Genomic DNA, 55,124 nt, shown 5'->3' on the forward strand with positions numbered 1-55,124 from the left:
TCACCACATTGCGCGTTCGCAATTCTGAACTGAAGAACCCCTTAACGAAACGGCTCAAGGAGACCACGACCATTCGCAGACCTTTCAAAGCAGCGGCGCCCACCAAGGAAGGCCCGCGCTCCAACCGTGACATCCGGGTTCCCCGGGTCCAGCTAATCGACGCCGAAGGCCAGAACCGCGGCGATGTCTCCATCAACGATGCATTGCTGCTCGCCGAAGAGGCGGGGCTCGATCTGGTCGAGATATCGCCCAATGCAGTGCCGCCCGTCGTAAAAATCCTCGATCTCGGCAAGCTGAAATACGCCAACCAGAAGAAGGCGGCCGAGGCGCGCAAGAACCAGAAGGTCATCGAGATCAAGGAGATCAAGATGCGCCCGAACATCGACAGCCACGACTATGAGACCAAGATGAAGGCCGTCCGGCGCTTTTTCGAGGAAGGCGACAAGGTTAAGCTGACGCTGCGCTTCCGCGGTCGCGAGATGGCGCATATGGAACTCGGCATGCAGCTTCTGAACAAGGTTCGCGAGGAAGTGGCGCCCATCGCCAAGGTCGAAGCCGAACCGAAGCTCGAAGGCCGTCAGATGATGATGGTGCTGGCGCCCCGCTAAAGCGCGTTGCGCTTTAGTTCTGTTTTGTGCATGTCGTTGTCGCAAAACCGCTGCGCACTGTTGGGCGACGTGCATAAAATCCGCCTGAATCATGTTGCAAGGCGTCCCGGCGATCGGCGGGGCGCCTGTTTTCTTGGCCAGACGCTGCGATCGCCGGCGAGAGCAAAGACGCTCTAGTTCCCTCGACGATCGGATTCCCGACATGGTCAATGAAGTCAAGCATTCGGAAGCCAGATATGGACTGGGCAGCTATCAGCACACGCGCAGGATGGTACTTGCCGTTCTGATCGTGGTGATGTTTGCGGCGCTGCTGTTCGGCCAGTCGGTTTTCCCTCCCGATACGCCAGTGCATGAAACGATCGAAATGGTCGGCGTCGTGCTGATCTTTCTCGGCGTCGTCGGACGCTTGTGGTCGACGCTCTACATCGGTGGACGCAAATCCTCAGAAGTGGTGACCGGCGGACCGTATTCGATTACGCGCAACCCACTCTACCTTTTCTCCACTTTAGCTGCCGCCGGTGTCGGCGCACAGATCGGCTCCATCGCGGCCACGATCGGCTTTGGAGTGCTCTGCGCGGGTGCCTTTTACATCGTTATCCTGCGCGAGGAGAAATTCCTCAAGCAGGCTCTCGGCGCGCAATACCAGGCCTACCTGGCGAAAGTGCCGCGCTTCTTCCCGAAACTGTCGCTGTATCAGGAAGGCGACACCGGCAGCTTCAAGCCGCGCCTGCTGCGAACCACGTTACTGGACGGGCTGGTGTTCCTCGTTGCCTTGCCGGCTTTCGAACTGATCGACGGCGCCCAGCAGTCCGGCATATTGCCGGTGCTGTTCCGTTTCCCCTGAGTACAGTGTTGCTGAGTACAGTGTTGCTGAGCACGGGGTGTTGCACGCGCCCCCGCTTTGACGTATAGGACCGCCGTTCCCAAAAAACCGCCCGGCAGGGCATGCCGTGGCGGTTTCATTTGCTTTTCGGGCTTTGGTCGGCCTGAAGCGAACAAAAAGCGCATTGGTGCGCATATAAACGGAGTAGCAAAATGCCCAAGATGAAGACCAAGTCGGCCGCCAAGAAGCGGTTCAAGATCACAGGTACGGGTAAAGTTCTGTCGGCTGCGGCCGGCAAGCGTCACGGCATGATCAAGCGTTCCAACAAGTTCATTCGAAATGCCCGCGGCACGATGGTTCTGGCTGAACCGGATGGCAAGAAGGTCATCAAGAATTTTCTGCCGAACGGCCTCTAGGGCATGATGCCAAAAAGTTGCAGACTTTTTGGAAACATCATGCGCCAAAATAAGAGCATTCGGTCTGGGCACGCATTTGTTTTACGCAATTCCGAACGGAAAACCGCCAGGCACTTTCCTGGAATTGCTTTTAAGGAGATCATGACATGGCACGCGTAAAGAGAGGCGTCACCTCGCACGCCAAGCACAAGAAGGTCCTGAAAGCCGCCAAGGGTTTTTACGGCCGTCGCAAGAACACCATCCGCATCGCCAAGCAGGCGGTGGAAAAGTCGCTGCAGTACGCCTATCGCGACCGCAAGAACCGCAAGCGCTCGTTCCGCGCGCTGTGGATCCAGCGCATCAATGCGGCGACGCATGAGCATGGCCTGACCTATGGCCGTTTCATCGACGGTCTCAACAAGGCCGGGATCGAGATCGATCGCAAGATCCTGTCGGACATGGCCATCCACGAGCCGCAGGCCTTCGCCGCACTCGTGGCCAAGGCCAAGGTCGCGCTCGAATACCTGAAGAATACCACGCCGAATGCTTTTGAAAGCGCTGTCGCTTAAGACCAGCGCTTCCCAAGCTATTCGACACTTGATTTGGGAAACCCGCGCTGGCAGGGCTGGCGCGGGTTTTTCTTTGCTTCCAATCGGATCCGGAACATGAGTGACATGGAAACTCTCGAAAATTCCCTGATGGCCGAGATCGCCTCGGCCGCCGACGAGCAGGCGATCGAGGCGGTGCGTGTCTCTGCCCTTGGCAAGAAGGGCTCGGTTTCCGAGATGCTGAAGACACTCGGCTCGATGAGCGCCGAGGAGCGACAGGTCAAAGGCCCGGCAATCAACGGCCTCAAGAACCGCGTCACCGAGGCACTTTCGGCGCGCCGCGCCGAGCTGAAAGATGTGGCGATCACGGCACGGCTTGCCGCAGAGAAGGTCGACGTCAGCTTGCCGGTCAGGCAATCGCCGGCCGAGCGCGGCCGCATCCATCCGATCAGCCAGGTTATCGACGAGATCGCGGCGATTTTCGGCGATCTCGGCTTTGCCATCGCCGAAGGTCCGGACATCGAGACCGACTATTATAATTTCACCTCGCTGAACTTCCCGGAAGGCCACCCGGCGCGCGAGATGCACGACACGTTCTTCTTCCAGCCGGACGAGCAGGGAGAGCGCAAGCTTTTGCGCACCCACACCTCGCCGGTGCAGATCCGCACCATGGAGATGCAGAAGCCGCCGATCCGCATCGTCATTCCCGGCAAGACCTACCGGCAGGATTCCGATGCCACCCACTCGCCGATGTTCCATCAGGTCGAGGGGCTGGTGATCGACAAATCGGCCAACGTCGCCAACATGAAATGGGTGCTGGAGGAGTTCTGCAAGGCCTTCTTCGAAGTGCCGAGCGTCAAGATGCGCTTCCGGCCCTCCTTCTTCCCGTTCACCGAGCCCAGCCTCGAGGTCGACATCCAGTGCGACCGTTCGCGGCCCGGCGAGGTGCGCTTCGGCGAGGGCTCGGACTGGATGGAGATCCTCGGCTGCGGCATGGTCCACCCCAATGTGCTCCGTTACGGCGGGCTCGATCCCGACGAATACCAGGGCTTCGCCTGGGGCATGGGCATCGACCGCATCGCCATGCTGAAATACGGCATGCCGGATCTGCGCGCCTTCTTCGACGCCGATGTGCGCTGGCTGTCGCATTACGGTTTTAGGCCACTTGACATGCCGACGCTGTTCGGGGGCTTGAGCGCGTGACGACCGGGCCGCAGCAAATCCGCGGGCAGCTCGCCTTCCTGCACATGTCCGACGCGCGGCCGCATAGCTTCAAGTGCAACGTGCCCAGACCAGACGGAACACAGTCATGAAACTCACCCTCTCCTGGCTCAAGGATCATCTCGAGACCGACGCCTCGCTGGCGGAAATCGTCGGGCGTCTCACCTCGATCGGCCTCGAGGTCGAGCATGTCGACGACCGGGCGAGCCTGGCTCCCTTCGTCATCGCCAAGGTGCTGACGGCGGTCCAGCATCCCGACGCCGACCGGCTTCGCGTGCTGACCGTCGACACCGGCGACGGCAAGCCGCCGGTGCAGGTCGTGTGTGGAGCGCCGAACGCCCGCGCGGGCCTGATCGGCGCCTTTGCAGCACCGGGCACCTATATTCCCGGCATCGACGTGACGCTGACCGTCGGCAAGATCCGCGGCGTTGAAAGCCACGGCATGATGTGCTCCGAGCGCGAGCTCGAATTGTCCGAGGAGCATGACGGCATCATCGACCTTCCTGCCGATGCGCCGGTCGGTACCAGCTTCGCCGCCTATGCCCATCTCGACGACCCGCTGATCGAGATCAATCTGACGCCGAACCGGCCGGATGCGACCAGTGTCCATGGCATCGCCCGCGATCTGGCGGCGAGCGGGCTCGGCACGCTGAAGATCGCGCCGATAGAGCCGATCCCCGGCAAGGGCGAGACGCCGGTCAAGGTGACGATCGAAGCGCCGGAGCTCTGTCCCGGCTTTGCGCTGCGCCTGGTACGCGGCGTCAAGAACGGACCGTCGCCGAAATGGCTGCAGCAAAGGCTTCTCGCCATCGGCTTGAGGCCGATCAGCGCGCTCGTCGATATCACCAATTACGTCACCTTCGACCGCGGTCGGCCGCTGCATGTTTTTGACGCTGCGAAGGTCACCGGCAATCTCACCGTGCGCCGGGCGCATGACGGCGAAAAGGTGCTGGCGCTCGACGGCCGCGAATACACGCTGACGCCGGAGATGTGCGTCATCGCCGACCAGGACGGCATCGAATCGATTGCCGGCATCATGGGCGGCGAGCATTCCGGCTGCGACGAGAACACGTCAGACGTGCTGATCGAGTCGGCGCTTTGGGACCCGATCACCACCGCCCGCACCGGCCGCACACTCGGCATCATCACCGACGCGCGCTATCGGTTTGAGCGTGGCGTCGACCCGGAAATGATGGTTCCCGGCTTGGAGCTGGCAACGAAGCTGGTGCTCGATTTCTGCGGTGGTACGCCGGCCCAAACCCGAGTCGTCGGCTATGCCGGCCATCAGCCGAAGATCGTCTCGTTCCCATTGTCGGAAGTGAAGCGGCTGACCGGCATCGAAGTGCCGCGCTCGACAAGCCTCGACATTCTTGCCCGCCTCGGCTTCAGGCCGGAGGGCACGGGCGATGTCGTCAATGTGGCGGTCCCGTCCTGGCGGCCGGATGTCGACGGCAAGGCCGACCTGGTCGAGGAGGTCATGCGCATCCACGGCGTCGACAACATCGCGCCGCAGCCGCTCGGTTCGCACGATGCGGTCAACGCCAGGATCCTGACTGTGCTGCAGATCCGCACCCGCGCCGCCAAGCGGGCACTTGCCGTGCGCGGCATGATGGAGGCCGTCACCTGGTCGTTCATTCCGGCAAAACACGCCGAATTGTTCGGCGGCGGCCAGCAGGCGCTGAAGCTTGCCAACCCGATCGCCGCCGATATGTCGGACATGCGGCCGTCGCTGCTGCCGGGGCTGATTGCGGCAGCACAGCGCAATGCCGACAGGGGCATCGGCGATATCGCGCTTTTCGAAGTGTCGGGCACTTACGAGGGCGACGGCGCCGACCAGCAGCGGCGCGTTGCCGCCGGCGTGCGGCGCGGCACCGCCAAGCTCGAGGGCTCCGGCCGCCATTGGGCCGGCAACGCCGGCGCCGTCGGCGTCTTCGATGCCAAGGCCGATGCGATCGCAGCACTCGAAGCCTGCGGCGCGCCGGTCGAGCGGCTGCAGATCGAGGCTGGCGGCCCGGCCTGGTATCATCCCGGCCGCTCCGGCACGATCAAGCTTGGGCCGAAGGTAATCCTTGGCACGTTTGGCGAGTTCCACCCGAAGACACTGGAGGGGCTGGACGTCTCCGGCCCGCTCTGCGGCTTCGAAGTGTTCATCGATGCGGTGCCCGAGCCGAAGGCCAAGCCGACGCGGACGAAGCCGAGGCTTGATCTGTCCGCCTTCCAGGCGGTCAAGCGCGATTTCGCCTTCGTTGTCGACAAGGCGGTCGAAGCCGGCACACTCGTTCGCGCCGCCCTTGCCGCCGACCGAAAGCTGATTTCCGGCGTCTCGGTGTTCGATGTTTTCGAGGGTGCAGCGCTCGGCGCGGCGAAAAAATCGATCGCCATTGAAGTGTCGATCCAGCCGGTCGAAAAGACGCTGACCGACGACGATTTCGAGGCGCTGGCCAAGCGCATCGTCGAGAATGTCGGCAAGCAGACCGGCGGCGTGCTCAGAACCTAGAACGGATGCGATGATGGTTCACACCAGCAAACTCTCCATCACCTGGCTGGCAACTCACATCGGGACGATCGACGGCTTCTTGGATGACCAGGAATGCGCCGATCTGATCGCTGACAGTGAACGGCGCGGTTTCGAGGCGGCCAAGGTGAACAGCTCCGGCGGCGCCACCGTCCTGAAGGAGCTTCGCAATAACGACCGGGTTGTCTTCGATGACGAGGACCTTGCGGATTTGCTCTTCGCACGGGCGCGGCCTCTGCTCTATCGTGGTCTCGGCGACTGGCGCTTGACCGGGCTGAATGAGCGTTTCCGTTTCTATCGCTATGGGCCGGGCCAGAAGTTCGATTGGCACCATGACGGCTATTTCGAGCGCCACGCCTTGGAGCGCAGTCAGTTCACGTTCATGATTTATCTATCAGATGGATTTGAAGGGGGAGGAACCTCGTTTCGCGGCGAGATGCCGGGCTATGCCGGTAGCAGTCTTCTGGTGAAGCCGAAGAAAGGAATGGCACTGGCGTTCTACCATCCGATCGAGCATCGCGGCGACGAGGTGCTGTCGGGGCGCAAGTACGTCATCCGGACGGACGTGATGTACAAGCGCCAATGAAACGCTGTCCGTTCTGCCGCTGAGCTAAATGCACCTGACCCCGCTGGAAGTGTTTTTCGTCAAGGAGTTCTGCCGTTCCGCCGGCGTTTCTCCTGACATGATGCGTGCGCTGAAAGTCAAAGTACGCAGCCGCGATCCTGTAGGATTCATGACCAGAGTCACTCCCTCATCGGTTCCCCCGGAATTGCGCTTTGAGAGTCGAGTGTTCAGTTCGCTTCGGGTAGCGTGCGTTGGACCTGACCAGCTTCTTTGCGGCATGGTGCTGTTCTTCGATGAGATTGAAGGAAAGCTAGATGCGATCGAAGGCTTTGTGTATGGCGAAGAATGGCCGTCAATCGAGGAGCCAGTCTTCTGGTCCGAGACCGACCGAACAATGAGCCTTGGGCGGGAGGGAAACTAGCCTGCAGAAATGGGCGTCACGACGCCCTTTCCGATAATTGCACAACGCATGGCGCGCTGAGGACCTAGAGGGGTTGCCGGCAGGTGACGAATCGCCGTCCAAAGGGCGATGGACCATTTGCGCTATTCAGGGCTGCCCTTTGAGGAACAGCGTGCAGCCTTTCTCGATATCGTCTCGGCCGATCCGCTGATTGGCGAGACGCTGTCGCGAGTGCGGGCGCTTGACCTGCGGGACTGGCTGGTCGTGTCCGGCGCGCTTTACAACAGCGTCTGGAATCACCTGACCGGAAAGCCCTCGGGGTACGGCATCCGGGATGTCGACCTGTTCTATTTCGATGAGAGCGATCTGTCCTATGAAGCCGAGGACACGGTCATCCGCCGGGCGGCGAAGCAGTTCGAAGGACTGACGCTGCCGGTCGAAGTGCGCAACCAGGCGCGGGTGCATCTGTGGTTTGAGGCGCGCTTTGGCGGTTCCTATCCCAGACTGTCGTCGTCCGCCGAGGCGCTGTCCTATTTCGCTTCGAAAACCCATGCGGTCGGCGTTAGATTCGGCACCGATGGGCAACTCGCGCTCGTGGCGCCGTTCGGGCTCGACGACACCTTCTCGTTTCGCGTTACCCCGAACCGTGCACTGGATAATCGGCAGACGCACGAGATGAAGGGCGCGCGTGCCAGGGAGAACTGGCCGGAGATCAGTGTCGTGCCTTGGTAGGAAATGTCGGCGCGAGGCACCCCCCTCTGCCCTGCCGGGCATCTCCCCCTCAAGGGGGGAGATCGGATGTCGCCTCGGCTTTCGCCAATCACCGGCGCCGGAAGGGCGGGCAGGGCGCGGGAACTGCCAATCTCCCCCCTTGAGGGGGAGATGTCCGGCAGGACAGAGGGGGGTGCCTCGCGCCGAGGTCTCACAACGCTTTGCATCGCACCGTATTAGTCAAAAAGGGGTGCCGAAACGCCCCGTTTCGATTACGCCGTCGATTGCCGTTCACCCGTTAACCAGCGCCAGCAGCTCCTCGGTATAGCGCTTGCCGACCACCTTTTCCGGCGACAGGGCGTCGCCGATTGATGCCACCTCGGCCTGGCTCAGCACGATATCGGCTGCCGCCGTATTCTGCTCCAGATGGCGCATTTTTCGCGCACCGGGGATCGGGACAATGAAGTCGCCCTGATGCAGCACCCAGGCGAGCGCCAGCTGCGCCGGCGTCACGCCCTTCCCGGCGGCCATCTTTTCCAGCACGGCGACGACCGCCGCATTGGCCGCCATGGCGTCGGCCTGGAAGCGCGGCAACCCGCGGCGCCAGTCGTCGGCGCCGAGAACATCGGGCTTGGCGATCGTGCCGGTGAGCAGGCCGCGGCCGAGCGGGCTATACGGGACAAAGCCGATGCCGAGCTCGCGGCAGACGGCAAACACTTCCCCCTCCGGATCGCGGCTCCACAGTGAATACTCGCTCTGCACGGCGGCGATCGGGTGCACGGCATGCGCCCGGCGGATGGTCGCCGCACTCGCCTCCGACAGGCCGAGCGCCCGCACCTTGCCCTCGCGCACCAGCTCGGCCATGGCGCCGACCGTATCCTCGATCGGCACGTTGGGGTCGACGCGGTGCTGGTAATAGAGATCGATCACCTCCGTATCCAACCGCTTCAATGACGCTTCGGCCACGGCCTTGACATGCTCCGGGCGGCTATCGACACCGGCCATGCGCTCCATGCCGCTCCCTTCTTCGAGGATCTTGAAGCCGAATTTGGTTGCGATCGTCACCTTGTCGCGCACCGGCTTCAGCGCCTTGCCGACCAGGATCTCGTTCTCGTAAGGGCCATAGACCTCGGCCGTGTCGAAGAAATTGACCCCGATCTCGACGGCATGGCGCAGCGTGGCAATCGCCTCCGCCTCCGGCTGGCCACCATAGGCAAAGCTCATCCCCATGCAGCCGAGGCCGACCGGGTAGACGTCAAGTTTATTGCCAAGCTTGCGGGTTTGCATCACGTGTCTCCTTGTTGTGATGGTTGTGATGCCGCAGAGATAGCGTCTTGCGCCGAGTTCGATAATCGGCTCTCATTTGCACGGGCTGTTCCAAGAAATAGATCAATGAAGCGAACCCATCTTTCACAGCTCGCGGTACTGGCAATGGTCGCCCAATGCGGCAGTTTTCGCGGCGCCGCCAAGGAACTGGCAATCGCGCCATCGGCGGTCAGCCACGCGGTGTCCAGCCTCGAAGCGCGCCTCGGCGTGCGCCTTCTGGCGCGCAGCACGCGCAGCGTCGCTCCGACCGAGGAGGGCGCGCAACTGCTCGAGCGCCTCAGGCCGGCGCTGTCGGAAATCGACCTGGCGCTGGAATCGGCGATTGAGGCGCGCGACCGGCCGGCGGGCAATCTCAGGCTGACGGTGCCGCGAACCGCCGCCCATCTGGCGCTGACGCCAAGGCTCAGCGCCTTTGCTGCTGCCTATCCCGACATCGTGCTGGAGATCGTCATCGAGGACCGCTTCACCGATGTGGTCGAGGGCGGCTTCGATGCCGGTGTGCGACTGGGCGAGAGCCTGCAGCGCGACATGATCGCGGTGCGTATCGGACCAGACCTTCGCGGCGCGGTGGTCGGCGCGCCAGCCTATTTCGAGACCATGCCCAAGCCGCAGCATCCGCGCGATCTCGCCGCTCACCGCTGCATCCGCTTCCGCTTCTCCAGCGGCATTCTCTACCGCTGGGAATTCGAGCAAAACGGCGAGGAGATCGAGATACCGGTGCAAGGGCCGCTGATCCTCGACGAGGACCATCTGATTGCCAACGCCGCAGTCGACGGCGCCGGGCTCGCCTTCGTGTTCGAGGACTATGTCCGCGACGCGCTCGCCGCCGGCAAGCTCGTTCGCGTGCTGGAGGACTGGTGCCCGCGCTTCGACGGCTTCTTCGTCTATTACCCCAGCCGCCGCCAGATGCGGCCGGCGCTCAGGGCCTTTGTCGATTTTTTCAAGGTCGGCGAGTAAGCCAACCCTCCCCACAAGGGAGAGGTGGAAGAAAGCCGACCTGGCATTCGTTCACCGACCATGTCAGCACTGCCCAAAAACCAGACGGCCGGCTACGGCTGGACGGCGATCATCCTTCACTGGCTGATCGCGGCGCTCTTTATCGGCCAGTTCGTGCTCGGCTTCGTCATGGTGCGGCTGTCCAGCCAGCGCACCGCCTTCGAGCTGATCCAGCTGCATAAATCCTTCGGCTTCCTGCTGCTTGGACTGGTCATCCTGCGCATCGCCTGGCGCCTAGGCAGACCGGCCCCGCCGCTGCCGCGCTCGGTCGGGCCTTTCGAGCGCCGTGCGGCGCCGCTGGTCCATCTCGCGCTTTATGCGTTTCAGCTCGCTCTGCCGTTGTCCGGCTGGGCGCTGGTCTCGGTCTCGGTGCTGGAGATCCCGAGCGTGCCGTTCAATCTGTTCGTCATGCCCAATCTGCCGCTCGGTGAATCGGACACGGCAGAAAGCTTCTGGGCAGCGACGCACTGGTATCTCGCCTATGCCGGCATCGGACTTGTCGCTTTGCATCTCGCCGCAGCGCTGCGCCATCATTTCTGGCTGAGGGATACCGTGCTGACGCGCATGATCACGGCTTCGTCACATCACGACAGGGAATAGAGCGGACGGCTCATTCGTTGATGGGGCGAGGACGCAAGAAAGCGTTGCCTGCCAAGAGGACCATTTCCATGTACGCGCGCATCTTCGGATTTGCGGCCGCCGCCGCTTGTTTTGCCATGCCTGTTTTCGCCGCCGTTGCCCTCGGCGACGCGGCCGGCAGCTACATCATCCGCCCGGGGAGTTCCAGCATCCACTTCTCCATCGGCAAGCTCGGCGGCGGCGGGCTCGACGGCGCCTTCGCCCGCTTCAAGGGCAGTATCCTGATCGACAACAGCGATGTCGGCCGGTCCCAGGTCAATTTCACCATCTTCCCCGAAAGCGTCGGTACCGGCCAAAGCCGCATCGATGCCTTTCTTCGCTCGGACGCGGTGTTCGACGCGGCCGACAATCCGGAGATCCAGTTCCGTTCGACCAGCGTCAAACGGACCGGCGACACGTCAGCCCTGGTTACCGGCAGGCTGACGGCGCGCGGCAAGACCTTTCAGGAAAAATTCACCGCCGATCTCGGCGGCCTCAAGGCGGGCACGATAAAATTCCACGTCACCGGCAAGGTGCTGCGGTCGCGCTACGGCATGGATGTCGGCACGCCGATTTATTCCAACGTCGTCGACTTCGACATGACGCTGACGGGTAGAAGGGGATAGCCTTTGCAGGTTCCGCCAGGGCAGCGCGGGCATCCGGACAAGCCGCAGATGATCGCCCTGTTCGCCGCCATGCTCCCGCATTGGCTTTTCTCCTGAATTAGGGCAAACCTCCAGGCCTGCAATCGAGAGGAGAAATTTGATGTTCCGATGGGGTGTTTTGTCGACGGCCAAGATCGGCCGCGAGCAGCTTTTGCCGGCAATCGTCGAGGCGGAGAACGGCGTGCTGTCCGCGATTGCCAGCCGCGATCTGTCGAAAGCGCGGGCGCTGGGCGAACGCTTCGGTGCGCGCCACGCGTTCGGCTCCTATGAGGAGCTGCTCGCCTCCAGCGACATCGACGGCGTCTACATTCCGCTGCCGACCTCGCAGCATGTCGAATGGACGGCCAAGGCGATCGAGGCCGGCAAGCATGTCCTGGTCGAAAAACCGCTGGCGCTCGATGCCAAGGACATTCCGCCGCTGATCAAGCTGCGCGATGCCAGGAAGGTGCTGGTCTGCGAAGCCTTCATGGTCGTCTACCATCCGCAGTGGATCAAGGTGCGCGAGCTGATCGCCAACGGCGCCATCGGCCGGCTGCGCCATGTCCAGGGCGCGTTCTCCTATTACAATGTCGACCCCAACAACATGCGCAACAAGCTCGATCTCGGCGGCGGCGCGCTGCCCGACATCGGCGTCTATCCGACGGTATCGACGCGCTTTTCGACCGGCAAGGAGCCTCTGCGCGTCCAGGCGACGATCGAGCGCGACAAGACATTCGGCACCGACATCTATTCCTCGATCCGCGCCGATTTCGGCGACTTCGAGCTGTCGTTTTACCTGTCGACGCAGATGGCGGCACGCCAGGTGATGGTCTTGCACGGCGAGAAGGGCTTCATCGAGGTGTTCTCACCGTTCAACGCCGGGCTCTACGACCATCACCGCGTCGAGCTGCACAACCAGAACCACAGCGAGGCGCAGGTGTTCCGCTTTCCCGGCACGCAGCAATACCGGCTGGAAGTCGAGGCCTTTGCGCGGGCGGCCCAGGGCGGCAAGGACCGCGTCTTCACTCTGGAAGAATCGGTGCTCAACCAGAAGGTCATCGATGCCATCTTCCGCGCCGGCGAGAAGGAAGGCTGGGAAACAGTCTAGGCCGGCCATGATCCCAAAAAGTGGGGACCGGTTTTTGGACAAGATCATGGCCAAATAGATGTCCGACGATGCGGATGTGATCATTGTCGGCGCCGGCCTTACCGGCCTTGTCGCTGCGGCCGAACTGACTGCGGCCGGCAAGAAGACCATCATCGTCGAGCAGGAGCCGGAACAGTCGCTTGGCGGCCAGGCATTCTGGTCGCTCGGCGGCATCTTCCTTGTCGATTCGCCCGAACAACGGCGCATGCGCATCCGCGATTCGTATGAGCTGGCGCTCGAGGACTGGCTGGGCACCGCAGCCTTCGACCGCACGGAAGATCTCTGGCCGCGCCGCTGGGCCGAGGCCTATCTCGGCTTCGCCGCCGGCGAGAAGCGCTCCTGGCTCATGCAGCGCGGCCTGAAATTCTTTCCGGTGGTCGGCTGGGCCGAGCGCGGCGGCGGCAATGCCGTCGGCCACGGCAATTCGGTGCCGCGCTTCCACATCACCTGGGGCACCGGCCCTGGCGTGCTCGAACCGTTCGCGCAGCGCGTACGCGAGGCCGAGAAGCGCGGGCTGATCCGCTTCAAATTCCGTCACCGGGTCAACGAATTGACGCGGACGGGCGGCGTCGTCGACGGCGTGCGCGGCGACCTATTGGCGGCGAGCGATGCCGAGCGCGGCCGCAAGAGCTCGCGCGAGATCACCGGCGATTTCGAGCTGAAGGCGCAGGCCGTCATCGTCGCCTCCGGCGGCATCGGCGCCAATCACCAGCTGGTCCGGGAGAATTGGCCGAAGCGGATGGGCGCGCCGCCGAAACGCATGATCACTGGCGTTCCCGATCATGTCGACGGCCGCATGCTGGCGATCGCCGAAGCCGCCGGCGGCCGGCTGATCAACCGCGACCGCATGTGGCACTATGTCGAGGGCGTCAGGAACTGGGCACCGATCTGGACCGATCATGCGATCCGCATCCTGCCCGGCCCGTCATCGCTGTGGCTCGATGCGCGCGGCAAGCGCCTGCCGGTCCCGCTCTATCCCGGCTTCGACACGTTGGCCACGCTCAGCCACATCATGAGCACCGGCTTCGATCATTCCTGGTTCATCCTGACCAAAAAGATCATCCAGAAGGAGTTCGCGCTGTCGGGCTCCGAGCAGAACCCCGATCTGACGGGGAAGAGCTGGCGCCAGGTGCTCGGCCGCGCCACCAGCGGCGTGCCCGCGCCGGTCAAGGCGTTCATGGAGAAGGGCGAGGATTTCATCGTCGAGCCTGATTTGCCGGCGCTGGTCGCCCGCATGAACGCAGTGGCCGGCGGCGAGCCGCTGCTCGAACTGGCGCAGGTTGAGCGCGAAATCCGCGCCCGCGACCGGCAGCTCGACAATCCGTTCTCCAAGGACATGCAGATTACTGCGTTGCGCGGCGCGCGAGCCTATCTCGGCGACCGGCTGATCCGCACGGCTAGGCCGCACAAGCTGCTCGATCCCGCCAATGGCCCGCTGATTGCCGTCAGGCTCAGCATCTTGACCCGCAAGACGCTCGGTGGGCTGGAGACTGACCTCGACAGCCGCGTGCTGGGCGCCGGCGGCCAACCAGTCGAGGGGCTGTACGCGGCGGGCGAGGCCGCCGGTTTCGGCGGCGGCGGCATGCACGGCTATGCGGCGCTCGAAGGCACGTTTCTCGGCGGCTGCATCTTTTCCGGCCGCAGTGCCGGACGGGCGGCGGCACGCGCGGTGGGGTGAAACAAGGCCCGCCGGCGGCCGTTGCGCCAAGGTGGCGATTGCACCGAATGGCCAACTTCCCTTAGAGCATTTTGCAGCCAAAATGGAATCATTTGGCGTCCGCATAAATGCGGCAAAACAGATGGTTAGAGCGGGTTACCGGTTCCAGGAGAACCGGAACCGCTCTAGGCGAAGGGCTGCAAATTGACGTCTTGAAGCTTGGAACCGGCAAGCAAAGCCTCGAGCACCTGCTTCTTGAGAGACAGGCACTGCGAACGGGCAAGTTTGACGATGGCGGAAACCTCGCCTGCCTCGCAGGCAAGGACCAGCTCCTTTTGCTGGGCGATGATCAACTGGGTGAAGTCGCGGGACTTGAAGCCGAGGTGGAGAACCCGCGCCGACTGGTCGAGTATCTGGTCCAGGAGATGCGCCAGTCGTAAATTTCCCGAGAGCTCCGCAAGGGCCAGACGAAAGGCACGGTCGGCCGCAAGAAAGGCAACGTGGCTGCGTAGCGTCTCCGGCTTCAGCACTTTTTGCGCTGCCAGCCTGACATCCTCGAGCCCGCGCTCGGTCATGTTCGATGCCGCCACCCTGAACACTTCCGGCTCGATCAAGCTGCGGACATCGAAGATCTCGTTGACATCCCGCAGGCTGAGCGTAGCAACGACGTAGCCGCGGCGCGGCTCGCTCCTGACCAGTCCTTCCTGCATCAGTCGGGCCAGCGCCGCGCGGATGGTCGCCTTTTTGATCTGGTATCGATCACCGATCTGTTTCTCCGTCAGCGCTTCGCCGGGGCGCAACACGCAGGCAATGATGTCGTTCCTCAGCTGCTCATATGCCTGTTCCCTGCGAAGGACGTCGGCGGCTGACAGTGCTGTCGCCTCGACCGTGGCCGGCCTTGCCGGTTCGGCGGTCAACTTCGTCGTTTTCATATTCTGTCCGTCTGGCTGTCCGGTTGACGCTGGCATCAGCATTCGCTAGCGTGAGCATCTCAGATTGATAATCTGAGCATCTCAGGGAGGATAACTGATATGCCTTTACCCGCCAACTCGCCTCTCTACGCCGCTGCCGATGATATCGTCAATGCCGCGAAGGGGCCAGGTCCCCTCGAAGCGGTAAGGACGGTCCTGGGCGACTACACCAACCGCTTTCACGCATCGGGAACACTCGCTCACGAAGAAGACGACGACGAGGTGCTTCTGCATGCGAGTCCGAACCTGACGATCTTATCACATCACTCTGTCGCCCGGCCTGCAGTACCCGCCTCACAACCACCTGATGGATGCCTTGATCGGCATCTACAAGGGCAGCGAGACGAACTTCATCTATCCCGTTGCCGGCAGCGAACTCGATGTTCCCGAAAGGCAGGACATCGCAGCGCCTGCCGTGGTGCACATGGCGTCAAATACCGTGCATGCGGTTGCGAATACGGGCGGTGCGCGATCGGGTGCGCTGCATGTCTACCTCGGCGATCTCACACGAACCCACCGGCAGCTGTGGAGTCCGGACAGCAACCACGCCGAGCCGTTTGACAATGACCGCTATCTGGCCGGCGCTCGGCCCATTCAGCAGTCCGGGCACGAATGAGCGCAGGGGCGTCGCGGGCGGCGAAATTGGCCGTGATCAGCGGACCCGTCGGAATCGCGTCACACTTGTCACTCTCGCCAATCCGCTATCGCCCCTATCCTATCTGACGACCCAACACGTCGCGCATGCGGCGACAGACCAGCAAGGGAGATGCACAATGACGGCACATCAGAATGGCACAGGCGAGCAGACGACGCGGCTCGCGATGAAGACACCACCGGTCGTTTCGCCTGACGCGTGGGAGGCCGCGCGCCAGCAGCTGCTCGTGAAAGAGAAGACCGTGACCCGGGCTCGCGACGCACTGGCCGCCGAGCGCCGGCGGATGCCGTGGATGGCGGTGGAGAAGACCTATACGTTCGAAGGGCCCGACGGAAAGGTGAGCCTGCTCGACCTGTTCGAGGGCCGCCGTCAACTGATCGTCTACCGCGCCTTCTTCGAGCCCGGCGTATTCGGCTGGCCCGACCACGCTTGCCGCGGCTGTTCGCTGGGGGCGGACCAGGTCGGCAACCTCGCCCATCTGAACGCCCGCGACACCACGCTTGCCTACGCCTCGCGCGCACCGCAGGCCGACATTGCGCGGCTGAAGGCGCGGATGGACTGGAAGATGCCCTGGTACACCATCACCGACAGCTTCGATGCCGACTTCGGCGTTGACGAGTGGCACGGCCACAACGTGTTCATCCGCGACGGCGACCGCGTGTTCCGCACCTACTTCATCAACAACCGCGGTGACGAGGCGATGGGGACCGTATGGAGCTATCTCGACCTGTCGCCGCTCGGCCGCCAGGAGGTTTGGGAGGATTCGCCCGAGGGCTATCCGCAGACGCCGACGTACAAGTGGTGGAACTGGCACGACAATTACGGCGCCGAAGCCGTTCCCGACAAAAAGTGGGTCGAGGTGTCGGACGCCGGAGAGGCCGCGTTCCGGAACCGCACCGAATAGAACGTCTTTGGCGTCGCGGAAATGCGGCTAGGGCAAATGGATGGAGCGGGATGCACGGTTCGACCGCATCCCGCTCGCTATGTAGGACTACGGACATGAGCGAGATTCATGCAGGCGGATCCACCGGCGATGCGAGCCCGGCCGGCCATAGTGCAGCCGATTGGCTGTCCTTTGCGGCCGCGCCGACCCTCGCAACCATGGCGCTGCTGACGCTTCTCGGCGGAGCGCCGGACATGATGTGCTCGACCGGGCAAGAGGCGTCACCGCTGGGCGGCATGGTCCCGATGTACCTGCTGATGAGCGGCTTTCATTTAGGACCTTGGCTGAAGCAGGTTTCCGGCCGGCGACGCCGCCGCAAATAGAGCTGTACCGGCCGACAAAGGCCCGTTCTGGTCGGGAAGACATCCCTCACCAGATCCACTCGCCCCTTCCCAAAACCGCTACCGCATCGACAATCCGGGTAAAGCTCGAGCGGGCGCGGCCGGCCGTGTGCCTGGCGCGCAAATAGCCATGCACCAGCCCCGGCTCCTCGAGCCACCAGGCGCGCCCGCCCGCGGCAACGATGCGGTCGCGATAGGCTTCGCCGTCCGACGACAGCGGGTCGCATTCAGCGGTGATCACGACGGTGGGCGGCAGATTGGCGAACTCGGCGTCGGCGAGCGGCCACAGAGTGAGATCGCCGGTGCGATCCTCGCCACCGGTCCTGATGTCCCTGTAGAAAACGAGGTCGCGCGCGGTAAGCATCGGCGCTTCCGCGTGGGTGACGTAGGAACCGGCGGAGCTGTCGCCGCCAAGGCCGGGATAGACCAGAATCTGGCCGATCGGCTTGCGCGCATGGCCGCGCGTTGCGTGACTGACAGCGGCGGCGAGATTGCCGCCGGCACTGTCGCCGCAGAGCAGGACAGGACGCTCGTAAGTCGCCGCCGCCCATTCGAAGGCGCTGATGGCATCGTCGAAGGCGGCCGGATGAAGGTGTTCCGGTGCCAGCCGGTAGTCGACCGAAACCACTTCGTAGCCGGTGCGGCTGCAAAGCTCGGCGCAGAGGTCGTCATGGCTGTCGAGCCCGCCGAGGATAAAACCGCCGCCATGGAAATAAAGCACCATCGCCGCCGCTTCCGGCGCCGGGGCGCGGTAGACGCGGATCGGAATGTGCCATGGTGTGGCAATGGCGGTGGTTTCCGCCGTGACGCCTTGGGGATAGCCGGCAAAGAACTCGCGGCACATCCGGTTATAGATCTGGCGCTGCTCGGCGATGGTGTAGTCGATCGTATCGGGCGGATAATAAGAATTGGTCCGCTCGATGAAGGCCCAGGTCTCGGCGTCGATGAGGGTTTTGTAGTCGGTCATGGGCGCTGGATGGATCGCAATGAATCCGCCTGAACACCCCCCTCTGGCCTGCCGGCCATCTCCCCCTCAAGTGGGGAGATCGGCAGCTTCGGCGAAACCGCCTTTTCTCCGGCGTCGACAATTGGCGAAAGCGATGATGACATCCAATCTCCCCCCTTGAGGGGGAGATGTCCGGCAGGACAGAGGGGGGTGAGCGCCATCATTCCTGCAATACCACTACTTCCCCTTCCACACCGGATCGCGCTTTTCGGCAAAGGCGCGAAAGCCCTCGAGATTGTCCTCCGAGCCGTAGAGTGCGTCAACCGTCGACAGTTGCCGGCGCGTCACCCGGTTCATCGCGTCCTGGAAAGTCAGCGATTCTGCGACCCGGGCCGTCTCCTTGATCGCGGCGAAGACCAGCGGCGGGCCGCTGGCGAGCAGCCGCGCGATCTCCCAGACGCGGTCCTCCAGCCTGTCCTTGGGCAGCACCTCGTTGACCAGGCCCCAGCGATTCGCCTCGGCGACGTCCATCCAGCGGCCGGTGAGCAAAAGGTCCATGGCGACATGGTAGGGGATGCGCTTCGGCAGCTTGATCGTCGCCGCATCGGCCAGCGTGCCGGCGCGGATTTCGGGCAGCGCGAAGGAGGAGTGGTCCGACGCATAGATGAGGTCGCAGGATAGCGCCAGTTCGAAGCCGCCGCCGACCGCCATGCCGTTGACGCAGGCGATCACCGGCTTGTTGAGGTCGCGCAGTTCCTGCAGCCCGCCGAAGCCGCCGACGCCGTAGCCGCCGTCGACCGCGTCGCCGCCGGCCGCGGCCTTCAGGTCCCAGCCGGCGCAGAAGAACTTGTCACCGGCGGTCTTGACGATGGCGACGCGCAAGTCGGGATCGTCGCGAAACGCCTTGAAAGTCTCGCCCATCAGCCGCGACGTCTTCAGGTCGATGGCATTGGCCTTGGGCCGGTCGAGCGTGACTTCGAGGACAGCGCCTTCGCGGCGGGTCGAAATGATTTCAGACATTCTTCTTGTCTCCAAGTACCAGCAGCGCATCGGCGATCCAGGCGCCCTTGCCTTCGGTGCAGACGATCAGCGGATTGATGTCGAGTTCCTCGATCTCGCCGGCGTTTTGCTGCACGAAAGCGGCAATGCCAGATATCGCATCGATTGCCGCTGCAACATCGGCCTTCGGCCGACCGCGATAGCCGTCGAGCAGCGGGAACAGTTTCAGCCCGCGCAAAGCGGCCTCGATATCGTCGCGGGTCGCCGGCAGCATCAGCGTGACGCTGTCGCGCAACAGCTCGACCAGCACGCCGCCGGTGCCGAGCGTCATCACCGCGCCGAACATCGGGTCGCGGGTGAAGCCGACGAGCAGCTCGGCGACGCCGTCGCGCACCATGCGCTCGACATAAAGGCCCGTGCCGAGCGGGCCGAGATCGTGGGCGGCGGTGCTGACGGATTCGGCATCCCTCAAATTGAGCCGGACCGCGTCGAGCTCGGACTTGTGGATGACACCAAGGGCCTTCAGCGCCACCGGGAAGCCGAGCGCCATCGAGGAGATGACAGCTTCGACCGCGTTGCCGGCGCGCTCGCCCTTCGGCACGGGGAGCCCGGCCTCGATGAGCCGCGCCTTCGCCTCGGCCTCGTCCGGCGTGACATGGTCGCCGGCCGGCGCGCCGGACGCCGAAGTGTCGATCGGCTGCGCCTGCGGCTCGCGCCAGGCCCAGCCGATGAAGGCCGCCGCCTGGGCGGCGTCAATGGCTTCGGAGATGCCGAACAGCGGCACCATGCCCCGCGCCATCAGCCCGGCAGTGTATTCCTCGGGCAGGTTCTCCGGCAGCGAGGAGACGATCGCGCCTTGCGCGCTGTTGGTCTTCAGCGCCGATTCGAAGGCACGCAGCGTCGCCCACCAGTCGGTGTCCGAGCAGCGGTCGGGGCGCGGGAAATCGAGCACCAGCATGTTGAGGTCGAAGCCGCCCGACACCATCGCGGTGAAGGTGGCGGTCATCGCCGGCTCGTTGTTCCAGATGAAGGTGTGGTAGTCGAGCGGGTTGGCCACCGCGACCAGCGGCCCGAGCGTCGATTTGACATGCGCGCGGTGCTCGGGGGTGAGTGGCGGAAACGTCACCCAGCGGCCTTCGGCGCTGTCGGCCATCACTGACGCCTCGCCGCCCGAACAGCTCATCGACGACAGCCGGTAGCCGGGCAGGGGGCCGGTGACGTGCAGCAGCTTGAGCGCCTCGATGAAGGCCGGGATCGAATCGATGCGCGCGATGCCGAGCCGCTTCAGGAAGGCGCCGGACGCTGCGTCCGAGCCGGCCAGCGACGCGGTATGGGAAACGGCCGCCTGCCGCGCCTGCTCGGAGCGGCCGACCTTCATGGCGATGACAGGCTTTTTCAGCTCGCGCGCCCGTGCCGCCAGCCTTTCGAAGCCGGCTACCGAATCGAAAGCCTCGATATGCAAGCCGAGCGCGGTGACACGGTCGTCCTCGATCAGGCCGAGCGCCATTTCGGAAAGCCCGGTCTGCGCCTGGTTGCCGGCGGTCATCAGAAAGGCGATCGGCAGGCCGCGCTTCTGCATCGTCATGTTGATGGCGATGTTCGACGACTGGGTGATGATGGCAACGCCGCGACCGCCTTCTGGCAGCCTGATGCCGCCATGCTGGTCGGGCCACAAAAGCGCGCCGTCGGCATAGTTGATGAGCCCGTAGCAGTTCGGCCCGATGATTGGCATTTGGCCCGCCGCCGCGACCAGCTCGGCCTGCAGCCGCTCGCCGTCCTCGTCATAGGCCTCGGTTTCGAGGAAGCCGGCGGCGAAGCAGACCGCACCGCCGGCGCCGCGCTCGGCCAGTGCTTTGACCACTTCGATGGTCAAGTGCCGGTTGACGCCGACGAAAGCGGCATCCGGCGCACCGGGCAATTCGGCCACCGAGCGATAGGCCTTGCGGCCGGCGACCTCGGCCTTGCTCGGATGCACCGGCCAGATCTCGCCGGCAAAGCCCATCTTGATCGATTGCGCGACGACGGCGGCAGCCTGCGCACCACCGAAGACCGCGATCGATTTCGGCCGCAAAAGACGTTCAAGCCTGTGCACGAAGACCCCCCTCTGCCCTGCCGGGCATCTCCCCCTCAAGGGGGGAGATTGGCAGCTGGGCCGCCGGCCCGAGGCATGCAACGGTAATAACTGGCGAAATCAGGAATGGCGGCCGATCTCCCCCCTTGAGGGGGAGATGTCCGATAGGACAGAGGGGGGTGGGAAGGAATGCAAACATTGCGCTGTTCAGCCCCCGAACGGGCGCAGCAGCGCCCGCGAGATGATGTGGCGCTGGATTTCCGAAGTGCCTTCCCAGATGCGCTCGACGCGGGCGTCGCGCCAGATGCGCTCGAGCGGCAAATCGTCCATCAGCCCCATGCCGCCATGGATCTGGATCGCCTCGTCGGCGACGAAGGCAAGCATCTCGGTGGCCTTCAGCTTGGCCATGGCCATGTCCTGGTCGGTGACGGTGCCCTGATCGTACTTCCAGCCGGCTTCGAACACCATCAGGTCGGCGGCCTTCAGCTCGGTCGCCATGTCGGCGAGCTTGAACGACACGCCCTGGAACTTGCCGATCGGCTGGCCGAACTGCTGGCGCTGCGCGGCGTATTCGATGGCGTGGCCAAGCGCCCGCTCGGCGCGGCCGAGGCAGGTGGCGCCGACCTGCAGGCGCGTCGCGCCAAGCCATGAATTGGCGACATCGAAGCCTTTGTGGACCTCGCCGAGCACTTGGGCCCCGGGCAACCGGCAATCGTCGAATTCGAGGATGGCATTGGTGTAGCCGCGATGCGAGACGTTGCGGTAGCCGTCGCGCACCGTAAAACCCTTGGTGCCCTTGTCGACAAAGAAGGCGGTGATCTTCTTGCGTTTTCCACGCGAAGACTCTTCCTCACCCGAGGCCATGAAGACGATGGCGAAATCGGCGAGGTCCGCATGGCTGATGAAATGCTTGGTGCCGTTCAGCACCCAGTCGTCGCCGTCTTGCACGGCGGTTGCCTTCATGCCGCGCAGATCGGAGCCGGCGCCCGGCTCGGTCATTGCCAGGCAATCCCATTTCTCGCCGCGAATGCAGGGAAACAGATATTTTTCGCGCTGCTCCAGCGTGCCGGCGAGAAGGATGTTCGAAGGCCGCGCCACGCAGGTCCAATGCAGCGCGTAATTGGCGCGGCCGAGTTCCTTTTCATAGAGCAGCCAGGTCACCGTATCGAGCCCGGCGCCGCCGACATCGGCCGGCATGTTGGCGGCATAGAGGCCGGCTTCGATCGCCTTGGCCTTGATCTCCTCGATCAGCTCGCGGCGCAGCACGCCGGTACGCTCCACTTCGCGCTCATGTGGGTAAAGCTCGTTCTCGACGAAGGCCCGCGTCGTCTCGACGATGAGCTTCTGCTCCTCCGAAAGACCAAAATCCATGGTCTCAGCCTTTCTTCCTTTTCTTCGGCTTTTCAGCCTTTGCCTTTTCGGCCGCCTTGGAGGCGGTGGGCTTCTTGGCCGCGAGCTTGGCCAGCTGCCTGGTGTAGTCCTTATGCAGGGCGCCGGCACCCCAGCCTTTGCCTTTGTTCTGCTTCGACAGTGCCTCCATGATGGCGACCAGATTGTCGTCGCGGATCTTTTCGAGCTCGCGGATCGACAGACCGTGCGCCTGATCGTCCGACTGGGTGGCGATCAGCTCGACCAGCTCATCGTTGAACTCCGGCACGTCCATCAGCTTGGTCCACGGCCATTTCAGGCACGGGCCGAACTGCGCCATGAAGTGGCGCATGCCGGCCTCGCCGCCGGCGACGCGATAGACTTGGAACATGCCCATCTGCGCCCAGCGCAGGCCGAAGCCGTAGCGCATGATGTCGTCGAGCTCCTCGACCGTGCAGATGCCGTCCTTGACCAGCCACAGCGCCTCGCGCCAGGCCGCTTCGAGCAGCCGGTCGCCGACGAACGCTTCGATCTCCTTGCGGATCACCACCGGCTTCATGCCGATCGAGGCATACATCTCCGTGGCGACTTCGATCGCCTCGGGAAAGGTCTGTTCGCCGCCGACGATTTCGACCAGCGGCAGCAGATAGACGGGGTTGAACGGATGGCCGACGACCAGCCGCTCCGGGTGCTTCTTCATCGCCACCTGCATGTCGGTCGGTTTGATGCCGGAGGTGGAGGAGCCGATAATGGCGTTGGCCGGTGCATAAAGGTCGATCTCGGCCAGCACGCGGTGCTTCAGGTCGAGCCGCTCCGGCACGCTTTCCTGGATGAAGTCGGCGTCGGCCACCGCCTCGGCGATCGTCTTGGCGAAGGTAAGCTTGCCCTCTTTCGGCAGGCCGCCGGGCAGCATCTGCTTGTAGGCGCGGCGTGCGCCCTTCATCACCTCGCCGACCTTGCGTGACGCCTCGGGATCGGGATCGAAGATCGACACGTCGATGCCGTTGAGCAGCAGCCGCGCCACCCAGCCGGCGCCGATGACGCCGCCGCCGATCGCGGCCGCCTTGTTGATGATGCTCATGCGGAAGCTCCGGTTCTTGTGCGGGCTGTTGCGGGGTCGGTGAGGGCGACACGCTCGCCGGCACGGATCACGGATGCGTCATAGGCCTTGCGCGCGAACACTTCGAGCACGAAGGGCCGGAAGAAATCGATCGGCAATGTCTCGTAGTCGGGATCGAAGCTCGACTGATCCCAGCGTTCGCAAAACTTATCGCAATCGTCGAAGTAGATGTGCCCGGCGAAACGGTCGCGGGCGTGTGGATTGCCGCCGAGGTGGTGGGCGTAATAGAGGCGCTGGAAATCGCCGTGCTTCTCCACCACCCAGGTGCATTGCTCGCGCACAAAAGGCTTCAGGATCGACGCCGCATACTCGTCGTGGTTATAGGGCGCGTAGATGTCGCCAATATCGTGCAGCAAGGCGCAGGCAATCCAGTCGGTGTCGGCGCCGTCGCGCCAGGCCCGTGTTGCCGCTTGCAGTGAATGGCCGAGCCGGGTGATCTTGTAGCCCGAGAGGCCCGCATCAAGCTGGACGAGCGCGTCGAGCAGCCGCTCGCCGGTCTTTGCCGCATAGTCGATCTCGTGCTCGGTGAGGAAGGCATAGTCCTCGCGGTCGCCGTCCTTCATGGCGGTGAATTTCACGGTCTTCATCGGCGGCTCCTCCCAACCGGCTACCGGCTTTTCAAAGCGGTGCGCGCTTCGTCAGGTTCAGCTTCTTGCGGACTTCGTCCGGGCCGATGACCCTGGCGCCCATATTCGACACGATGCTGACCGCCCGCTCGACCAGCTGCGCATTGGTCGCCAGCACGCCCTTGTCGAGCCAGAGATTATCCTCCAGTCCGACGCGGACATTGCCGCCGGCCAGCACCGCGGCCGCGACATAGGCCATCTGGTTGCGGCCAATGGCAAAGGCCGACCAGTTCCAGGTCGACGGTACATTGTTGACCATGGCCATGAAGGTGTTGAGGTCGTCCGGCGCGCCCCACGGCACGCCCATGCACAATTGCACCAGCGCGTCCGGCTTCAGCACTTCTTCCTCGACCAATTGCTTGGCGAACCACAGATGCCCGGTGTCGAAGGCCTCGATCTCCGGCTTGACACCGAGCGCCGTCATCATGCCGCCCATGGCACGCAGCATGCCGGGCGTATTGGTCATGACATAATCGGCCTCGGCGAAATTCATGGTGCCGCAATCGAGCGTGCAGATTTCCGGCAGGCACTGGCGCACATGTTCCATGCGGTTGCTCGCGCCGCCCATGTCCGTGCCTTTTTCGTTCAGCGGCAGCGGCTTCTCCGGCGGGCCGAATACCATGTCACCCCCCATGCCGGCGGTCAGGTTCAGCACCACGTCGACGTCTGCCGCGCGGATGCGCTCGGTTACTTCGCGATAGAGATGCACGTCGCGCCTAGGCTTGCCGGTCTCGGGATCGCGCACATGGCAGTGCACGATTGCAGCACCTGCCTTTGCCGCCTCGATGGCCGAATCGGCGATCTCTCTGGGCGAGCGCGGCACATGCGGGCTGCGGTCCTGCGAACCGCCGGACCCGGTCACGGCACAGGTAATGAAAACCTCACGGTTCATCGCTAACGGCATCGGACTCTCTCCCAATAGAACGTAGGGCAAGAATGCCTGACTTGCCGGAAACTGTTTTGCGTTTTACGAAGATCGTGTGACCAAAAACGAAAAACCGACGATCTTTCGGGCCGAGCGTTTGCCGCTCAAGGTGACGCTGCTGGTATTCTCCGGCTCGTCGATCATGTGCGTCGCGTCGGCCGTCGATCCGTTGCGCGCCGCCAACCGCATTGCCGGTGAGACGCTGTTCGATTTCAGGCTGGTCTCGGTGACAGGCGAGGCGCCGGTCACCACATGCGGCCTGCCGGTGGTGGTCAGCGGCCGCTTCGATGCGGCTGACACAACCGATATGCTGGTCGTCGTCGCCGGCTTCGGCACGCAGAACTACGCCACATCGGCCCTGCTGTCCGGACTGCGCCGGGCGGCGCGCGCGGCACGCGCCTGCGGCGGCGTCGAGGCCGGCACCTGGCTGGTTGCCCGCGCGGGTCTGCTGGAGGGGCGCAGCGCCACCACCCACTGGGAGGACATGGAGGATTTCTCGTCGGCCTTTCCCGGCGTCGACGTGCGCCCCGACCGCTACGTCATCGATGGCCCGGTGTTCACCACCGGCGGCGCCTCGCCGACCTTCGACCTGATGCTGCATCTGATCCGCACGCGGCTCGGCATGGCCGTGGCGCTCGATGTCGCGAGCGTCTTCATCTACGACCAGGCGCGCGCCGCGACGGACGCGCAACCGCTGGTCTCGCTCGGCCGTCTCGACGGCTACGATCCCAGGCTGGCGCAAGCCATCCGGCTGATGGAAGCGCATGTCGACCAGCCGCTGACTGTCGCCGCCGTGGCAAAGCGCGCCGGGGTGACGGCACGGACGCTGGAAAGCATCTTTCGCAAGTCGATCGGCGAAACGCCCGGCGCTTATTACCTCAGGCTGCGCCTCGGCGCCGCGCGCCGGCTGGTGGTCGACACGCGCATCGCCATGGCGGACATTGCCGGGCGAACGGGGTTTTCGTCCGCCGCGGCATTTTCCAGAGCGTTTTCAAGAGCGTTCGGCGAAGCGCCGGTCAGGCTGCGTCGGGGATAATGCATGTCGCCCAAAAGCTTGGCCACGGGCTTGACCCGAGGGTGCGGAGCGGTTTTGGGATAACGACATGCATAGACAAAGGTAGATCAGGCAGCGTCCTGGCGGTCGCTGCTGCCGTCGATCTGCGAGCGCATCTGTCTCGCAAGATGGGTCTCGAAGCGGCTGGCGACCGCGCGATCCCATTCGTTTGCACTCAGCGCACCTTGTTTCGGGTGCGGCAGCGCCATCAGCCGGTCGATGATCGATCCAGCCTCGCCAGATGAGAGCAGGGCGTCGATTTCGCGTTCGTGCTGCATATCGTTTCGCCTCCTTCTTTCTGAATCCCGCCACGAACCACACTATAGGAGGTTCGTGACGGCTGTTTGAAGGCAAGAGCGAGGCGATTGATGGGCGATGCCGGGCAAAGTTTTGTCCGCCGCCGCCCATCTTGGGCACGATCGTTCCGGCAGGTCAGGCAGTGCTTCAGCCAAGCCGCATCGACAGTTCAACATCCTCGCCGAACGGCGTGGACATGTAGCCACTCCCGGTCGAGCGCACCCGCTCGAGGTATTCGGGGCAAAGATCTGCGTTGTCGGCAACGACGAAGGCGCCCGGCCTGAGGCGGCTTTCAACCAGACTCAAGATCTCGGGATAGAGCGCTTTGGCGCCGTCGAGCAGAAGCAGGTCGACCGTTTCGGGAAGATCGACGCTTAATGTTTGCAGCGCGTCTCCTTCGCGGATTTCCACCATGTCGATGAGACCACCTGCTGTCAGATTACTCCTCGTGCGCGCGACCTTGGATGGCTCGAACTCGCTGGTGATCAGGCGGCCGCCGCCATTGTCCCGCAAGGCTGCGGCAAGGTGCAGGGTCGAGATGCCGAACGAGGTTCCAAATTCAACGATCGTCCGTGCATCGCTGCCTCGTGCCAGCATGTAGAGCAGCGTGCCGGTCTCTCGCGAGACGGGAAGCCAGAGGTCCTTTAGCCGCCCATAGAAATCGAGGTATTCGGTCTTGCTTCGAATGAGGCGCATCCGCTCCTCGGCGGAGAGTTCCGCCACCGCGGGGCTCGTTGCGGCGGCGGCTTCCTCGAACAGGCGGTCCAGCAGGGGCGCGAGCGGCGTTGTCGTCAGTGTGGTCATATCGGTCTCCAGTCGGAATTGAATGCGTTCTTGTGCGGCATTCAAAATACGACTAATCATTCGCATTCACTAATCGCATTGGCGCGGCTCTCAATGAGCGATCACCGAAGTCCGCGGATTTCCTCGCGAAAACAGCCGAAGCAGGCCCGCTCGGCGGAGCTCGTCGCTGCGATTTTGCAGGCTGCTGTTCAGGTTTTGGCGAGGGAAGGCGCGCAGCGCTTCACCACGGCGCGGGTGGCCGAGAAGGCCGGTGTCAGTGTCGGATCGCTGTATCAGTATTTTCCGAACAAGGCGGCGATCCTGTTCCGGCTCCAGAGCGACGAATGGCGGCAGACGACCGATTTGCTGCGCGACATCCTCGAGGACGTGAGGAAACCGCCACTTGACCGGCTGCGCGACCTGGTCCACGCCTTCCTCCGCTCGGAGTGTGAGGAGGCCGCGGTGCGTGTGGCGCTCGACGACGCCGCACCGCTTTACCGCGACGCGCCCGAGGCGCAGACGGCAAGGGCGTCCGGAGACCGCACCATCCAGCTCTTCATGCAGGAAGCGTTGCCCAACGCCGCGCAAGCGACTCGCGAATTGGCCGGCGATCTGGTCATGACGACGCTCAGCACGGTGGGGAAGCAGTTCTCGGAGTTGCCCCGAACCCCCGCGGAGATTGAAGCCTACGCCGACGCCATGGCCGACATGTTCTGCGCCTACCTGAGAGGCCTCGATCACGGCTAAGACGCGCCAAACCCGGTCAGCGAACAGGCCACGCGAGTTTCACACGGGGCAAAACCTTCGTCGGTTCAGCCCCGCGGAAAGCCGTCTTTAGCCGGCGGCCGCTGAACAATGTGGCCGTGAAAACGGTACGCCTCAGACGTACCGGTTGACGATGTTTTCGAGCAATTCCTGGCGGCCGGATCTGGGCTGCGGCTCGATCTTCTCCTTGACGACGCGCTCGGCGATTTCCTCCAGCGTGCGCTTGCCGGCAAGCATCGCCTTGGCCTCGGCCGAATCCCAGCCGGCATAGCGCTCGGCGAGCGGGGCGGACAGCGCCTTGTCCTCGACCATGCGTGCCGCTGCCTTGAGGCCGCGGGCGCAACAATCCATGCCGCCGATGTGGCCAATCAGCAGGTCCTGCGGATCGAGCGACTGGCGCCTGAGCTTGGCATCGAAATTGGTGCCGCCGGTCTTGAAGCCGCCGGCCTGCAGCACCTGATAATAGGCGAGTGCCATCTCCGGTACATTGTTCGGGAACTGGTCGGTATCCCAGCCCGACTGGTAGTCGTTGCGGTTCATATCGATCGAGCCGAAAATGCCGAGCGCATTGGCCAGCGCCAACTCATGTTCGAACGAATGGCCGGCCAGGATGGCGTGGCCTTGCTCGATGTTGAGCTTGACCTCGTTCTCCAGTCCGAAACGCTTGAGGAAGCCGTAGACGGTGGCGACGTCGTAATCGTACTGGTGCTTGGTCGGCTCCTGCGGCTTCGGCTCGATCAGGATGGTGCCTTCGAAGCCGATCCTGTGCTTGTAATCGACGACCAGGTTGAGGAAACGGCCGGCCTGTTCCTGCTCGCGGGCAAGGTCGGTGTTGAGCAGCGTCTCATAGCCCTCGCGGCCGCCCCACAGCACGTAGTTCTCGCCGTTCAGACGCTTGGTGACGTCGATGCAGTGTTTCACCGTCGCCGCCGAATAGGCAAAGACGTCCGGATCGGGATTGGTGGCGGCGCCTGACATGAAGCGGCGGTTGGAGAACAGGTTGGCCGTGCCCCACAGCAGCTTGACGCCGGTCTGCTTCATCTTTCCCGAGAAGTAATCGGCGATCTCGTCGAGCCGCGCCGCACTTTCGGAAAAGTCCCGGCCTTCCGGCCGCACGTCGGCATCGTGGAAGCAGAAATAAGGCGCGCCCAGCAGCGAAAACATCTCGAAGGCGACGTCGGCCTTGAGCTTGGCCAGCTCCATGGTGTCGGTGCCGCCGGCCTTCGGAAACCACGGCCGCTCAAATGTCTGGCCGCCGAACGGATCGCCGCCCGGCCAGGCAAAGGAATGCCAATAAGCGACGGCAAAGCGCAGATGGTCTTCCAGCCGCTTGCCGGCGACGATCTCGTCGGGATTGTAGAACCGGTAGGCCAGCGGATTGGTCGAATCCGGTCCCTCATATTTGATCTGTTGGATGTCGCCGAAAAAACCGCTGCTCATGTTCTTTTCCTCTCGCATGGTTCGGCCTGATTACCTCAGGCGTAATTGGTTTCGCGCTGACGCTGGTCGAAAAGGCTCATGTCAAAGCCACCCAACGAAGGAGACAGACCATGACCGACCTCAACACCATTGCCGAAAATTACATCGCCGCCTGGAACGAGAGCGACGCCGCGCGCAGAAAAGCCTTGCTCGAGGCAACCTTCACCGAGGACGTCGGCTATCGCGATCCGATCATGCGGGGCGACGGCCATGACGGCATCGCGGCGCTGATCGACGGCGTGCAGCAGCGCTTTGCCGGCTTCAGGTTCTCGCTGAAAGGCAAGCCGGACGGCTTCGCCGATACCATCCGCTTTTCGTGGAATCTTGGGCCGGACGGCATCGAATCCGTCATCGAAGGCACGGATATCGGCGTCATCGAAAATGGCCGGCTGAAAAGCGTCACCGGCTTTCTCGACAAAGTGCCGGCACAATGAGGCCTTCTCGGCAGGCCGCGGCGTGGGCGGGAAACCGTTCACGCCGTGGCGCCTCTGATCGCCGGATAAAGCTGGCGATAGCGCTGATAGGCTTGCGCATAGGCGTCACCGAGGGCGGCGACCGGCTCGACCGTGGCGTCGGTCGCCGGCGCCGCGCAGACGGCGCGCGGATCGGCACCTGTCGCCGCGATCAGGCCAAGTCGGGCCGCGCCAAAGGCAGCGCCGAAATCGCCGTCGGCTGGAATATCGACTGGCAGGCCAAGCGCTGTGGCGATGGCCTTCAGCCAATAGCGCGAGCGCGAGCCGCCGCCGATCGCCGTCACCCGGGTCAGCGTCGTGCCGGCTTTGGCCAGAGCTTCGAGGCTGTCGCGGAAAGCGAAAGCGACGCCTTCGAGCACGGCCTGGGTCAGCGCCGCGCGGCCGGATTCGTGGGCAAGCCCGGTAAACGCGCCCCGAATGACGGAATCATTGTGAGGCGTCCGCTCGCCTGACAGGTAGGGCAGGAAGGAGACGCCGGTCGGCGACTGCAGCGCATCGCCGAGTTCGGCGGTCAACTCGCCGGCGCTTTTTCCAGCGATCCCCGACAGCCAGTTCAGCGAATCGGTTGCCGACAGGATGACGCCCATCTGGTGCCAGGTGCCGGGCAGTGCGTGGCAGAAGGTATGCACGGCGCTTTCCGGGTTGGGCAGATAGGACGCGTTGGCGGCGAAAAGCACGCCCGACGTGCCGAGCGAGACGAACGCCTGGCCGGCGCCGACCGTGCCCATGCCGCAGGCCGAAGCCGCATTGTCGCCGGCACCGCCGGCGATCGGGATGCCCGCCTGCATGCCCCATTTGGCGGCCAATTCGGCGCGCAAGGCACCGGCCTTGGCCGTGCCTTCGACCAATGACGGCATCTGCCTTTCGTCGAGCGATGTGGCGGCGAGCAGTTCGGCGGACCAGGCTCGTCTGCCGACATCGAGCCACGACGTGCCAGCCGAATCCGACATTTCCGAAATATGCTCGCCGGCGAGCCAGAGCCGCAAAAAGTCCTTCGGCAGCAGGACCCTTGCCACCTTGGCGAAAACAGCCGGTTCGTTGTTCCTGACCCAGGCCAGCTTCGGCGCGGTGAAACCGGGAAAGACGATGTTGCCGGTCAGCTTGCGAAAGCGCGGGTCGGCATCGAGCGCGGCCGCCTCGGCGTGGCTGCGTGTGTCGTTCCATAGAATGCAGGGGCGCAGCACCTGGTCGGCTGCATCGAGCAGAGTGGCGCCATGCATATGGCCGGAAAGGCCGATGCCTTTGACCGCCGCGAGTTCCTTCGCATGCATTGACCGCAGCTCGCCGACCGCCGCTTCGCAGGCGCGGATCCAGTCGGCCGGGTTCTGCTCGGACCAGCCGGGATGCGGGCGCGACACGTCGAGCGGCGCATGGCCGGAACCGACGATGCTCTGCCTTGCATCGATCAGCAGCGCCTTGACGCCCGACGTGCCGAGATCGAGGCCGAGATACATGTTTCCTCCCATGTCCGTCATGCCTGGCGGCGACGGTCTTTCTTGCTTCCCCGCCCAGTCCTGTGACACGGGCGGCGAAGATATCCCGGCAATCGTGCCGCCGGAAACGCACCCCGGTCAACACGCGAAGATTTTTTCGACGCTCGAAAAAATCTGGTCGGGGCAGTTTTTAAGGCAAGATGTGGCCTTGGTCAATTCGCCGCGAGAGCGGTTGCACGCCGTGAAAACAGTGCCGACAACGGGCTGTCCGGCCGTGCCAGCGCGCGTTCCGCCGCAAGCGCCCTCGCCAGCGCGCCATCACCGGAACGCAATGCCGCTTCGATCAGCGTCAGGTCGATGACGTCGCGTTGTGCGTGGCTGCCGCCGAAGCGATGGGCGATTGCCCGGATCGGCCGGATCAGGCGTATCGTCCCGGCATAATCGCCCTCGCCGAATGCCTTGATGGCGAGCGTCAGGGGATGGCCGACATCCCTGGTGAAAGCAGCGTTGTCGTCCTTGCCGCGCATCGCCTCGCGCTGCGCCTCGAGCAAGCCGCGGGCCGGCGCTTCGAGGCCGGCGCCGACAAACGCCATCATCGCGTGGGCGTCATTGAAGGCATAATGGCCGGCGCTCGCCTTGGGCAACCAGTTGGCGGCGAGTGCCGTCCAGCGCTCGCCGACATCGACGCCGCCGAGATGCAGCCGCCACAGGATCGCCGAGGCATCGACCATGTTGAGCGCCAGCGTCGAGCGCTCGCCATAGATCGGCCCGTCGTAGAGCGCCAGCACCTCGTCGGTCTCGCCGAGATCATAATGGAACAGCGCCAGATGCCACCAATTATGCACCTGCAGGAAGCTTTCCCGCGTCCACGCTTCGGGATTGGCGCGCATCCACAGAATGCCGTCCTTCTGCCGGCTCTGCATCTCCATGACATGGGCCACCGCATGCTGGGCCCAGCCGTCGCGCGGCTCGAGATCCACCGCCGTGCGGCCAAGTTTTTCGGCGCGCGCGTAGTCGCCCATTTCTTCCAGCCCGAAGGCTTGCATGCCGAGTATGGCATGGTAGCCCGGCATGCCGCTCTGCCAGGACGGCAGCGCGCGGCCGATGCGGTCGCGCAGCATGCGCCCATTGCCGGTGAAGAAGTCGATCTGGTGGCCGGTCTGCAGCGCCAGCGCATCGAGCGGAAACTCGATGGCGATATCCTCCAGCACGCGGGCGGCCCCGTGCCAGCGTCCATCCGCAAGGTGGCCAAGGGCGGCGACATGCGCCTGCTCGCGCGTCGTCGCGGCAAGCGGCAGCGCTGCCTCGTGACATGCCTTGGCCACTGCCGTCGCTTCGCGCTCGGTGGCGAGGCCAAAGAGATAACCCTTGAACACATGCGCCATGACGAAGCCGGGAACTTCGGCGATTGCCCGGTCAACGGAACCGACAGGATCGCCGATGAAGCACTGCAATTCGCGCACAGCCCGGCTGTAGGACGAGAACCCGGCCTCCGTCGCGCCAGACAGCGTCAGGCCAAATGCGTCGCTCACCGCCATGGTTTGCCTCAGTTGCTCGAGCGCATCGCCACTGTCGCGACGCCGGCGCCGACCAGCAGCGTGCCGCCGGTGCGGTTGAAGATGCGGATCGCCTTTGGATTGCGCACCACGTTGCGCGCCCTTGCCGCGATCAGCGCATAACCGAAGGCATTGGCGAAGGCGAGCGCCAGGAAGGTCGTCTCGAAGATCAGCATCTGTGCCCAGAAATCCGCATGCCGGTCGAGGAACTGCGGCAGGAAGGCGACGAAAAAGGTGATGCTTTTCGGATTGAGCGCGGTAACCAGCCAGGCATGCGCCATCATTTTCGCCGACGACACCGCATCGGTGCGCGGTTCGGCCCGGAGCGCGCCGCCGGCGCGAAACAGCTTGATGCCGAGATAGATCAGATAGCCGGCGCCGATCACCTTCAGCACGGTAAACACGGTGGCCGACGCCGCCAGCAGCGCGCCGATGCCCAGCATCGACAATGTCATCGCGGTGAAGTCGCCGAGCGCCACGCCGACTGCCATCGGCAGCGCGGTGCGCCAGCCCTGGCCGAGCGCATAGGACACCACCAGCAGGATGGTCGGACCTGGAATGACCAGAAGGACTGCCGAGGCGGCGGCAAAAGCGGCCCAGTTTTCGAAGGACATTTTCTTCTCCTTGAGCTCAAAGAAGAGGATAAATCCTTGGCCTCGCGCAGATGTAAAGAGGCAAAATCGAAAAAGCCCCTCGTTAATGCCAGGCGGCCGGCCTTCACGCTTTTTCAACCATGATTGGCGAAAATGCCTGCTATCCGGCCGGACCGTGTTTCCCGCCGATAACGTAGGGTTTGGGTAAATGCCTGAGTTGCCGCAAGGTCTGTCGCTGCCGCACAACGGCGACGCAATCGAAACCGAAAAACAGCTTTCCCGCCGCACGGTGCTGTCCGGCGCCGGTGCGCTGGCGCTGCTCGGCGTCGCCGGCTGCAGCCAGACGCTGGATCTGCCGTCGCTGCAGCTCGACGACGTCACCACCGGCTCGATCCGGCCCATCCGTCCGAGTATCAGCGTCGACAAGAACATCACCAGCCCCGACGTGATGTACGCTTCGCTCACCGACGGTGGCTTCAATGTGCCGGAAGTGCCCTATCTCAAGGTCAAGCCGGAGTTCCGCCGCCAGATCGTCGTCGATCCGACCGGCGAGCAACCCGGCACCATCGTCGTTCACTCGCAGGAACGGCTGCTCTATCTGGTGCAGCCTGGCGGCGATGCGATCCGTTACGGCGTCGGCATCGGCAAGGACGGGTTCCGCTGGTCCGGCCGCGCCAACATCCAGTACGGCAAGGAATGGCCGGTCTGGACCCCGCCGCCCGAGATGATCGCCCGCAGGCCGGAACTGGTGAAATGGCAACGCGGACAGCCGGGCGGCCTCGACAATCCGCTCGGCGCGCGTGCCCTCTACATCTATCAGAACGGCAGCGACACCGGCTATCGCATCCACGGCTCGCCCGAATGGTGGAGCATCGGCCAGGCGATGTCGTCGGGCTGCGTGCGCCTGATCAACCAGGACATCATCGACCTCTACAGCCGCGTCTCCAAGAAGAATCCGGTCGTCGTCGTCTGACCGGCGGCCAAGGCTCGAGCGATTACTCTGCCGGCTAGCGCTGCACACCCATGTACTACATTTTGTGCGAATTCATGCGACGCTTCGCCTTGCCCAGCCATGTCCACTCGTGTGACTGACAAGTTTTGGGAGATCGCGACATCGTTGCACTGATCGAGGCGAGCGAAGCGGAGAAGCCGACCATGCGTGGTCCCTGCAAGAAGCAAGAAAGCAATTGATGCCGATTGTCAGGATAGCCGAACTGGAAATCGATCCTAAGCAGATCGGCAGCTACAGGGCCCTGCTTGCCGAAGAGATTGAGGCTTCTGTACGCGTCGAGCCGGGCGTGCTTTTCCTTCATGCGGTGGCAGTAAAAGGCACGCCTGAAAAGGTGCGCGTGATCGAATGCTACGCCGATCAGGCGGCCTATGAGGCCCACCTGACCACGTCGCACTTTCTCAAATACAAGGCGCAGACGGCGAGTATGGTCAGGTCACTTCGGCTCATCGAAACGGATCCTATCGCGCTGCAGGCGAAGAGTGGCCCGATTTCAAACTGACCCACTGCCTCTGCCGTTGCGCGATGCCGCAAGACAGGCGAATGTGCCTGCGATTTTCACCGCCCGGGAGACGTGAACAATGGCCGGAACTTTTGTCATCGCGCAAGGCGGCGGCCCGACCGCCGTCATCAACCAGACCGTGGTGGGCGCCACGCTCGAAATCCGCAAGCGGCATCCCGGCGCCAAGGTGCTTGGTTCCATCCACGGCGTGCGCGGAATTCGTGACGGCAATTACGTCGATCTTTCCGCCATCCCCGAGGACCGCCTGCGGCTGATCGCGGCGACACCGAGCGCCGCGCTTGGTTCGACGCGCGACAAGCCGGATGCCGCCTATTGCGACCTCATCCTCAACGGCTTGAAGAACGCCGGCGCCGATGCCTTCATCTATATCGGCGGCAACGACACCTCGGGCACGCAGCAGATCCTCACCGACGCCGCCGGCGGCAAGATCGCCTTCGTCCACGCGCCGAAAACCATCGACAACGATCTCCAGGAGAACGATCACACGCCCGGCTTCATGTCGGCGGCCGAGTTCGTCGCTGGAGCATTCCTTTCGGTCGATCTCGATTTCCGCGCTCTGCCGGGCATCTATGTCGGCATCGTCATGGGGCGGCATGCCGGTTTCCTGACGGCCGCGTCCGCGGCCTGGCAGCTCGATCAGGACAGCGGCCCGCATCTCGTCTACGTGCCGGAGCGGCCGTTCTCCGCGGCGGGCTTCATCGACGACGTTCGTGCAACGCTCGACCGCCACAAGCGCTGCATCGTTGCCGTCTCCGAAGGCGTCAGCACCGCCGACGGCAAAGCGCTGGTCGAAAGCCTGGTGCCGCCGGAAAGGCTGGAGCGCGACCAGCACGGCAACGTCAAGCTGTCGGGCAGCGACCTGCCGGCAGCCTTGGAGCGCGCGCTCGCCGAAGGATTGCCGGGCAAGCGGGCGCGCGTCGATGCGCTCGGCTATATGCCGCGCGGCTATGTCGGCGCCATCAGCGCGGTGGACGCGCAGGAGGCCTTCGATGCCGGTGCCTTCGCGGTCACGGTGGCCGACGAGGGGGGCGGTTCGGTGGCGCTGCAATATGACGGCAAGAAAACCGTGCTGAAGAAGGTGCCGCTGAAGAACGTCGCCGGCAAGACGCGCCATATGCCGGATGATTTCATGCTGCCGGAAGTCAACCGGCTGTCCGATGCGGGGATGGCCTATCTGAAGCGGCTGGTCCCGCAAAAGTACAAGGTCGGCAAGCCGTTCGTCTGATGCCGGCCTTGATCTGATGGACAGCTGGTTCAGCAAAACCATCGTCGACGCCAAGACGACGATGCTGACCGAGCCCTTCGTGCACGAATTCGTGCGCGCCAACATCTGGCATCTGCGCGGCCGCGATGTCGACCTGCTGGTCGACACCGGCATGGGGATCTGCCCGCTGGCGCCGCAGATCGACACGCCGTCCGGCAAGCCGCTGCTCGTCGTCGCCACGCATATCCATCTCGATCATGTCGGCTCGCTGCACGAGTTTCCGTTGCGGGCAGGGCCGCGCCACAGCGCCGCACAGTTCGACAGCATGGATGAAGCGGTGACCTACGCCTACATGTTCCATGATCTGGAAGGCGCCGTCTCCAGGCTGCCGGCAAAGGGCTGGAAGGCGGCCGATTACAGGATTCAGCCGGCGCCTCTGGCCCGGACCCTGGACGAGGGCGATAGGATCGACCTCGGCGACCGCCAATTCCGCGTCCTGCATCTGCCCGGCCACTCTCCGGATTCGATCGCGCTGTTCGACGAGGCTGACGGCCTGTTCTTTGCCGGCGACGCCATCTACGACGCCATGCTGATCGACGACCTGCCGGATTCGGATCGTGCCGCCTATCGCCGCACGATGCAGCGCCTGCTCGGGCTGCCGATCCGCATCGGCCATGGCGGTCATGGACCGAGCTTCGACGGCAGGCGGATGCGCGAGATCGCCACCACCTATCTCAGCCGGACCGACCGGAAAGGCGAATAGGAGGCCTCGGCTGAGGCGGCGCAAATCTGAAGCGATTTGTCTTGCGCAGCTATTTTGTTCTTGCTTTGTGCCGGCAGCTATGCTAGTAATCTAGGTATGGTGCTGATTCGCCCCAATGACCCGCCGCAAGGCGGGTTTTTGTTTCGGGTTTCGGCGCCAGCCCGGCAAGGCGGCTGCCAGCCGGAAATTAAATCTTCGTAATATTATCTGGAAACCACGATCGGCGCCCTAGATGCGGGGCTGTCGATCCGGTCGGCCGCCGTGCCAGGCGAGACAGGCAAGGCCGACACGCCGATAGAGCATTCCGGTGACGGAACGCTGCGGCGCCCGATCAATCTCTCGCCCGGACAACGGCCATGTCACCAATCCAGACCCTTCGCAGACATCGCGTCGCCGCTCTGCTGGGCGCCGCGCTGATCGTCAGCCCCTTCGCCCTGCCCCTCGCTCCCAGGCTGAATGATGTCCTGGCGGCAACAGTGACCCCACCTGTCACCGGAATGACGGCGCCCAGCGGTTCGTTCGCTCCGGTCGTGGCGGCCGACAAACCGGCAGTGGTGACCATCGCGACGGTCATGAAAGTACAACAGCCGGACACCATGAGCGACGCCTCTCCCTTTGGCGGAACCTCGCCTTTCGACGACTATTTCCGCCATTTCTTCGATGACCAGGGACAGCCCGCCCCCAAGACACCGCCGGAACAGGCGCCGCGCACCGAGGCCCTCGGCTCAGGCTTCATCGTCGGCGCCGACGGCACCATCGTCACCAACAATCACGTCGTCGACGGCGCCCAGTCGATCAAGGTGACGCTCGACGACGGCACCGAGCTTCCCGCCAAATTGATCGGTCATGACGCCAAGAACGATCTTGCCGTGCTCATGGTCAAAGCCGGCAAGCCCTTGCCGATCATCAAATGGGGCGATTCCGACAAGCTCATGCCGGGCGACCAGGTGCTCGCGTTCGGCAATCCTTTCGGCCTTGGCACTACGGTCACGGCCGGCATCGTTTCGGCGCGCGGCCGCGACCTGCATAGCGGGCCGTTTGACGACTTCATCCAGATCGACGCACCGATCAACCGGGGCAATTCCGGCGGCCCGCTAACGGATGTGAACGGCAATGTCGTCGGCATCAACACGGCGATCTTTTCGCCGAATGGCGGCAGCGTCGGCGTCGGCTTCGCCATCCCCTCGGACCAGGCGCAAAAGGTCGTCGCCAAGCTGATGAAGGGCGGCTCCATCCAGTACGGTTATCTCGGCGTCCAGATCCAGCCGGTGACGCCTAACATGGCGAGCGCCATCGGCCTCGATCACGCAGCCGGCGTGCTGGTCGCGCAGGTCAGCGACGGATCGCCGGCCGCCAAGGCCGGCATCGAGACCGGCGACGTCATTACCAGTTTCGCCGGCCGCGACATAAAGGATCCAAGGGATCTGTCGCGCACCGTCGCCGACGTTGCGCCCGGCACGAGGGAAACCCTCAATGTCTGGCGCCAGGGGCAAAGCCTGCAGATCTCCGTCGAGGTCGGGCGCAACGAAGACGACATGGCAACGGGATCGGTGACCGGCGATCGGCGTCAGCCGTCGACGGAGCAGGGCCTTCGCGCACCGGCGCTCGGTCTCGGCCTGATGGACGTCACCCCGGATGTGCGCCAGGCAATGAACCTGGCAGGCAACCAGCACGGCGCGCTGGTCGAGCGCGTCGACCCGAACAAGGCGGCATCGGCTTCCGGCATCCAGCCCGGCGACATCATCGTCGCCGTCGACCAGCATCCGGTGAGGAACGCCAGGCAGGCTAACCAGGCGATTGTGCAGGCTGCCAAATCTGGCAAGAAATCGGTGCTGCTGCTTGTCGAGCGTGGCGACGCCCAGATGTTCGTCGCCGTCCCCTTCGCCAGTGGCTGAAGCGGGCGCCGCGCTGCCAAGATCGATGTAGAGCATTGCCGCCAGGCCGGAGCCAAGATTTCGGTTGCCCGCGCACGCGTCTTCGAGAAAACTGACAAAGGTCGATTGGACCTTGCGCAAACGGATATTCTCGATGGTTACCCGAGGCTTCTCTTCCGGACGAAAGCCGCCGACGGATACGGATGCACGTATCCCGCCCGGGCAATATCTCGAGCAAGGTTTCCCGGTCCTGTCGGCCGGCCCGACGCCGCATGTCCGCACCGAGGATTGGTCGTTTACGCTTAAGCACGGGCCGCGGCCGATCAAGAAGTGGAACTGGGCCGAGTTCAACGCGCTGCCCTTGACCAAGATGACGCGCGACATCCATTGCGTCACCGCATGGACCAAGTTCGACACCGCGTGGCAGGGCGTGCTGGTCGACGACATCCTTGCCGACGCCGGCATCGAGCCGCCCACCGCCTTCACGCTGGCGCTGGGTTTCGACGGCTATTCCACCAATGTGCCAACGAAGGATCTCACCGGCGGCAAGGCGATGGTGGCACTGCTTTACGAGGGCAAGCCGATCACCCCCGATCATGGCGGCCCGGCCCGGCTGCTCGTTCCGCACCTCTATTTCTGGAAATCGGCCAAATGGCTGAACGGGTTGCAGTTCACCGAGCGTGACGAGCCGGGTTTCTGGGAATTGCGAGGTTATCATATCTACGGCGATCCGTGGCGCGAGCAGCGCTACACGAACGATCCATGAGCGACGCACCGGCGGCGCAGTCGCCCTGGCAGACGGTCACCATCACCCGCATCCAAAAGCGCACGCCGCGCGTCACCAGCTTTTTCCTGCAGCCGTCGCGGCCCTTCGTCTACCATGCCGGACAGCATGTCGATGTCAGGTTGACAGCGCCGGACGGCTATCAGGCGCGCCGCTCCTACTCCATCGCCTCGGCGCCGGAGACCGGCGAGACCATCGAACTGGCGATTGAAAAACTCGAGGACGGCGAGGTCTCGCCGTTCTTTCACGAGATCGCGGCGGTGGGCGACGAGGTCGAATTGCGCGGGCCGCTCGGCGGCCATTTCGTCTGGTCCGACGGCGATGGCGGACCGCTCCTGCTCGTCGGCGGCGGGTCGGGCGTGGTGCCGCTGATGTCGATGGTCCGTCACCGGGCGATGCGGGGATCGCTGGTCGCCGCCACCTTGGTGTTTTCGGCGCGGGTCTGGGACGAGGTGATCTTTCGCGACGAGTTGATCGACCTCGCCGAGCGCCGGGATGGCTTCGACCTGGTGCTGACGCTGACGCGCGAGCCGGCCCGCCGTCCGGCAGATCATGCGCGGCGGGTCGACGCCGCGATGATGGTGCAAGCCATGACGAGGCTGCCCGCGCCGCCGAAGCTCGCCTTTGTCTGCGGCTCGAACGCATTCGTGACGGCCGCCGCCGAGGCACTGATCGATGCCGGGGTGCCTGCGGCACTCATCCGCACCGAACGCTACGGGGTCTGACCGGTTCTGCTTGCCCGGTTGCTGCCTTTGTTGGGCGGCATAAAGCAGGCCAAAAGCAGCCGCAACGCCGACGCCGCGTTTGGCCGAAATGGTTAACGATTCGACAAAGAGCCTCGGCTGCGACTTTTATCGGTTTAAAAAATCGAACCGAACGGTTCGTTTCTGTTGACAATGCGTGCAGGACGCTGTGAACGCTGCCTCCCCAAGTCACCTTGCAGCCAGACCGATACTATGGGCTATCTACTTGATATTTAGCAATAAAATTGTGGCGAAGGGAATCTCTGGCACAATTTCAAGGTGTAGATTCTTGGTCCACACCAAACAACTTCGTGATTGGAAACTGGCCATCGCCTTTCCCACATCGGGGCTGTCCGAACGACGCGAATTCCTCCCAAGACACGCCGCTGGACGGACGGAAAAACTGAGATACTGGAGTACTAAAATGAAAAAGATCGCTCTTGCCGCCGTCGCCGTTTTGGCCATCACCGGCAGCGCCTTCTCTGGCAGCGACAACTTTGGTTCCAAGGGTGCGAACCAGCCTGCCGCTTCGGTCGACAGCTCGTATACGGCTTCCATTCAGAAGCCGGCTCATGCTGACCAGCAGCCTGTCCAGGGCGCCGACCGAAACCTCTTCGGCAACAACTAACAGCCGATCCCAGCATCAGGGCGGCGGGCATATCCGCCGTCCGGGGATCTGAAAAATTCAGGAGTATTAAGATGAAAAAGATCGTTCTTGCTGCCGCCGCCGTTTTGGCCATCACCGGCAGCGCCTTCGCGGGCAGCGACAACTTTGGTTCCAACGGAGCCAACCAGCCCGCTGTCTCGGTCGACAGCTCCTACACGGCTTCCGTCAAGACGTCGGACCAGGCTGAAAAGCAGCCGGTTGTCCAAGGCACCGACCGTAACCTCTTCGGCAACAACTAACAGCCGATCCCACCATCAAGGCTGCGGCATGCCCGCCGCTTGATTTCGAAAATCCAGGAGTACCCAAAATGAAAAAGATTGTTCTTACTGCCGCCGCTCTCTTGATTGCCGCCGGCAGCGCTTATGCCCGCAACGACAATGTTGGCGGGACCGACATCAACAAGCAGTCGACCGTCAACGTCGACAAGACGCAGACGTATTCGGTACGTGACAGCAATTCGCCGATCTACAAGCTGCTGAATTCGTCTGGCGATGTGCCCAAGTCCGCGCCTCAGGGCGCCGACCGCAACCTCTTCGGCAACAACTAGAGCAATTCCAGGAAAAGTGTGAAACGGTTTTCCCGGGAAAAGCGCGTAGCGCTTTCCCTTGGGAATTGCGTCAAAACAAAGAGATAGAGCGGTTCGGCGTTCCGTGAAACGATGAACCGCTCTAACGGCCGAACTGGAATTCCAGACAAGAGCGGCGGGCCATGCCCGCCGCTCTTGTTTTTTGCATGGCGGAAGAACGCCTGCTTCAAGCCGCCTTTGCTTCTGCTTCATGGAGCGCGAAAGAGCGCCCGTCCGCGTCGAAAATATGCAGGTCGCCGGCGTCCGCCGTCAGCCGCAGCGTCGCTCCGCGCTTGACCTCGACATTGCCCGGCAGCTTGGTCACCAGCGGCAGGTCGGCGCGGCCGATGTCGACATAGACGAGCTGGACCTCGCCGAGCTGCTCGACGTAATCGACCGTCCCTTCGAACAAATAGTCGGCGCCGGTGGCAATCATCAGATCCTCCGGCCGCACCCCGAAGCTCACCGCAGCGCCTTTCGCCGAGGCAGGCGTTGCGATCGGCACCGTCGCCTTGCGGCCGCCGACATGGCTGACGACCGTCGGGTTGCCGGTCTTGTCGATCGTCGCCGGCAGGATGTTCATCGCCGGCGAGCCGATGAACTGGGCGACGAACAGATTGCCGGGCCGCTTGTAGAGCTCCATCGGCGTGCCGACCTGTTCGATATGGCCTTCCTTCAGCACCACGATGCGGTCGGCCAGCGTCATCGCCTCGACCTGGTCGTGGGTGACGTAGATCATCGTTGTGGCCGGCATCGACTCCTTGAGCTTGGCGATCTCGATGCGGGTGGCGACGCGCAGCGCCGCGTCGAGGTTGGATAGCGGTTCGTCGAACAGAAAAACCTTGGGATTGCGCACGATGGCGCGACCGATGGCGACGCGCTGGCGCTGGCCGCCCGACATCGCCTTGGGCAGGCGGTCGAGATATTTGGTCAGCTGCAGGATCTCGGCCGCCTGGCGCACCCGCTTGTCGATCTCGGCCTTGCTTTCCTTACCGATCTTCATCGAGAAGGCCATGTTGTCGTAGACGGTCATGTGCGGATAGAGCGCATAGGACTGGAACACCATGGCGATGCCGCGCTTCGACGGCGGCACGTCGTTGACGATCTCGCCATCGATCTTGAGCTCGCCCGAGGTGATCTCCTCCAGCCCGGCGATGCAGCGCAGCAAGGTCGACTTGCCGCAACCAGAGGGACCGACGAAGACGATGAATTCGCCCGACTTTATATCGAGGTCGACGCCGTGCAGAATGTTGAGATTGCCGTATGATTTCTTCACTTGCCGTAGCGTGACATCGGCCATGGTACCCTCCAGTTCTTCCTTGAATTCAGTCGATACGCCCGAACCAGGCGCCGTAGCCGCCGAAGCGGATAGTGCCGGCGCCAGTCTGTCCCGAAAACCCGTGTCCCGGCAAGGGCTGCAATGAGCGGCCGCCAAGATCGACTTCGGCCGGCTTTGCTCCGAGATTGAAGGCGCAGACGATCTGCTCGTTGCCTTCACGGCGGGTGAAGGCGACGGTGTCGCCCTCGCTTTCGATGAACTCGATATCACCCTTGGCCAGTGCCGGATGGGCGCGGCGGAAAGCCAGGAAGCGCCGGTAGTGCTCGAGCAGCGAGCCGTCGTCGCCTTGCTGCACATTGACGGCTTGCGCAAGGTGCTTGCTGGGCACGGGCAGCCAGGGCTTTGCCGTCGAGAAGCCGCCATTGCGGGCAGCGCCGTCCCAAACCATCGGCGTACGGCAGCCGTCGCGTCCCTTGAATTCAGGCCAGAAGCGGATGCCGTATGGGTCCTGCAGATCCTCGAAGCTGAGCTCGGCCTCGCTGAGCCCGAGCTCCTCGCCCTGATAGATACAGACCGAGCCGCGCAACGACATCAGCAGCGCCGAGATGACCTTGAGGTAGGCGGTCGGGTCGGGCTCGCCGGCTGCCCAGCGCGAGGCGGGACGCATCACGTCATGGTTGGAGAAGGCCCAGCACGACCAGCCATCGCTGGCCACCTTGCCGAAGGTTTCCAGCACCGAGCGTACCTTTGCCGCGCTGATCTTCTCCGGCGCCAGGAAGTCGAAGGAGTAACACATATGCACGCGCTTGCCGCCGGCCGTATAGGCCGCCACCACTTCCAGCCCACGCTGCGAATCGCCGACCTCGCCAACCGCGGCCGTCGCCGGGTATTCGTCGAGCAAGGCGCGGAAGCGTTCGAGGAAGCCGAGGTTTTCAGGCCGGCTCTTGTCGTAGAGATGGTCCTGGTAGTTGTAGGGGTTGACGGCCGGCGCCGTCTGGTCGTTGCGCTGCTCGGGCGGCAGCGGCGGATTGTCTTCCAGGCCTTGGCTGTGGAAATAGAAATTGATGGTATCGAGGCGGAAGCCGTCGACGCCACGCTCCAGCCAGAAGCGGGTGACGTCGAGCAGCGCGTCCTGGACCGCGCGGCTGTGGAAATTGAGGTCGGGCTGCTCGGCCAGGAAATTATGCAGATAATATTGCTGGCGGCTGGTGTCCCACTGCCAGGCCGAGCCGCCGAAGATCGACAGCCAGTTATTGGGTGGCGTGCCGTCCGGCTTGGCATCCGCCCAGACATACCAGTCGGCTTTTGGATTGCTCCGGCTCGAGCGGCTCTCCTTGAACCAGGGATGGATGTCGGCGGTGTGCGAGAGCACCTCGTCGATCATCACCTTGAGGCCAAGCCGATGCGCCTCTGCGGTCAGCGCGTCGAAGTCGGCCAGCGTGCCGAACATCGGATCGACATCGCAATAATCCGACACATCGTAGCCAAAATCCTTCATCGGCGATTTGAAGAATGGCGAGATCCAGATGGCGTCGACACCGAGCGAGGCGATGTAGGCCAGCCGGCCGATCATGCCCCTGAGGTCGCCGATGCCGTCGCCGTTCGAATCCTGATAGCTGCGCGGGTAGATCTGGTAGATCACGGCACCTCGCCACCAGTCGCGATCTATAGCGAGATCTGGCTTCGGGGTGGCCTTCAAAGCGGATTGCATGATCTCAACCTCCTTTCACCGAGCCGGCAAGCAGCCCGCGGACGAAATAGCGCTGCAGCGAGAAGAACACGATCAGCGGCACGATGATGGTGACGAAGGCCGATGTCGTCAGGATCTCCCAGTCGCCGCCGCGCGAGCCGAGCAACGCATTAAGCTTGGCGGTCAGCACGATCTGGTCGCCCTCGGTACCAAGGAAAACCATCGCCACCAGCAGATCGTTCCACACCCAGAGAAACTGGAAGATGGCGAACGAGGCCAGCACCGGGAACGACAATGGCAGCACGATCTTGACGAAGATCTCGAAATCGCTGGCGCCGTCGATACGCGCCGACTCCATGATCTCGCGTGGCAGGCCGGCAATATAGCTCCTCAGAAGATAGATGGCGAAAGGCAGGCCGAAGCCGGTATGCGCCAGCCAGATGCCGAGATAGGTCTTCGACGGCACGCCGAAGAAGCTGCCGACGCCGTTATAGAGCTTCAACAGCGGGATCAGCGACATCTGCAGCGGCACGACCAGGAGGCCGATGATGACGGCGATGAGCAGCGCCCGGCCGGGAAAGCGCATCCAGGCCAGCGCGTAGGCGGCGAACGCGGCGATCAGGATCGGGATGACGGTCGCCGGAATGGTGACGGTCAGCGAGTTCATGAAGGAGCGGCCGATGCCTTCCGAAAACAGCACCGTGTCGTAATTGTCGGTGGTGAATTTCGGCGGCGCCGACGAGGCGTAATAGACGCGCTGGCCGCGTTCGCTTTCGAAAGCCTTCGGCGAGGTCATGACGAAACTGCCGTCGGCATTGAGCTGCAGGGTGACGCCGTCGCCGAGATCGGCTGTCGTGCCGGCGGGATATTGCGTCGGCGCTGCCGACTTGACGCCGAAGGCGCTGATGTTGCGGGCCGGACCGTCGCCGAAGACATTGCCTTGCAGAACGAACTTGCCGTCCTTCTCGACTTGCGCCGAGGCGGGCGGCAGCCGTCCGGCTTCCGTCTGGCTGGAACTGGTGAACGAGTTCCACCAGCCCGAAGCGATGATCTGATCCTTGTCGCGCAGCGACGAGACCAGAATGCCGAGCGTCGGAATCGTCCAGATCGCAACGAAGATGAAGACGGCGATATGGACGCCGAAACGGCTGACAAAGGACTTTCCGGTCGACGCGGCCATCTCAATGTCCTTCCGTCTCTTTGTTCGCCTGGCGGATGTTCCAGACCATGATCGGAATGACCGCTATCATGATGATGATGGCGATGGTGGCGCCGCGGCCGAAATCGCCGCCGCCGCGGAACATCCAGTCGAACATCAGATTGGCCAACACCTGGCTGTTCCACTGGCCGTTGGTCATGGTCAGCACGATGTCGAAAACCTTCAGCACCAGGATGGTGATGGTGGTCCAGACCACGGCGATGGTGCCCCAGATCTGCGGCACCATGATCTTCCAGAAGATCTGGAAAGGGTTGGCGCCGTCGATGACGGCGGCTTCCAGCGTCTCTTCCGGAATGCCGCGCAAGGCCGACGACAGGATGACCATGGCAAAGCCGGTCTGGATCCAGATCAGGATGACCATCAGGAAGAAGTTGTTCCAGAACGGCAGCGAGATCCAGACCTGCGGCTGGCCGCCGAAATACTGGATGATGGCGTTGAGCAGACCGATCTGCGTCTGCCCGTCGCCGCGATATTCGTAGATGAATTTCCAGATGACGCTGGCGCCGACGAACGAGATCGCCAGCGGCAGGAAGATCAGGCTCTTGGCGATGGTGCCCCACCAGATCTTGTCGGTGAGCACGGCGATGATCAGCCCGAGGAAGGTGCAGGCGGCCGGCACCACCGCCAGCCAGATGATGTTGTTGAGGATCGAGTTGCGGAACTCGCGGTCGCCGAACGCCCATTGATAGTTGGCCAAGCCGACGAAATGGGCGCCGCCGCGATCGAGGAACGACAGCCTCAGCGTCTCCACCACCGGGTAGATCAGATAAATGGTGAGGATGATCATCGCCGGGCCGACGAACAGCCAGGGTCGGATCACCCCCTGCCGGCGCAGATTGTTAATCGCCGCCTTGCCGGAAACGCCGCGCGCCGGAAAGATCGTGTCGAGTGCCTTGTTGGCGCCCCAGAAATAGGCGACGCAGCCGCCCACGCCGATGATGATGACGAATATCGCCGAAAAAATCTGAGCCGCCATGGGTCCCTCCCCCTGCGCACGGATCCGCCAGTCGAGAATGGCTTTTGGCGACGGGATCATGCGCCGATTCAGTTGTCTGGAGCGCGACCAGCCGGAAAGCAGGTCACTGGGCGCGCGTCATGCCGGAATGCATTGTGCTCACGACAATCGACGCGACGCCAAGCACCGGATAAGGTCCGGGCCGTTTGAGGCCCGGACCACATCACATTGGGAACTCAAGCCGGCCGCTTACTTGATCGCGTCCCAGCTTTTCTGGATGTCAGTGGCGACGTCCTGGGCGGACTTGCCGCCGACCAGGTCGATCATGCCGGTCCAGAACGCACCGGCGCCGATCTTGCCTGGCATCAGGTCGGACCCGTCGAAGCGGAAGGTCGAGGCGTTGGCCAGGATCTCGCCCTGCTTCTTCAGCGCGTCGCTAGCATAGGCGTCCTTGTTGACCGACTTGAACGGCGTCACGAAGCCGCCCTGTGCCATCCAGATCTCATGAGCGAGCGGCAGCTTCAGGAATTCGATGAACGCGCGGGCACTCTTGCTATCTTTAGTGATCATGGCCAGCGTGCCGGCGCCGAGCACCGGAGTGCCGAGCTCGGGCTTGGAGGCGTAGGGCGGGTAATAGAAGAAGTCGGCATCCTCGCCGATCTTGGTGCCTTGCGGGAAGAAGGTCGGGATGAACGATGCCTGGTGGTGCAGATAGCATTTCGGCGGCACCGAGAAGAGGCCCTTCGGGCTGTCACGGAAATCGGTCGCCGCAACCGCCTTGGCGCCGCCCTCGACCATCTTGTCGTCGGTCGCGATCTTGCCGAAAATGTCGATGGCGTTGACCACTGCCGGATCGTTGAACGGAATTTCGTTCTTCACCCATTTGTCGTAGGTCTCGGGCGTCTGGGTGCGCAGCATGATGTCTTCGACCCAGTCGGTCGCCGGCCAGCCGGTGGCGCCGCCCGAACCAAGCCCGATGCACCATGGCGTGCCGCCGTCGGCGATGATCTTCTTTTCGAGCTCGGCAAGCTCTTCCTGCGTCTTCGGCACCTTGTAGCCCGCTTCCTCGAAATTGTCCGGCGAGTACCAGACCAGCGACTTCACGTCGGCCTTATACGGAAAGGCGAAGAAGCCGGGCTTGCCGTCCTTGTCCTTGAACGTGCCGAGGTCGACCCAGGATTGGCCGGCGCCGTAATTGTCCTTGACCCAGTTGGCCGTGTCGTCGCCGAGGGGCGTCAAAAGGCCCTTCGATGCCAGATCCTGGATCAGGCCCGGCTGCGGCAGCACGGCAATGTTGGGCGGGCTGCCGGCCTGCGTGTCGATGACGATCTGCTGCTCGTAATTCTCCGACGAGGAGTACTTGATCTCGGCGCCGGTGGCTTCGGAGAAGTAATCGAGGACGGTGCGGATAAGCCCTTCGTCCTCGCCGCGCCACGGTCCGAAGATCGTCAGCGTCTCGCCCTTGAGGTCGACCTTCTTGAGCTCTTCGTAGTTCGCCCAGTTGAAACGGGGATCTTCGCCCGGCTTGAACTTCAGTTCGGCTTGCGCCGGCATGGCGAGCGCAAGCGTGGCAAACGCAGCGCCCAGCAGAAGCATTTTCTTCATCGGTATTCCCTCCCAGTGGTGACAAACACCGAACGAAACCTCCATTCCGTTCGCCGGCGCTGCAGGACTGTGACTCAGTCGGAAAGGAACTGCAACCTTTCGTAGGGTCTTCCAAAGCGCTTTGGTGATTCTGATCACGCCACTGAATTGATCCGGAGTCAAGAGAAAGCCAAATTAATCGATTTAATTTCTACGGTCGAGTGCCGGCGAAAGTGCGCTGCAGCACAGTTTTCTGGCGGTGCAGCAGCAAATTCGGCTTCAAACCGGTCCGAACCGTGCGTAAGGTCATTGCACTCGGCGGCGCAGTTCGTAGCGGCCAGATCGATTCAGATTAAAAGCGCTTTGAGGTTTGGAGGCCTCCGGTGAACCTCAAGCAGCTCTCCCACATGCTGGCGCTTTCGCAGACTACGGTGAGCCGCGCATTGAACGGCTACCCGGAAGTCAACGAGGAAACGCGCCGGCGGGTGGTCGATGCCGCCAAGCGTCACGGCTATCGCCCCAATCCGAGCGCCCGTCGGCTGGCGACCGGCAAGACCGGCATGATCGGCTATGTGCTGCCGACGGGAACGACGGTCGATATCGACCCGCATTTCGTCGAGTTCCTGTCCGGCCTCGGCGACTATGCGCGTTCGCACGAGCTCGACCTGGTGCTGTCACCGGCCGATGCCGACGACCAGGAGACGACGTACCGCCGCATTGTCGCCAACCGGCAGGTCGACGCGGTCTATATCTCGTCGCCGAGGCCGGCCGACCGGCGGGTGGCGCTGGTCAATACGCTCGGCATTCCTTTCATCGTCCATGGCCGCAGCGAAGGCTTCGATTTCGACTATCCGTTCACCGACATCGACAATGAGGGCGCCTTCCACGAGGCGGCGCGGCTACTCGTTCAGCTCGGTCATAGGCGTCTGGCGCTGATCAATGGCGACGATCGCGAGACCTTCGCCATCCATCGCGAGCGCGGCGTGCGCCGCGCGCTTGCGGCGAGCGGCCTGGTGCTTCGTGATCAGCATGTCTGTTCGCTCACCATGACCGAGGAGAACGGCTACCGCGCCGCCCGGCGCTTGCTGGAACAAAGCGACGCGCCGACGGCGATCGCCTGCTCCAGCCTGATCATGGCGCTCGGCGTGGTGCGCGCGGTGCGCGATCTCGGCCTGACCATTCCGGGCGACCTGTCGCTGATCGCCCATGACGACGTCTTTCCGTGGCTGAAGCCGGAAAATTTTTCGGTGCCGCTGTCGACGACACGTTCGTCGATCCGCCTGGCCGGCGCACGCGTCGCCGAACGGCTGGCGGCGCGGATTTCCGGCCTGGAGGAGGGCGCTCGCGGCGAGGTCTGGCCGGTCGATCTCGTGGTCAGGGGATCGGTCGCCGGCGCACCTGCCTAGGGGCATAACTCAATCACTCTGAACGACCAAGGTCGACTCTTGGCGGCTGTTGGCCAGCACCAGCGGGTGCGTCCTGGTCTCAGGCCGCGGATTTGAGGTGATCGATGAAGGCGCGCAGCTTCGGCAGGACTTGGCGCTTGCCGGGATGATAGAGGAAGACACCCGGCGTCGTCGTGGCGATGCTGTCCAGTACCGACTTGAGTTTTCCTTCGGCTATCAGACCTTCGGCGAGTGGTCGCGGTGTCTGCGCCAGCCCGACGCCCCGCAACGCAGCCCCGACCAACGTCGAATAGTCGTGCGCGATCAGCGGGCCTGAGACGACCGCTTCGATCGCGCCGTTGCCGTCGATGAACGACCAGGGCGCGATGCTGCCATTCGAGCGGCGCAAGCGTAAGCAGGCGTGGTGGCGCAAGTCGTCGACACGCTCGGGACGGCCGTGGCGCTCAAGATAGTCAGGGCTGCCGACGACCACGAACGAGAACGGCGCTGTCAGCCGCACCGCGACCATGTCGGCGGCGATGAGCTGGCCGAGGCGGATGCCGGCATCGAACCCGCCGGTCGCGAGATCGACCATCTGGTCGCTCACGGCGATCTCCAGTTCGATCTCAGGATAGGCTTGGCAGAACGACGCGATCAGCGGCTCCAGCATCAGCGGCACGATAGCGCGGGGCACAGACAGGCGCAGCAGACCGGTCGGCCGCTGGCCGATATCGCGGGCGGCCTCGCCGGCCGCGACAAGCTCTTCGAATGCCGGGCCGGCACGGTCGAGGAATCGCTGGCCAGGCTCGGTTAAACCAACGCTCCGCGTCGTGCGGACGAACAGCGCCGTGCCCAGACGGGCTTCCAGCGCGCGCACCGCTTGGCTCACGGCGGATGGCGTCACGCCGAGATCGGCGGCGGCACGGCGGAAGCTGAGGCGCCTGGCGACGGCCAGGAACGCCTCGACGCCCTCCAGCGCACCATGTCGGACTGTGTAGTTCTGCTTCATAGGTTGTTGTGATTACACCGGATAGTCGAATTGCGGTAGCGGGCTTAAAGCCGCGTGAATCAACTGTTGAGGAAGCCAAATGTCCACGGAAATGGTATTCCAAACCCACCTTGTTCTCGGCTACGTCGCGTGGCTGCTTTGCTTCGGCGCGTACGGTTTGCCGTGGCTCAGGTCGATGGACCGGGTCGCGGCGCAACGCGCCATCGCCACGCTGCACAGCTTCCGCTTCTTCGGGCTCGTCTTCATGGTTCCAGGTGTCGTAAGCCCCAATCTGCCCACCGACTTCGCCGTATTCGCCGCCTACGGCGATTTCGCGACTGGCGTGCTGGCCATGCTGGCGCTGCTCACGGTGAGGATACGCCCGCTCTTCTGGCCGTTGGTCGTCGCCTTCAATGTCGCAGGGACGGTCGACCTCATCGTCGACTATTACCACGCCATTCAGATCGGCCTTCCTGCACGCGCAGGCGAACTGGGCGCCACCTACGCGATCCCGATCATCTACGTACCGCTGCTGATGACAACGCACATCGCCGCATTCTATTTTCTGCTACGTCCTCAGCAAAACGCGACTTGAGCGGGCTATTCCTTCGCCGCCTCGGCCGCCTTGGTATTCAGCAGCCCAAAGCCGAAATCATTGTCGCGCCCCTTGGGGCCGAGATCCTTTGCCGTGGCGGCAAGTGCTTTCTCGACCCAGTCGGCGGAGCGGTCGGGTGCGGCATGCAACAGATTGGCGATCGCGCCGGTCACGATCGCCGCTGCAAAGGAAGTTCCGGTCACCACATCGGAGCCGGCGCCGCTCGGCGCCACCATCTCGACGCCGGGAGCGGAGATGAAGACGTAGGCGCCGCGATTGGCCTGCGGCATCAGCCCGTCCTTGGCATCGGTGGCCGTCACCGCGATCACGCCATCGAAGGCGGCCGGATAACCATAGGGCGCCTTCGGTCCGTTATTGCCGGCGGCCGCGACCAGCACGATGTCGAGCGCGCGCGCATTGCGGCAGGCGATGCCGAGCAGGTCGTTCTTCGGACCGACGAAGCTCATATTGATGATGCGGACATCCTGCTCCGCCGCCCAGTCGAGCGCCGAAAGGATGACGTCCATGGTCGACTTGCCGCCCTCGAAGGCGCGGGCGTGATAGATCCTGGCGCCCGGCGCCATACCTTTGAACGCGCCGGTGCCAGCAATCAGTCCATCGACCGAAGTGCCGTGGTCGCGCGCCTTGATCGGCACGTCGGGCATGGCATCGAACTGCCCGGCGATGACGCCGGAGAGCGCCGGATTGCCGTCGTCGATGCCGGTGTCGATGACGCCGACGCGCACATTCTCGCCGCTGGCTTTGTCGGCATCGAGCGCGATGCGCTCGAACGCATAATTGACGATGCTGGCCGCCTGCTGCAGCGAGTAGACATGGTTGGCCTCACGCCGCAACGTACGGCCGTCGGCGGCAAGTTGCGCCAGCACGACGCCGACCGGGCGGCCATCGGGAATGCCGAAGCGCACCAGCGTGTTGCCGAGCAGCCGCGACTGCCGCTGCGAGCGTATCTCGAGGCCGAACGAGGCGGCGATCTGCTGGACCGCGCCGGCATCGCCATTGACCGTGACCAGCACCTCGTCGGACACGAAATCGCCGATCACGGCGCGCGGCGGCTCGGTTGCCACAAGATCGGTGGGTGCTACGACCGGACCGCCCGGCGCGGCAGCCTGTATTGCCGGCGCGACGGCGGGTGGGGTTGCAGTATTGCCAGGAGGTATAGGCGCCTCGGTGACTACGGCAGGATTGGGGAACAGGTCGACAATCAAGTCCGGAAGAAAAACCGCGCCCGTTATTCCAGGAGCCAGCGCTTTGCCGCCATCCTTCACGGCGCCGCCATCCTTGGCGCAGTCGGCGTTGGCAGCATTTCCCCCGTTCAGGCAGTCGATCTCAGCCTGGGTGAGGTTCGGGTCATTGGTCTGCGCCATTGCGGACGCGGCGAAGATTGTCATCGCCGCCGTCAATCGAATGACCGCCTCAGCCGCCATCAGCCGGTTTCCTTCCCTCCAGGGCAGCTTCGGTGAAAGGCTGGGCGGCGATAAGGCCAAGCAGCTTCTGATAGTCGGCGGCGGTCTTGGCCGGGACGCCGATGCGGAAGACGCCGTCGGCGGTCGGCCCGCCGGCGATCTTCAACTGGTTCTGGTCGAGAAAAGCGATGATGTCGGACAGCTTCGCATCCGGTTTGAACTTCACAAGGGCAAACGGCATTTTGGCCAGATCGTCCTCCGATCCGGCAATCTCGAAATCGCCACCTCTGTTGCCGGTCTGCACAAAGGATTGCGCGACGACCAGGGCCAGCAGCACCGCGGCCGCGGCCCAGGCGACCCCGGCGGGCACCGCCATGAAGCGGCTCCAGGCTTGCGCCAGCCAGGACGATGCCGCAGGCGCGCCGGACGGGCCGGCCTCGGCGTCGAGCGCCTTGGCAAAGCGGCTGAGCGCATCGGCCGGCGGGCGGATTGCCTCGTTTGCGGCAGCGGTGCCGGAGAATTCGGCCTCGGCCTCGCCTAGTGCGGCCATCGCCGCCGGATCGCTCGCCAGCCATTCCTCGATGGCTTCGAGCTCGGTGCCCTCCAGCGAGCCGTTCAGATAAAACGGCAGCAGCATTTCCATTTCGTCGCGGCGTGACATTTTTTCAGCGGCGCTCATGGCCACCCCCTGTCGTAACCGGCGGCCTTGAGGGCTTCGCCGAGTTTCTTGCGGGCGTAGAACATCCTGGTCTTGACCGTTGCGACCGGGATGCCGAGTACCTCGCCGATCTCGCTCACCGATTGCCCGTGATAATAGGCAAGGTCGATCACCGTGCGGTGCTCTTCCGGCATGGCATCGATAAAGCGTCGCAAGGCGGCGGCCTTGTCTTCCTTCATCGTCACGACTTCCGGCGTGTCGGCGCCGTCGGCGACCTGGGCCGCGTCATCGTCGTCGATCCAGTCTTCCTTCTTCTTGCGCAGCAGGGACAGCGCCTTGAAGCGGGCAATGCCGAGCAGCCATGTCGAGACCTCCGAGCGCCCCTCGAAGGCCGGTGCCTGCCGCCAGAGTTCGAGGAACACCTCGTTCGCGATATCGTCGGCCATCAGTTCCGATCCCGTCTGGCGTGCCACGAAGCGGTAGACCCGCGCGTGGTGGCGCATGAACAGGAGCCGCACGGCGGCACGGTCACCTTTCGCGACCCGCTCGACAAGCGCGCGATCGGTCTCCGCGGCCGTCATCGCCGGTCGAGCCGCCTGGCTCCTGCCTGCTCTGTCGCTGATCGGCCCAAAAAGGTTCACCGCATCCGCCCGTATATTTGCGGAGGCTAACTGAAGAGCGGGAGCGTTGCCAGAGGGAGAAGAGGGCGCGCTCAGCTCAGGAATGGCTCGGCCTTCATCGTCGCCGGCACCGGCACGCCGAGGCGCGCAAGCGCCGTCGGCGCGAGCTGCAGCTGATCGAGCAGCGTATTGGCTTCCGGACCCTCGCCGGATCCGAAGTAGTAAAGTGCGAAATCCTGCATCTCCTCGTCGTGGCCGCCATGATGGCCGCGATCGGTCTGGCCATGATCGGCGGTGACGATCACCTCGTAGCCGGCTTCCCGCCAGCGCGGCAGAAAGCCGGCGAGCATGGCGTCCATTGCATAGACGGCATGATCCATCTCGTGGCAGTCATGGCCGAAGCGGTGGCCCATCGAGTCCAGCGTGCAGCTGTGCAGGATGCCGTAGTCGATGCCGTAGCGCCTGGTCAGCATGGTCAACGTCGCGAACAGGTCGACGTCGCTCGGCGTCATCTGGTTCCTGGCATTGTAGCCGGTCATGGTGTGGAACCGGCCATGGCTGATCGGCCTGCCCGGCTGGTCGAACTCCATGTCCTCGACCAGGTCGAACGGATAGGCCCGAAAGAATTCGGACCAGTAGGAGTGGGTGACCGCACCGGTCTTGCCGCCGGCCCTGCTGACTTCGGAAAAGATGTCCGGCTGTTCGACGCGAAACCGGTTCTCGTTGGACAGGATGCCGTGCACTTGAGGCGGCACGCCGGTGTGGATCGAGGCATAGCAGGATGCCGAGGTCGACGGCAGCACGGAGCGCATCTTCCACACGCGGGCTTCGCCTGATTGCACCCAGCCTTCGAGATTGCCCATCAGCCGTCGCCAGTTCCGGTAAGGCACGCCGTCGAGGATGATGAGCAATAGTTTTGTGTTGAGCGCCAAGGGCGCCTCCATGCGGCTTAATCGGAAAAGTCAGGGCGGGCCTGCCGTTCAATCCACGCCCGGACAGGATCGTCGGGCGCAAAGGGCGGCC

At 63.5% G+C, this 55,124-nt stretch carries 58 protein-coding genes; 32 read left to right on the forward strand and 26 right to left on the reverse strand.

What is annotated here, in order from left to right:
* Window positions 1-71 precede the first annotated feature (71 nt).
* The 9 genes from infC (at window position 72) to NKI54_RS11040 (ending at window position 7,807) form a co-directional block, all read left to right on the forward strand.
* Entirely contained in the window at window positions 72-608 is a 537-nt protein-coding gene (infC, locus tag NKI54_RS11000) for a translation initiation factor IF-3 (protein ID WP_023677573.1), read from the forward strand.
* Between the two features lie 202 nt (window positions 609-810).
* Window positions 811-1,452 carry a methyltransferase family protein gene (locus NKI54_RS11005; protein WP_352568471.1) on the forward strand — a complete coding sequence of 214 codons (642 nt, stop codon included), beginning with the start codon at window positions 811-813 and terminating at the stop codon, window positions 1,450-1,452.
* Between the two features lie 191 nt (window positions 1,453-1,643).
* Window positions 1,644-1,847 (forward strand): 50S ribosomal protein L35, encoded by a 204-nt coding sequence (gene rpmI / locus NKI54_RS11010; RefSeq protein WP_006201248.1) that lies wholly within the window; start codon window positions 1,644-1,646, stop codon window positions 1,845-1,847.
* A gap of 146 nt (window positions 1,848-1,993) precedes the next feature.
* On the forward strand, window positions 1,994-2,395 hold the full coding sequence (gene rplT, locus NKI54_RS11015) for a 50S ribosomal protein L20 (RefSeq protein WP_006201247.1): 402 nt from the start codon (window positions 1,994-1,996) through the stop codon (window positions 2,393-2,395).
* Window positions 2,396-2,491: 96 nt separating this feature from the next.
* Window positions 2,492-3,577 carry a phenylalanine--tRNA ligase subunit alpha gene (gene pheS / locus NKI54_RS11020; RefSeq protein ID WP_352451635.1) on the forward strand — a complete coding sequence of 362 codons (1,086 nt, stop codon included), beginning with the start codon at window positions 2,492-2,494 and terminating at the stop codon, window positions 3,575-3,577.
* A gap of 106 nt (window positions 3,578-3,683) precedes the next feature.
* Window positions 3,684-6,092: a phenylalanine--tRNA ligase subunit beta gene (pheT, locus tag NKI54_RS11025; protein ID WP_352568470.1), complete on the forward strand. Its 2,409-nt coding sequence runs from the start codon at window positions 3,684-3,686 to the stop codon at window positions 6,090-6,092.
* A 10-nt stretch (window positions 6,093-6,102) separates the two neighbouring features.
* Window positions 6,103-6,696 carry a prolyl hydroxylase family protein gene (locus NKI54_RS11030; protein ID WP_352568469.1) on the forward strand — a complete coding sequence of 198 codons (594 nt, stop codon included), beginning with the start codon at window positions 6,103-6,105 and terminating at the stop codon, window positions 6,694-6,696.
* Window positions 6,697-6,724: 28 nt separating this feature from the next.
* Window positions 6,725-7,096, forward strand: a complete 372-nt coding sequence (locus tag NKI54_RS11035) for a hypothetical protein (protein WP_352568468.1) — start codon at window positions 6,725-6,727, stop codon at window positions 7,094-7,096.
* A gap of 108 nt (window positions 7,097-7,204) precedes the next feature.
* Window positions 7,205-7,807 (forward strand): nucleotidyltransferase family protein, encoded by a 603-nt coding sequence (locus NKI54_RS11040; RefSeq protein WP_352691477.1) that lies wholly within the window; start codon window positions 7,205-7,207, stop codon window positions 7,805-7,807.
* Between the two features lie 270 nt (window positions 7,808-8,077).
* On the opposite strand, the gene NKI54_RS11045 is transcribed toward NKI54_RS11040, so the two are convergent.
* Window positions 8,078-9,073 (reverse strand): aldo/keto reductase, encoded by a 996-nt coding sequence (locus NKI54_RS11045; protein WP_352568464.1) that lies wholly within the window; start codon window positions 9,071-9,073, stop codon window positions 8,078-8,080.
* A gap of 105 nt (window positions 9,074-9,178) precedes the next feature.
* Between NKI54_RS11045 and NKI54_RS11050 the strand changes: the two genes are divergently transcribed.
* The 5 genes from NKI54_RS11050 (at window position 9,179) to NKI54_RS11070 (ending at window position 14,195) form a co-directional block, all read left to right on the forward strand.
* Entirely contained in the window at window positions 9,179-10,069 is an 891-nt protein-coding gene (locus NKI54_RS11050) for a LysR family transcriptional regulator (protein ID WP_352568462.1), read from the forward strand.
* Between the two features lie 60 nt (window positions 10,070-10,129).
* The gene (locus NKI54_RS11055; protein ID WP_352568460.1) at window positions 10,130-10,708 is read left to right on the forward strand and encodes a cytochrome b; all 579 of its coding nucleotides are present in this window, start codon (window positions 10,130-10,132) and stop codon (window positions 10,706-10,708) included.
* Window positions 10,709-10,776: 68 nt separating this feature from the next.
* Entirely contained in the window at window positions 10,777-11,352 is a 576-nt protein-coding gene (locus NKI54_RS11060; RefSeq protein ID WP_352634873.1) for a YceI family protein, read from the forward strand.
* Between the two features lie 139 nt (window positions 11,353-11,491).
* On the forward strand, window positions 11,492-12,478 hold the full coding sequence (locus tag NKI54_RS11065) for a Gfo/Idh/MocA family protein (RefSeq protein ID WP_352590821.1): 987 nt from the start codon (window positions 11,492-11,494) through the stop codon (window positions 12,476-12,478).
* A 58-nt stretch (window positions 12,479-12,536) separates the two neighbouring features.
* Window positions 12,537-14,195 (forward strand): FAD-binding dehydrogenase, encoded by a 1,659-nt coding sequence (locus NKI54_RS11070; protein WP_352634875.1) that lies wholly within the window; start codon window positions 12,537-12,539, stop codon window positions 14,193-14,195.
* A 164-nt stretch (window positions 14,196-14,359) separates the two neighbouring features.
* Here the strand turns inward: NKI54_RS11070 and NKI54_RS11075 are convergent, their stop codons facing one another.
* Window positions 14,360-15,106 carry a GntR family transcriptional regulator gene (locus NKI54_RS11075; protein WP_023677587.1) on the reverse strand — a complete coding sequence of 249 codons (747 nt, stop codon included), beginning with the start codon at window positions 15,104-15,106 and terminating at the stop codon, window positions 14,360-14,362.
* A 355-nt stretch (window positions 15,107-15,461) separates the two neighbouring features.
* Here NKI54_RS11075 and NKI54_RS11080 point away from each other — a divergent pair, with 355 nt between their 5' ends.
* The 3 genes from NKI54_RS11080 (at window position 15,462) to NKI54_RS11090 (ending at window position 17,066) form a co-directional block, all read left to right on the forward strand.
* Window positions 15,462-15,761 (forward strand): hypothetical protein, encoded by a 300-nt coding sequence (locus NKI54_RS11080; protein WP_352634877.1) that lies wholly within the window; start codon window positions 15,462-15,464, stop codon window positions 15,759-15,761.
* A 157-nt stretch (window positions 15,762-15,918) separates the two neighbouring features.
* Window positions 15,919-16,704, forward strand: a complete 786-nt coding sequence (locus NKI54_RS11085) for a DUF899 domain-containing protein (protein ID WP_023677589.1) — start codon at window positions 15,919-15,921, stop codon at window positions 16,702-16,704.
* A gap of 95 nt (window positions 16,705-16,799) precedes the next feature.
* The gene (locus NKI54_RS11090; protein ID WP_352634881.1) at window positions 16,800-17,066 is read left to right on the forward strand and encodes a hypothetical protein; all 267 of its coding nucleotides are present in this window, start codon (window positions 16,800-16,802) and stop codon (window positions 17,064-17,066) included.
* Window positions 17,067-17,112: 46 nt separating this feature from the next.
* Here the strand turns inward: NKI54_RS11090 and NKI54_RS11095 are convergent, their stop codons facing one another.
* The 7 genes from NKI54_RS11095 to bcoG form a co-directional block, all read right to left on the reverse strand.
* A complete protein-coding gene (locus tag NKI54_RS11095) occupies window positions 17,113-18,051 on the reverse strand; it encodes an alpha/beta hydrolase (RefSeq protein WP_352464610.1) in 939 nt (312 codons plus the stop codon).
* A 216-nt stretch (window positions 18,052-18,267) separates the two neighbouring features.
* Window positions 18,268-19,050 (reverse strand): carnitinyl-CoA dehydratase, encoded by a 783-nt coding sequence (locus tag NKI54_RS11100; protein ID WP_352691480.1) that lies wholly within the window; start codon window positions 19,048-19,050, stop codon window positions 18,268-18,270.
* Window positions 19,043-21,121, reverse strand: coding sequence for an acetate--CoA ligase family protein (locus tag NKI54_RS11105; RefSeq protein WP_352634883.1), 2,079 nt, complete (start codon window positions 21,119-21,121; stop codon window positions 19,043-19,045). The genes NKI54_RS11100 and NKI54_RS11105 overlap by 8 nt, the downstream gene beginning before the upstream one ends.
* Before the next feature lie 186 nt (window positions 21,122-21,307).
* On the reverse strand, window positions 21,308-22,471 hold the full coding sequence (locus NKI54_RS11110) for an acyl-CoA dehydrogenase family protein (protein ID WP_352464604.1): 1,164 nt from the start codon (window positions 22,469-22,471) through the stop codon (window positions 21,308-21,310).
* Window positions 22,472-22,475: 4 nt separating this feature from the next.
* Window positions 22,476-23,549, reverse strand: a complete 1,074-nt coding sequence (locus tag NKI54_RS11115; protein ID WP_352464602.1) for a carnitine 3-dehydrogenase — start codon at window positions 23,547-23,549, stop codon at window positions 22,476-22,478.
* Window positions 23,546-24,175: an HD domain-containing protein gene (locus NKI54_RS11120; protein WP_023677594.1), complete on the reverse strand. Its 630-nt coding sequence runs from the start codon at window positions 24,173-24,175 to the stop codon at window positions 23,546-23,548. Before NKI54_RS11120 ends, NKI54_RS11115 begins: the two co-directional genes overlap by 4 nt.
* A 31-nt stretch (window positions 24,176-24,206) precedes the next feature.
* On the reverse strand, window positions 24,207-25,118 hold the full coding sequence (gene bcoG / locus NKI54_RS11125; RefSeq protein ID WP_352451615.1) for a 3-dehydrocarnitine:acetyl-CoA trimethylamine transferase BcoG: 912 nt from the start codon (window positions 25,116-25,118) through the stop codon (window positions 24,207-24,209).
* Window positions 25,119-25,194: 76 nt separating this feature from the next.
* On the opposite strand from bcoG, the gene NKI54_RS11130 reads away from it, so the two are divergent.
* A complete protein-coding gene (locus tag NKI54_RS11130) occupies window positions 25,195-26,175 on the forward strand; it encodes a GlxA family transcriptional regulator (protein WP_352634886.1) in 981 nt (326 codons plus the stop codon).
* An 86-nt stretch (window positions 26,176-26,261) separates the two neighbouring features.
* Here NKI54_RS11130 and NKI54_RS11135 read toward each other — a convergent pair whose 3' ends face one another.
* A complete protein-coding gene (locus tag NKI54_RS11135) occupies window positions 26,262-26,471 on the reverse strand; it encodes a hypothetical protein (protein WP_023680243.1) in 210 nt (69 codons plus the stop codon).
* 166 nt (window positions 26,472-26,637) lie between these two features.
* Window positions 26,638-27,294: an O-methyltransferase gene (locus NKI54_RS11140; RefSeq protein ID WP_352634888.1), complete on the reverse strand. Its 657-nt coding sequence runs from the start codon at window positions 27,292-27,294 to the stop codon at window positions 26,638-26,640.
* 93 nt (window positions 27,295-27,387) lie between these two features.
* Here NKI54_RS11140 and NKI54_RS11145 point away from each other — a divergent pair, with 93 nt between their 5' ends.
* On the forward strand, window positions 27,388-28,020 hold the full coding sequence (locus tag NKI54_RS11145) for a TetR/AcrR family transcriptional regulator (protein ID WP_352634890.1): 633 nt from the start codon (window positions 27,388-27,390) through the stop codon (window positions 28,018-28,020).
* A gap of 132 nt (window positions 28,021-28,152) precedes the next feature.
* Here the strand turns inward: NKI54_RS11145 and xylA are convergent, their stop codons facing one another.
* Entirely contained in the window at window positions 28,153-29,478 is a 1,326-nt protein-coding gene (gene xylA / locus NKI54_RS11150; RefSeq protein WP_352634892.1) for a xylose isomerase, read from the reverse strand.
* Between the two features lie 110 nt (window positions 29,479-29,588).
* On the opposite strand from xylA, the gene NKI54_RS11155 reads away from it, so the two are divergent.
* Entirely contained in the window at window positions 29,589-29,951 is a 363-nt protein-coding gene (locus tag NKI54_RS11155) for a nuclear transport factor 2 family protein (protein WP_352634894.1), read from the forward strand.
* Between the two features lie 38 nt (window positions 29,952-29,989).
* On the opposite strand, the gene xylB is transcribed toward NKI54_RS11155, so the two are convergent.
* The 3 genes from xylB to NKI54_RS11170 all read right to left on the reverse strand — a co-directional run bounded on the left by xylB (window position 29,990) and on the right by NKI54_RS11170 (window position 33,593).
* Complete coding sequence (gene xylB, locus NKI54_RS11160) at window positions 29,990-31,444, reverse strand: xylulokinase (RefSeq protein WP_352635050.1); 1,455 nt, start codon at window positions 31,442-31,444, stop codon at window positions 29,990-29,992.
* A 191-nt stretch (window positions 31,445-31,635) separates the two neighbouring features.
* On the reverse strand, window positions 31,636-32,961 hold the full coding sequence (locus NKI54_RS11165) for a tetratricopeptide repeat protein (RefSeq protein WP_352620676.1): 1,326 nt from the start codon (window positions 32,959-32,961) through the stop codon (window positions 31,636-31,638).
* A gap of 8 nt (window positions 32,962-32,969) precedes the next feature.
* Window positions 32,970-33,593: a LysE family translocator gene (locus NKI54_RS11170; protein WP_352620678.1), complete on the reverse strand. Its 624-nt coding sequence runs from the start codon at window positions 33,591-33,593 to the stop codon at window positions 32,970-32,972.
* 187 nt (window positions 33,594-33,780) lie between these two features.
* Here NKI54_RS11170 and NKI54_RS11175 point away from each other — a divergent pair, with 187 nt between their 5' ends.
* The 10 genes from NKI54_RS11175 (at window position 33,781) to NKI54_RS11220 (ending at window position 41,686) form a co-directional block, all read left to right on the forward strand.
* Window positions 33,781-34,545, forward strand: a complete 765-nt coding sequence (locus NKI54_RS11175; protein ID WP_352691485.1) for a L,D-transpeptidase — start codon at window positions 33,781-33,783, stop codon at window positions 34,543-34,545.
* Window positions 34,546-34,762: 217 nt separating this feature from the next.
* Complete coding sequence (locus NKI54_RS11180; RefSeq protein ID WP_023680233.1) at window positions 34,763-35,083, forward strand: putative quinol monooxygenase; 321 nt, start codon at window positions 34,763-34,765, stop codon at window positions 35,081-35,083.
* Between the two features lie 79 nt (window positions 35,084-35,162).
* On the forward strand, window positions 35,163-36,329 hold the full coding sequence (locus NKI54_RS11185; RefSeq protein ID WP_352620682.1) for a diphosphate--fructose-6-phosphate 1-phosphotransferase: 1,167 nt from the start codon (window positions 35,163-35,165) through the stop codon (window positions 36,327-36,329).
* Between the two features lie 16 nt (window positions 36,330-36,345).
* Window positions 36,346-37,071: an MBL fold metallo-hydrolase gene (locus NKI54_RS11190; RefSeq protein WP_352620684.1), complete on the forward strand. Its 726-nt coding sequence runs from the start codon at window positions 36,346-36,348 to the stop codon at window positions 37,069-37,071.
* 356 nt (window positions 37,072-37,427) lie between these two features.
* A complete protein-coding gene (locus NKI54_RS11195; RefSeq protein WP_352568423.1) occupies window positions 37,428-38,966 on the forward strand; it encodes a DegQ family serine endoprotease in 1,539 nt (512 codons plus the stop codon).
* A 133-nt stretch (window positions 38,967-39,099) separates the two neighbouring features.
* The gene (locus tag NKI54_RS11200) at window positions 39,100-39,711 is read left to right on the forward strand and encodes a molybdopterin-dependent oxidoreductase (protein WP_023680229.1); all 612 of its coding nucleotides are present in this window, start codon (window positions 39,100-39,102) and stop codon (window positions 39,709-39,711) included.
* Entirely contained in the window at window positions 39,708-40,454 is a 747-nt protein-coding gene (locus NKI54_RS11205) for an FAD-binding oxidoreductase (RefSeq protein WP_023680228.1), read from the forward strand. Before NKI54_RS11200 ends, NKI54_RS11205 begins: the two co-directional genes overlap by 4 nt.
* A 442-nt stretch (window positions 40,455-40,896) precedes the next feature.
* Window positions 40,897-41,100 (forward strand): DUF680 domain-containing protein, encoded by a 204-nt coding sequence (locus NKI54_RS11210; protein ID WP_023680227.1) that lies wholly within the window; start codon window positions 40,897-40,899, stop codon window positions 41,098-41,100.
* Window positions 41,101-41,171: 71 nt separating this feature from the next.
* Entirely contained in the window at window positions 41,172-41,378 is a 207-nt protein-coding gene (locus tag NKI54_RS11215) for a DUF680 domain-containing protein (RefSeq protein WP_352568421.1), read from the forward strand.
* A gap of 68 nt (window positions 41,379-41,446) precedes the next feature.
* Complete coding sequence (locus NKI54_RS11220; RefSeq protein WP_352454766.1) at window positions 41,447-41,686, forward strand: DUF680 domain-containing protein; 240 nt, start codon at window positions 41,447-41,449, stop codon at window positions 41,684-41,686.
* Here the strand turns inward: NKI54_RS11220 and NKI54_RS11225 are convergent.
* The 6 genes from NKI54_RS11225 to NKI54_RS11250 form a co-directional block, all read right to left on the reverse strand.
* A complete protein-coding gene (locus tag NKI54_RS11225; protein ID WP_352568419.1) occupies window positions 41,683-41,895 on the reverse strand; it encodes a hypothetical protein in 213 nt (70 codons plus the stop codon). The genes NKI54_RS11220 and NKI54_RS11225 overlap by 4 nt on opposite strands.
* A complete protein-coding gene (locus NKI54_RS11230) occupies window positions 41,892-43,004 on the reverse strand; it encodes an ABC transporter ATP-binding protein (RefSeq protein ID WP_352568417.1) in 1,113 nt (370 codons plus the stop codon). Before NKI54_RS11230 ends, NKI54_RS11225 begins: the two co-directional genes overlap by 4 nt.
* Window positions 43,005-43,029: 25 nt before the next feature.
* Window positions 43,030-44,694: a beta-galactosidase BglA gene (gene bglA / locus NKI54_RS11235; RefSeq protein WP_352568415.1), complete on the reverse strand. Its 1,665-nt coding sequence runs from the start codon at window positions 44,692-44,694 to the stop codon at window positions 43,030-43,032.
* Between the two features lie 4 nt (window positions 44,695-44,698).
* Window positions 44,699-45,853, reverse strand: a complete 1,155-nt coding sequence (locus tag NKI54_RS11240; RefSeq protein WP_352568413.1) for a carbohydrate ABC transporter permease — start codon at window positions 45,851-45,853, stop codon at window positions 44,699-44,701.
* Window position 45,854: 1 nt separating this feature from the next.
* Window positions 45,855-46,868: a carbohydrate ABC transporter permease gene (locus tag NKI54_RS11245; RefSeq protein WP_023680221.1), complete on the reverse strand. Its 1,014-nt coding sequence runs from the start codon at window positions 46,866-46,868 to the stop codon at window positions 45,855-45,857.
* A gap of 228 nt (window positions 46,869-47,096) precedes the next feature.
* On the reverse strand, window positions 47,097-48,452 hold the full coding sequence (locus NKI54_RS11250) for an ABC transporter substrate-binding protein (RefSeq protein ID WP_352452249.1): 1,356 nt from the start codon (window positions 48,450-48,452) through the stop codon (window positions 47,097-47,099).
* A 362-nt stretch (window positions 48,453-48,814) separates the two neighbouring features.
* Here NKI54_RS11250 and NKI54_RS11255 point away from each other — a divergent pair, with 362 nt between their 5' ends.
* The gene (locus tag NKI54_RS11255; protein WP_352691488.1) at window positions 48,815-49,837 is read left to right on the forward strand and encodes a substrate-binding domain-containing protein; all 1,023 of its coding nucleotides are present in this window, start codon (window positions 48,815-48,817) and stop codon (window positions 49,835-49,837) included.
* A 79-nt stretch (window positions 49,838-49,916) separates the two neighbouring features.
* Here the strand turns inward: NKI54_RS11255 and NKI54_RS11260 are convergent, their stop codons facing one another.
* Complete coding sequence (locus NKI54_RS11260) at window positions 49,917-50,825, reverse strand: LysR family transcriptional regulator (protein ID WP_352568409.1); 909 nt, start codon at window positions 50,823-50,825, stop codon at window positions 49,917-49,919.
* A 79-nt stretch (window positions 50,826-50,904) separates the two neighbouring features.
* Between NKI54_RS11260 and NKI54_RS11265 the strand changes: the two genes are divergently transcribed.
* Window positions 50,905-51,399, forward strand: a complete 495-nt coding sequence (locus NKI54_RS11265; RefSeq protein WP_352691491.1) for a DUF8737 domain-containing protein — start codon at window positions 50,905-50,907, stop codon at window positions 51,397-51,399.
* A gap of 5 nt (window positions 51,400-51,404) precedes the next feature.
* Here NKI54_RS11265 and NKI54_RS11270 read toward each other — a convergent pair whose 3' ends face one another.
* From NKI54_RS11270 to NKI54_RS11285, 4 genes are all read right to left on the reverse strand, one after another.
* Entirely contained in the window at window positions 51,405-52,844 is a 1,440-nt protein-coding gene (locus NKI54_RS11270) for a S8 family serine peptidase (protein ID WP_352634908.1), read from the reverse strand.
* Window positions 52,834-53,502: an anti-sigma factor gene (locus tag NKI54_RS11275; protein WP_352634910.1), complete on the reverse strand. Its 669-nt coding sequence runs from the start codon at window positions 53,500-53,502 to the stop codon at window positions 52,834-52,836. Before NKI54_RS11275 ends, NKI54_RS11270 begins: the two co-directional genes overlap by 11 nt.
* Window positions 53,499-54,062, reverse strand: a complete 564-nt coding sequence (locus tag NKI54_RS11280; RefSeq protein WP_352452243.1) for a sigma-70 family RNA polymerase sigma factor — start codon at window positions 54,060-54,062, stop codon at window positions 53,499-53,501. The genes NKI54_RS11275 and NKI54_RS11280 overlap by 4 nt, the downstream gene beginning before the upstream one ends.
* Window positions 54,063-54,193: 131 nt before the next feature.
* Window positions 54,194-55,033, reverse strand: a complete 840-nt coding sequence (locus tag NKI54_RS11285; RefSeq protein ID WP_352634912.1) for an alkaline phosphatase family protein — start codon at window positions 55,031-55,033, stop codon at window positions 54,194-54,196.
* Between the last annotated feature and the right edge of the window lie 91 nt (window positions 55,034-55,124).

This window comes from Mesorhizobium sp. M0663 (genome assembly GCF_040320585.1).
Classification (GTDB): Bacteria; Pseudomonadota; Alphaproteobacteria; order Rhizobiales; family Rhizobiaceae; genus Mesorhizobium.

Bases quoted from the DNA above. Each gene is read 5' to 3' on its own strand.
- NKI54_RS11165 (WP_352620676.1), bottom strand. From the start codon at position 32,961: ATGGCGGTGAGCGACGCATTTGGCCTGACGCTGTCTGGCGCGACGGAG.
- bglA (WP_352568415.1), bottom strand. From the start codon at position 44,694: ATGCAATCCGCTTTGAAGGCCACCCCGAAGCCAGATCTCGCTATAGAT.
- NKI54_RS11280 (WP_352452243.1), bottom strand. From the start codon at position 54,062: ATGACGGCCGCGGAGACCGATCGCGCGCTTGTCGAGCGGGTCGCGAAA.
- NKI54_RS11215 (WP_352568421.1), top strand. From the start codon at position 41,172: ATGAAAAAGATCGTTCTTGCTGCCGCCGCCGTTTTGGCCATCACCGGC.
- NKI54_RS11230 (WP_352568417.1), bottom strand. From the start codon at position 43,004: ATGGCCGATGTCACGCTACGGCAAGTGAAGAAATCATACGGCAATCTC.
- NKI54_RS11180 (WP_023680233.1), top strand. From the start codon at position 34,763: ATGCCGATTGTCAGGATAGCCGAACTGGAAATCGATCCTAAGCAGATC.
- NKI54_RS11135 (WP_023680243.1), bottom strand. From the start codon at position 26,471: ATGCAGCACGAACGCGAAATCGACGCCCTGCTCTCATCTGGCGAGGCT.
- NKI54_RS11115 (WP_352464602.1), bottom strand. From the start codon at position 23,549: ATGAGCATCATCAACAAGGCGGCCGCGATCGGCGGCGGCGTCATCGGC.
- pheT (WP_352568470.1), top strand. From the start codon at position 3,684: ATGAAACTCACCCTCTCCTGGCTCAAGGATCATCTCGAGACCGACGCC.
- NKI54_RS11085 (WP_023677589.1), top strand. From the start codon at position 15,919: ATGACGGCACATCAGAATGGCACAGGCGAGCAGACGACGCGGCTCGCG.
- NKI54_RS11040 (WP_352691477.1), top strand. From the start codon at position 7,205: ATGGACCATTTGCGCTATTCAGGGCTGCCCTTTGAGGAACAGCGTGCA.
- NKI54_RS11060 (WP_352634873.1), top strand. From the start codon at position 10,777: ATGTACGCGCGCATCTTCGGATTTGCGGCCGCCGCCGCTTGTTTTGCC.
- NKI54_RS11190 (WP_352620684.1), top strand. From the start codon at position 36,346: ATGGACAGCTGGTTCAGCAAAACCATCGTCGACGCCAAGACGACGATG.
- NKI54_RS11275 (WP_352634910.1), bottom strand. From the start codon at position 53,502: ATGAGCGCCGCTGAAAAAATGTCACGCCGCGACGAAATGGAAATGCTG.
- NKI54_RS11095 (WP_352464610.1), bottom strand. From the start codon at position 18,051: ATGACCGACTACAAAACCCTCATCGACGCCGAGACCTGGGCCTTCATC.
- NKI54_RS11100 (WP_352691480.1), bottom strand. From the start codon at position 19,050: ATGTCTGAAATCATTTCGACCCGCCGCGAAGGCGCTGTCCTCGAAGTC.
- NKI54_RS11200 (WP_023680229.1), top strand. From the start codon at position 39,100: ATGGTTACCCGAGGCTTCTCTTCCGGACGAAAGCCGCCGACGGATACG.
- NKI54_RS11175 (WP_352691485.1), top strand. From the start codon at position 33,781: ATGCCTGAGTTGCCGCAAGGTCTGTCGCTGCCGCACAACGGCGACGCA.
- NKI54_RS11155 (WP_352634894.1), top strand. From the start codon at position 29,589: ATGACCGACCTCAACACCATTGCCGAAAATTACATCGCCGCCTGGAAC.
- pheS (WP_352451635.1), top strand. From the start codon at position 2,492: ATGAGTGACATGGAAACTCTCGAAAATTCCCTGATGGCCGAGATCGCC.
- NKI54_RS11075 (WP_023677587.1), bottom strand. From the start codon at position 15,106: ATGAAAACGACGAAGTTGACCGCCGAACCGGCAAGGCCGGCCACGGTC.
- NKI54_RS11045 (WP_352568464.1), bottom strand. From the start codon at position 9,073: ATGCAAACCCGCAAGCTTGGCAATAAACTTGACGTCTACCCGGTCGGC.
- NKI54_RS11120 (WP_023677594.1), bottom strand. From the start codon at position 24,175: ATGAAGACCGTGAAATTCACCGCCATGAAGGACGGCGACCGCGAGGAC.
- NKI54_RS11070 (WP_352634875.1), top strand. From the start codon at position 12,537: ATGTCCGACGATGCGGATGTGATCATTGTCGGCGCCGGCCTTACCGGC.
- NKI54_RS11245 (WP_023680221.1), bottom strand. From the start codon at position 46,868: ATGGCGGCTCAGATTTTTTCGGCGATATTCGTCATCATCATCGGCGTG.
- NKI54_RS11055 (WP_352568460.1), top strand. From the start codon at position 10,130: ATGTCAGCACTGCCCAAAAACCAGACGGCCGGCTACGGCTGGACGGCG.
- NKI54_RS11250 (WP_352452249.1), bottom strand. From the start codon at position 48,452: ATGAAGAAAATGCTTCTGCTGGGCGCTGCGTTTGCCACGCTTGCGCTC.
- NKI54_RS11090 (WP_352634881.1), top strand. From the start codon at position 16,800: ATGAGCGAGATTCATGCAGGCGGATCCACCGGCGATGCGAGCCCGGCC.
- NKI54_RS11270 (WP_352634908.1), bottom strand. From the start codon at position 52,844: ATGGCGGCTGAGGCGGTCATTCGATTGACGGCGGCGATGACAATCTTC.
- NKI54_RS11240 (WP_352568413.1), bottom strand. From the start codon at position 45,853: ATGGCCGCGTCGACCGGAAAGTCCTTTGTCAGCCGTTTCGGCGTCCAT.
- NKI54_RS11110 (WP_352464604.1), bottom strand. From the start codon at position 22,471: ATGGATTTTGGTCTTTCGGAGGAGCAGAAGCTCATCGTCGAGACGACG.
- NKI54_RS11170 (WP_352620678.1), bottom strand. From the start codon at position 33,593: ATGTCCTTCGAAAACTGGGCCGCTTTTGCCGCCGCCTCGGCAGTCCTT.
- NKI54_RS11145 (WP_352634890.1), top strand. From the start codon at position 27,388: ATGAGCGATCACCGAAGTCCGCGGATTTCCTCGCGAAAACAGCCGAAG.
- bcoG (WP_352451615.1), bottom strand. From the start codon at position 25,118: ATGCCGTTAGCGATGAACCGTGAGGTTTTCATTACCTGTGCCGTGACC.
- NKI54_RS11030 (WP_352568469.1), top strand. From the start codon at position 6,103: ATGATGGTTCACACCAGCAAACTCTCCATCACCTGGCTGGCAACTCAC.
- NKI54_RS11210 (WP_023680227.1), top strand. From the start codon at position 40,897: ATGAAAAAGATCGCTCTTGCCGCCGTCGCCGTTTTGGCCATCACCGGC.
- NKI54_RS11205 (WP_023680228.1), top strand. From the start codon at position 39,708: ATGAGCGACGCACCGGCGGCGCAGTCGCCCTGGCAGACGGTCACCATC.
- NKI54_RS11005 (WP_352568471.1), top strand. From the start codon at position 811: ATGGTCAATGAAGTCAAGCATTCGGAAGCCAGATATGGACTGGGCAGC.
- NKI54_RS11195 (WP_352568423.1), top strand. From the start codon at position 37,428: ATGTCACCAATCCAGACCCTTCGCAGACATCGCGTCGCCGCTCTGCTG.
- rplT (WP_006201247.1), top strand. From the start codon at position 1,994: ATGGCACGCGTAAAGAGAGGCGTCACCTCGCACGCCAAGCACAAGAAG.
- NKI54_RS11265 (WP_352691491.1), top strand. From the start codon at position 50,905: ATGTCCACGGAAATGGTATTCCAAACCCACCTTGTTCTCGGCTACGTC.
- NKI54_RS11140 (WP_352634888.1), bottom strand. From the start codon at position 27,294: ATGACCACACTGACGACAACGCCGCTCGCGCCCCTGCTGGACCGCCTG.
- xylB (WP_352635050.1), bottom strand. From the start codon at position 31,444: ATGTATCTCGGCCTCGATCTCGGCACGTCGGGCGTCAAGGCGCTGCTG.
- xylA (WP_352634892.1), bottom strand. From the start codon at position 29,478: ATGAGCAGCGGTTTTTTCGGCGACATCCAACAGATCAAATATGAGGGA.
- NKI54_RS11220 (WP_352454766.1), top strand. From the start codon at position 41,447: ATGAAAAAGATTGTTCTTACTGCCGCCGCTCTCTTGATTGCCGCCGGC.
- NKI54_RS11260 (WP_352568409.1), bottom strand. From the start codon at position 50,825: ATGAAGCAGAACTACACAGTCCGACATGGTGCGCTGGAGGGCGTCGAG.
- NKI54_RS11050 (WP_352568462.1), top strand. From the start codon at position 9,179: ATGAAGCGAACCCATCTTTCACAGCTCGCGGTACTGGCAATGGTCGCC.
- NKI54_RS11065 (WP_352590821.1), top strand. From the start codon at position 11,492: ATGTTCCGATGGGGTGTTTTGTCGACGGCCAAGATCGGCCGCGAGCAG.
- rpmI (WP_006201248.1), top strand. From the start codon at position 1,644: ATGCCCAAGATGAAGACCAAGTCGGCCGCCAAGAAGCGGTTCAAGATC.
- NKI54_RS11185 (WP_352620682.1), top strand. From the start codon at position 35,163: ATGGCCGGAACTTTTGTCATCGCGCAAGGCGGCGGCCCGACCGCCGTC.
- NKI54_RS11035 (WP_352568468.1), top strand. From the start codon at position 6,725: ATGCACCTGACCCCGCTGGAAGTGTTTTTCGTCAAGGAGTTCTGCCGT.